Below are 57,671 nucleotides of genomic sequence, written 5' to 3' on the forward strand. Positions count from 1 at the left end.
TTAATCACGAATGCTTCTACTACGTTTGCTTTTTTAAGACAGTTTGATAATGTAGTGCCTATTTGGGGTATTCAGAAGATCAGTGAATTAGAGGAATTTGTCGCCTTGGAAAAGAATCCGCCGGAATTGGATGAAGCCATGTGGAAACTGATTCAAAAGGACAGAAATGAATTAGCAGGGGATTTTTGTAGAGGATGCGGATATTGCATGCCATGTCCTGCCGGGATAGAAATACCTGTTCAAGCAAGAATATCGTTGCTTTTAGGAAGAGCACCGATTGGTCCATTCATGGAAAACGATTTCAGGGAAAAAATGAATTTAATTAATCAATGCCTAGAATGTGGCCAGTGTAAAAGTCAGTGTCCTTATGAGCTTGATACGCCGAATCTTTTAAAACGGGAACTAAAAAAATATAATGAATTTTACGAAGTGCATAAGAAAATATAAAAATAAACGAATGTGCTAAAAGTCACAAAGTACGGTTATATCGTATTTTGTGGCTTAATTTATGTCATTTAATCATAAAAAAAGAAGTAATATAGGGAATATTGTTGAAAAAGTAATGCAGAGTAGTATAATTAGTTTGTGATTTATAATAGCACAAAACTAATACTTGTAATTCTGGTGGTCTTAATATGAATCGAAGGACATTTTTACGCAAAACTTTTTACATGGGCGCTAATTTATGGTTCGGTCAAAATCTACTTCGTTACGGCACTGTTTTCGCAAATTCAACACAAAATATATCGACACATATTGTAAATATACGGAAAGCTTTTCATCGAGCTCAAGATGATAAGCAGGTCTATTTTCGAGTAGTTCTTGAAGTTTCTGATAAGTGCGAAATTATTAAGGAACAGAATGCCAAATATGTTCAAATTACGCTTAAAAATTGTAGTGCCGACAGTTTTGTCGGCACTTTCGCTTGTTCAAATCAATTTATATCTGACTATAAGATTGAACAAGTATCTCAGCAAGATAGTCAAATTAAAATTCGTTTAATGGAGGTACTTCCACTTCCCGAGATACGCTGTAGCGTTTTTCCGCCGTCTATTTTGTGCAATCATTATCGTATCATACTCGATATTGGTGCTTTTAGTAAACCAACACAAATCAAAGAAAATAATTTAAAAATTAAAGAAACCAATTTAAAATTTGGCTCCTTAGAAACTCGATCTGAAACGAATATGCTCATTATCCATCATGTGGGCGGTACGGATCGCGATGTATCGGCTCAGGAGATTCATAGGTGGCACCTTGCAAATGGCTGGGCTGGCATTGGTTATCATTACGTGATTCGAAAAAATGGTATTATTGAACGAGGCAGGCCAAGGGATGCAATTGGTGCACATACTTATGGATATAATGAAGCCTCAGTCGGTATTAATCTAGTAGGAGATTTTGAAGAATCCGTTCCTAAACAGGCGCAAATTCATTCGGCAGCGAAATTAGTTGCTGCTTTATGTCATATTTATGATTTATCACCAAATCAGATTACTGTCCAAGGACATAAGGATTTAAACGATACTTTGTGTCCAGGGAAAAATTTGTATGATCAAATGCAGTTAGTTAGAGATAGATCCACTTCTTATATGTGAGAAAAGAAAATGAAAAAACAAGACGAATCAGTCTCTAAAAGCTGATTCGTCTTGTTTTATAGTTGTTTCAGAACGACAGTACCTTTGATAAGTGAAGCACGAACATCAATGATTCGCTGATTGGATGAACCCCGGAAGCTGAGTTCGTAACTTTTATGTTTTTTTAAAAACGGACCATCAATTAAGATATCTATTTGTTGAAGTAGAGTTAGAATTGAGAATTCAGCATGTGACTTTTGCAACAATTCCTCAAAAGTAAATCCTGTGTAGGCAATGATGTCATAGCTTTTGCTATGGGCAATTTCTGCTAAATTCGTCATAGCAAAACTCTGGCAAAATGGTTCACCGCCGCTTAGCGTTAATCCGCGTAATAAGGGGTTTTTCACCATTTCGGCGATAATTTGTGCTGGGGTAGTTTCAAAACCGCCCGTAAAAGGCCAAGTCTGTGGATTATGACAGTCTGGGCAGTGATGGGGGCAACCCTGGGCAAACACGACAAAGCGAAGATTCGGTCCGTCTACGATGGATTCACGAATAAGACCAGCAAGTTTCAGTGTACTCAAAGGACTTCCATTTTCCGATCCTGTTGTTCACCGCATACATGTGTGACTCTATCACGTACTTCAGCTCGCTTGGCATTGTTAAAGCGGTCGAGAGTGCCGACCAGATAGCCCGTAATGCGACGAATTCGTTCAAAGGAGGGCCCGTCCATTTCGTTGCGACCACATTTAGGACAAGTATTGTCGATAATGCCGTTATAGCCACAGGCAGGATCTCGGTCAACGGGATGGTTGATCGATCCGTAACCGACACCACTTTCTTTCATGCAACGAATGACGGATTCGAAAGCATCGAGGTTTTTAGTCGGATCGCCGTCAAGTTCAACATAGGTGATATGTCCGCCATTGGTGAGATTATGGTAAGGGGCTTCTAAGTTGATTTTATCATAGGCGCTAACCGGATAGTAGACGGGAATATGAAATGAATTCGTGTAATATTCCCGATCAGTTATGCCGGGAATGCTGCCGAATCGTTTCTTGTCGATCTCGACAAAACGACCCGAAAGACCTTCAGCTGGCGTTGCCAGTAGAGAAAAATTGAGCTTATATTTTTGAGCCGCTTTGTCAATCTTGGCACGCATGTGACTAATAATTTCTAGCCCAAGCGCCTGTGCCTTTGCTGATTCTCCATGATGCTCACCAATCAAGGCTTTAAGGCATTCAGCCAGACCGATAAAACCGATGGAAAGTGTACCGTGTTTTAACACTTCGCGGATCTCGTCGTCAGGACCGAGTTTATCTGAATCCAGCCATATGCCGTCACCCATGAGGAAGGGGAAATTACGAACCTTTTTCTGGCACTGAATTTCAAAACGATCAAGTAGTTGATCAATACATAATTGAATGAGTGAATCTAGTTTTATATAGAATTCGGAAATATTGTTGTTACTTAAAATGCCGAGACGCGGTAAATTAATGGAAGTAAAGCTCAGATTGCCGCGGCCATAAACTGTTTCTCGTGCAGGATCGTTGACATTGCCGATGGTGCGTGTACGACAACCCATATAAGCGATTTCAGTCTCGGGATGGCCGGCCTTGTAATATTGCTGATTGAAGGGTGCGTCGATAAATGAAAAGTTAGGGAAAAGACGTTTGGCGCTGACACGGCAGGCAAGTTTGAACAAATCATAGTTCGGGTCGCCAGGGTTATAATTCACCCCTTCTTTGAGCTTAAATATCTGTATTGGGAAAATGGGGGTTTCGCCGTAACCAAGGCCCGATTCTGTGGCCAACATGATGTTTTTCATAATCATGCGGCCTTCAGGTGAGATGTCGGTACCGTAGTTAACTGAACTGAACGGTACCTGGGCACCGGCCCGACTGTGCATGGTGTTTAAATTATGGATGAGAGCTTCCATAGCCTGATAAGTGGCCCGGTCCGTTTCCTTCAGAGCTTGTTTTAGTGAAAAGGCTTGTGATTTTTTTAGTAAGACCGGATCAAAGCAGTCCGCGAGCAGACGATTTTCTTCCGCTATGTAGTCAGTGGGATTGGAAATTTCCGGTGCCGTTTTCAAGCGACTCCAGATATCTTTTGCTGTATCTTTGATTTTTTCAGCGATACCGTCTTCGCTGTCAGTGCTAAAGGCAAGTGATTTGATTAAGTTGTCCCAATATTTTCTAGCAAAGGTTTTCCGTACGCCATCGGCCAGGCCATAGTCAAAATTCGGAATGCTTTGGCCACCATGTTGATCATTTTGGTTGGATTGAATAGCAATACAGGCAAGAGCTGAATAGCTTGCAATGTCGTTGGGCTCGCGAAGATAACCATGCCCCGTCGAAAAACCACCCTTGAACAGTTTTTGAATGTCAATTTGGCAGCATGTTGTTGTTAAGGTATAAAAATCGAAATCGTGAATATGAATGTCACCATCGCGATGTGCTTTGGCATGCTCCGGTTTGAGAATATACATTTCATTATAAATTTTGGCGCCTTCAGAACCATATTTTAGCATGGAACCCATGGCAGTATCGCCGTCAATATTCGCATTGTCCCGTTTCAAATTGCTTTCCTTAGAATCGCGAGTCGTAATTTCTTCGTAGGTTTTCATGAGCCGTGTATTCATTTCACGTGCTCTAGTGCGTTCGGCACGATAAAGAATATAAGATTTGGCGACTTTGGAAAGGTCGGCGTCAATCAGTACCTTTTCAACAATATCTTGAATTTCTTCAACAGAAGGATGTGTGTGTGTTTCGGAATTTACTTGGTCTGTTTGCTCGGCAACTTTTATTGCAAGATCAAACGCTAACTTTGAGTCCCCATTACCGACTGCTTGTAGAGATTTGTAGATGGCATTCGTGATTTTTTCTAAATTAAAGGGTACCTCGCGGCCATCCCTTTTTACGATTGTTGTGAGCATAATTTTTTTAGGCCGCGCAATATGGACATTTCGGCCTTTCGCCTCCTGTTCGGAAAGTATCAGTAACAATATCTATCATATTACTAGATGTTGTGTCTGTCAATGTATTAATAATCAATATATAGTGTAGTAGTCTACTGAGCCTCGCATATTCTTTTCGTTTTGTGTTGTGAAGCACTGGTTATAGCAAGCAGGATGCGAGAGCTCTTCTGGGTGAAAGGGCTCTCGCATCATAAAAAAAATTATAGTTATTTTATTAAGTTGTAAATTTTTTTTGCTGTTTCTTGTGGTGTCAGATGACTTACATTTATTTTAACCGTATCCATTTTATCATATAAGGGAAGTCTTTGCACGCTTCTATTTATTACGTCAGATGTTCTCATTCCATTTTGAACATCTTGTTCTAATCTTCTTCTAAGCGCGGCTTCCGAACAAACAAGTGAAATTTTATAGAGCTCAAAATCAAGATCTGTTAGCGGTTCTAAGATTTGATTAAAAATAGCTTCCTGATGGATAACCCAGCAAAAAACGATATATTTATAGCTGGAATTAAGCAGATAATTTTTTAATAAATGCGTGATGTTATCCAATACCATAGCCTTATTTTCTTCCGAAACAATAAAGGGGTTCATATTCCAGCACCAGTCACCATCAAGATAGATGCTGGGTTTTAATTTATCAAGCAGTATTTTGCATACCGTACTTTTACCAATACCCATGGTACCATTGATAATCATTAATTTTTTCATAAGATCACCTTTCTTTTCGTCAACAGAAAATCCTGCAAAATTCCGATTGGAATTTGCAGGATTCTTGAATCGTAGAGATGCGGATACAGTTACTTCATGACATTTACTAAAGTGCCAATCTTTTCAATTGAAACGCTTACTTTGTCTCCTGATTTTAACCATTTTTGTTGAGCTTCTGGATAACCTACAATGACACCCTGCGGTGTTCCTGTAAAGATAATATCGCCGGGTTTTAAAGTGATATGTTGCGATATGTAACTTACAATGGTAGCGCAGTCAAAAATCATATCACGTGTATTGGAGGATTGGCGAATTTCTCCGTTTACTTTTGATTGAATGTCCAGATTGTTAGGATCTATTTCGTCGGCTGTGACTAAATAAGGTCCGATAGGAGCGAAGTGGTCACATGTTTTGCCGAGTAGCCATTGTCCTGTGCGGAATTGAAGATCGCGAGCAGATAGATCATTCCCTGTTGTATAGCCAAAAACATAGGACAGCGCATCTTCTTTAGAAACATCGACAGCTTCTTTTCCAATCACAATAACTAACTCCGCTTCATAATCAAATTTTTTCGCCGCTTTTGGCAAGGGAATTGCTTCGTTATGAGCAGCTAAAGAATTATTGAACTTACTAAATAGAACGGGTGAAGTAGGAATTTCGATATTGCATTCCTTTGCATGACTTTTATAATTTAGCCCAATACAAATAATTTTTTCTGGATTGATTATACAGGGTGCATAATCAATTTTTTCTTCCGGTAGAATTTGAACTTCTTTTTTTACCAATGCAGCTAATTGGCTCAGACATTTTTGGCCTCCGGCAATGACTTGTTCTATCTCTGTAGGTACCTCAAGAGAATAGGCAGCAGCGGCTTGTTCTACATCAAGGATGCCGTGCTCAAGCTTGATTCCTAAGCGGATTTGTTCTTCAACTTTAAAATTAACTAACCTCATAATTATTTCAGCTCCTTTTTTTATTGATTTTTGTATGACTAAAAATTGATTTTCATTTCAGCTAATATCTCAGATAATATTTGAGTCGCTACCTCTTGATTATGTTCTTTTTCAATCACACGATTAACCAAAACATCATGAAAGATATAGTCTTCAAGTAAATAAATATGGACAGGGTCAGCCGTGTAAAAAGCATTACCATTGTGTTCGGATGAATGGCCATATAATAATTTCTTTCCATCTACAGAGAGTATGAACCATTTCTTGTTGTCAGGACTATGGTGCGATTTGTTCAGTCGGTGGTTATCTAAAGTACTGAGTGGATGCTCTACTTCAAATGTGATACCACGTACACTACAACCACGTTCCATACAAACTTGTAAATCAGTGAGCAATTCCGCATACATGGGAGCCCAAATTGAAATAATTATTCTTTGTTTTGCTTCATGTAGCAAGCTTCGGCAAAACGCTAAGATGTTTGATTCACCTTTTACTGTTGAAACATAGATCGCTTGTTTATTTTCGGATTCAATGGTTTTAAGTTCTTTTTCAACACGATTATAGGTAGTAAACCACTTTTCACGTGCTTGTTCCAAAAACACACTTGCGGGTAATGGCGTGTAATTTTTGGTCCCGTCACTTGTTTCTTCTAACATCACAATTCCACGATTAGTAAGAGAATCTAAAATATCATATATTCTCGTACGCGGTATTTCTGATGCTTTACTTACTTTATAAGCATTGGATGTCCCAATACTTAATAAAGCAGTGTAAGCTTTGGCTTCATATTGGGTTAGACCAAAGTTTTGCAAATGTGAAAATAACGATTCGTCAATCACTTTCGGGTCCTCTCAGCATAATATAGTTGTAACTATAGTTACAACTATATTATGCTTTTTACTTTGTGTCAAGGGGCTAATCTTTCTAAGGCTCAGCCTAATCTTGCTTTTAACTTAGTATTGAAAATTATTGGGATCATACTTAATAAAAAAAGTTCCAGCATCCATTAAAAAATCACTAGACTTATTTAAATTTAAATAGTAAAATTTAAATAGTAAAATTATAATTAAGATGAAGGTGAGTGTAGTGAGAATTCGGGAGTATCGTAGGATAATCGTAGTTATGATTATTCTGCTATCGCTTTTGGGAGTAGTGTCATCATTGTTTTTTAAACAAGATAAAGTGATGGTGCAGACAGTTAAAGCGGGAAAGGTTGAAAATAATCATGGAAGCAGTTTTAGCGGTAAGCTGGAGGCGTTGGAGACGGCAAATATTGTATCCAAAGTAACTGGCAAAGTCGGGGTGATTTATGTGGATATTGGAAGTGAGGTGAAAGGCGGAGATACCTTGTTGACACTCGAAGCGAATGATTTGGCTGCAAGTGTGGATCAGGCGCAGGCAAGCGTAGCAACAGCTCGCTCTTCCCTGGAGACGGCGCGAATCGACTATGATGTACAGCGACAAAGCTTTGAACGATATAAGGTTTTGGTGGAGCAGGGAGCGTTGGCTAGGGCTGATTTTGATAATAAATATGCTCTTCCTTTTGCCAAGGCGAAAGAATTGGCGCTGAATGGATCAGTGGCGCAAGTGCGACAGGCGGAAGCTAGCTTGCAACTGGCATTGGCTAACTATCAAAATAGTATTATTGTTTCTCCGATAAGTGGTGTAATTGCGGCAAAAAATGTGAATGTTGGCGAATTAGCCAATCCGGAAGTTACGTTGTTTTCAGTTGTTAATTTAGATAAAGTTTTTGTGATGACTTCCGTAGGAGAAGAAAAGATTAATCAAATAACCGTTGGGGGCCAAGTACCTGTTAAAATTGCATCAGTTTCTGAAATTCCTTTCAATGGCACAGTAACTAATATTGCTCAGGCAAGCGGTTCTACCTCTAAAACTTATCTTGTTAAAGTATTAATTGATAATCAAGATCATCGCTTGAAGCCAGGCATGTTTGCTGAAGCATTATGGGAGGGGAAAATCGGGATAGAAGTGGTTGTTCCCAAAACGGCTGTTATTAGTGAAAATAATAAAAATTATATTTGGACTATGACAGATGGTATTGTTTCCAAAAAAGCGGTATTGCTTGGAAGTGCCGATGTAATTAATGTCATAGTCCAAGAAGGACTTGAGGCTGGACAAGACATTGTTATTTCTGGGCAGGAGTTGCTGACAGAGGGCATGCAGGTCGCGTGGGGAGTAAAAAGATAAGATGGATAAAAAGAAGAAAGGGTTCATGATCATTGCGGCAATACTGATGATGCTGGTTATGACAGGAGTCGCTGGATATTACTGGTATATGAAAACCCATTACGTGGTTACAGATGATGCACACATTGACGGTACAATTATAAGTGTCAGTACGCAAATAACCGGAAAAATTACCGATATCTATGTACAGGAAGGGGATAAGGTAAAGGAAGGGCAAAACATCATTCGGCAAAACGATTTAAGTCTTTCATCAGGAGCTAATGTTGATTTAGCGATTATTAAATCACCGATCACTGGAACAGTAATCAATAAGAGTGGCAATGTTGGCGAAATAGGGACGCCGGGCTATCCTGTTTTGATGTTAGCTGATTTGAAAAATTTATATGTCACGGCTGAAGTGGAAGAGACAGATTTAGCAAAAATAAAGCCGAAGCAGATGGTGGAGTTTACTATTGATGCTTTCCCTGGTATTGATTTTACAGGGCAAGTTATTTCTAGGAACAAGGCCACTGTTTCAACTTTTTCTTTGTTGCCATCGCAAAATACCGGGGACAGTTTTACCAAAGTAGTACAGCGGATTCCAGTGAAAATCAGTATTAACGATTATCACGGTTGTCAATTGGTTCCCGGAATGAATGTTACGGTAAAAATACATGTTGCAAGGTGAGAACATGAAAGAGCGGGAAAATGAAAAAAAGATTCCCTGGCCGGAAGTGATGGCCTTGATTTTGGGTTGCTTTATGGCTATTTTAGACACGAGCATTGTCAATACGGCTCTGCCAACAATGCGGGCGAGCTTCGGCGGGAATGCCGATTCTGTTGAATGGGTAGTAACAGCTTATATGTTGACTTCAGGGGTGATCATACCTGTAACTGGATATTTATGCGAGCGATTTGGGAATAAACGAATTTATCTTATTTCACTAGCAATCTTTACCCTGGGATCTGTAATATGCGCCATGGCAACAAGTAATAGTTTTTTAGTTTTTGCCAGGGTGATTCAAGCTATCGGCGGGGGGATGTTGATGCCGGTAAGCATGAGCATGATTCGTATGATTGTACCGCGTGAAAAAATGGGTATGGCGATGGGGATTTGGGGTGTCTCGGCCATGGGCGCGCCGAGTATTGGTCCTACTTTAGGCGGCTATATCGTCGTTCATATGGGCTGGCAGTGGATATTTACGATCAATCTGCCAATTGGTTTAATCGCAATAATATTGGGGTGGATAGTACTTCGGGAAACGCCGCAAAAGGTTGGCTTGAAGTTGGATGTATTCGGATTTATTCTTAGCGCGTCAGCCTGTTTTGCTTTGTTATTGGCGTTAAGTAAGGGGCAAAATGAAGGCTGGACCTCTCTATATATTGTTAGTTTACTAATTTTTTCGGTTGGTACGGCGGTTCTGTTTGTGATATGGGAAACCACTACAGCGGATCCTTTAATTAACCTTAAGCTTCTGAAAAACCGAACGTATTGTATCAGTTTACTGTCCGTTGCTTTGTCGAATATAGCTATGTATTCTATTACGTTTCTCATGCCCATCTATTCGCAGAGCATCCGAGGGTTAACCCCGCTGCAATCAGGACAAGTTACCATGCCCAGCGCTCTGGCAATTGCCTTGATGATGCCGCTTAGCGGACGGCTTTTTGATAAATTTGGGGCGACTTCGCTTTGCGTCTTCGGATTTGGGATTGCCGGTTATTATAGTTATCAATTGCATACACTGGCTTCTAATACCAGTTTTACCGATGTGCAATGGATACTTGTGAAGCGATCGGTCGGTTTGGGATTGGCTATGATGCCGGTATCCACCGCTGGCATAAATACTATTCCGAAACAGTTGGCAGCCCAGGCTTCGGCCATTAACAATGTAGTACGCCAAATTTCCGGTTCATTTGGCATTGCCTTAATTACCTATGTCATGATGCATAGACAAATTTATCATAATGCCTGGCTATCAGAAACCGTGAATTGGTCTTCCAGTGCTACAGTAATTACCATCAAGAATCTGCAAAGCACGGTAATCCATCATGGTATTTCAGCTTCTTCCGTTATGGCACATTTTGGTGCGGAAGGGTTGCTGAGTTCGATGCTGCAGCAACAAGCCTATCTTGCTAGCGTGAATGACGCGATGTTCGTTCCCGCCATTCTTGTTGCGCTGATTGCTCCATTAGGCTTCTTTTTAAACAAAAAGGCTGTGGAAGATGAAAATATCAAACAGCATTCGCGACTGATACAACCACCTTTTGTCAAAGCTCCTTAGAAAATGTTGGTGGAATGTAATATAATAAAGTATAGTTACTTTAGTATACAGATAGGAGTTGAAAGATAGATGTCGGTAAAATTGATTATTCTCGGTTTATTAATGAATGGTGAAAAACATCCTTATGAAATGCAACATATCATGAAAATGCGAAAAATGGACAAGTTTGTAAGTTTTTATAAAGGATCGTTATATTATGCTGTTGAGCAGTTGAAAGACGAAGGTCTTATTGAAGTGTCCCAGGTAATAAAGGAAGAAAAACGTCCCGATAAGACGGTCTATAAAATAACTGAGGCGGGGAAAAATGAGTTTCAGGACTTGCTCATGCAGCAGATGAGCAAAGAGGAGCAGCATTATGATCCTCTCTATACGGCGCTTGTTTTTGCCCGCTATGGGGACAGCCAAAAAATCGCCGAAGTAATCAAACAAAAAATTAAGTATGCTGAAAAAAAAATCGAAGTTATGGAAAAGGCTTTGGCTGAAATTTCCCCTACAACCTCTCGCGCTGTTCAATATATTTATAGGGGACTGATTGAAACAGCCAGAGCTGAGAAAAAGTGGCTGCAGGAGTTATGTGCGGATGCCTTGGAGAATCGTCTAGGGTAGGTTATGAGGTAAGCGGGACTTCAGGGATTACTTAGGCAAGTTGTTGTGTAATGCATAGCTTACATGCTAGGTAATCCTTTTGTTGCTATAAAATAAAAGTCACGAAGTACGGTTGTTTCGTATTTCGTGGCTTTTTTATATGCAGGCAAGGCTAGTTCAGTTCTTCCTACCTTTCTGTTTTACGATTGTTGCTGGTTATTTAACTTATTTTCTGCTGTAGTGCTTAAACGGCTATTAATTTGGGCAAGATGACGGTCCATATCTTGTGCCATTTGTTCAAACATTGTCTGAGCACTTGGGTCGTCAGTTGATGTAGCAAATGTGGCATAGGTACCTTTGGCAGACTCTGCAGCAGCTATAGCTTTTTCTAAATCCTTTTTTACAGTCATAAATTAACCTCCATTATCTATTTTACTTGAAACAATCATATTATTGGCAGACTATACCACTTTTATAAGTGGTAAATGTAGGATATTTTCCAATCATTTCAAACCCTTTTAAAGAATGAAACTCGAAAATAGAAGTAATAATAACATGGTAAATGGAGGTAATATACATGACAGTTGCTTCTCAAATTCAGAAAACGTTAGCTACTCTAAAGGGCAGCCAAGGTACATTAAGATTATATGCGATGCAGACGCAGGATCAAGAAACCAAATTGGTTTACAATGAAGCATTGGAAGCTACCGGAATCATTATCAACGATCTTGAGAAAAGAATCCAGACTTTAGAATATCAAGAACCACAATATAAAGGAAACTAGTCAGGAGATTGAAAATGCAGGTGTGGATACAGATATTACTTAGTTCAGCTTCATTATTTTTTTTGCTGCTTTTTATGATCAGGCTAATGGGAAAAAGAAATCTCGTCCGAATTACGCCTTTTAGGTTCGTAGGTTACGTCGTAACTGCAGTCATTACGGCAGTCATGTCTTTAAATCTTATGACAGATATTGCCTACGGATTTATTGCACTTGGTGTCTGGGTACTGTTTCCAATTGCATTGGATTATTTGTCCATCAAAAGTAAATGGATTCATGACATTGTTAACGGCAAGGAAACTGTGTTAATTAAACATGGCAAAATTATGGAAGAGAGTCTTCTCGAAGTAAGATTAACAGGTGAAGAACTTTTGCGAGAGCTTCGTTCTAAAAATGCTTTTAATCTTGCAGACGTAGAATTTGCAGTCATGGAGGATACAGGAGAACTCAATGTATTGATGAAATCCCATAAGAGACCTGTAGACGCCTATGATTTGGGAATCAAGGTAGCACCACAGGCGGAACCACAAACGGTGATATTGGATGGTAATATCTTAAACGAACCCTTGTTTTCTTTGGGGTTCAACAAAGAATGGCTGGGCATTCAGTTGGAAACCATGGGTGTATCGCTAGATAATGTTTTTATCGGACAGGTAGATTCATCCGGTGAACTATACTTGGATTTATTTGATGATGCGATACAATTATCTCAGCCTAAAGTGAAGGAAATGTTATATGCAAATTTTGAAAAAAGTCAGGCTGATCTTATGACGTTTGCGTTGGAAACAGAAAATGAAACAGCTAAGAAAATGTATTCCGAGCATGCTGAAAAGTTAAGACAACTTACGGAAAAGCTTAAGCCATACTTATTACGATAGAAGGTGATGAATCTGTCGAGTTTTAAAAGGAAAAATCTAACCCCCGTACAACAGCAATACCAAGATTTTGCTTATGCCAGGGAGAACAAGCGACCGATACTAGTAAACTGCATAAGAGCTTTTGTTACGGGAGGCACTATTTGTATGATAGGCCAGGGAATACAGTGGTTTTTCATAGTCTATTTTAACTTTGATGAAAAGACAGCAGGTGATCCTACTGTTGCAATTCTTATTTTGATTTCAGTAATATTGACAAGCCTTGGATTATATGATCATATTGCGCAATGGGGTGGTGCTGGAACTGCTGTTCCTGTTACAGGATTTGCAAATACGATCACATCCGCTGCCTTGGATCATAAAAGCGAGGGATTTGTATTAGGCGTTGGGGGAAACATGTTTAAAATCGCTGGACCCGTTATTGTATTTGGCGTTTTTTCTGCTTTTATCGTTGCTATTGTAAGTGTCATTATTAAGTCGTTAGGTGGAGTGTAAATGCTCAAAGGTCATCAAACATGGTTCTTCGAATCAAAACCAGTCATCATTGGTTCTGCAGCGATAGGCGGACCTTTTGAGGCGCAGGGCAATCTGGCGGACGATTTTGATCTGCTTCATGATGATATATGGCTGGGGCAGGATAGTTATGAAAAAGCAGAAAAAAAATTTTTGGAACAAGCTTGTGAAACGGCAATTAAGAAAGCAGGACTCAAAAAAGAGGATATCCAGTTTTTCTTCAGTGGGGATCTCATTAACCAGATTATTCCCAGCAGCTTTACTGCGCGTACACTTGCCGTTCCATTTCTAGGCATTTATGGAGCATGTTCTAGTTCGATGGAGGGGCTTTCCTTAGCTTCCCTGATTGTTGACAGTCGTTTTGCACAGAATGCACTTGTTGGTACATCCAGTCATAATGCGGCCGCAGAAAAACAGTACCGGTATCCTACCGAATATGGTGCACAGAAACCTCCCACGGCTCAGTGGACGGTGACGGGAGCTGGCGCTGCAGTTGTTGCGCAGCAAGGTACAGGCCCGCGTGTTATAGCTGCTACGATTGGTCGCGTAGTAGATATGGGAATTTCCGATCCGTTTAACATGGGGGCAGCCATGGCTCCGGCGGCAGTGGATACAATAGAAGCTCATTTCAGGGATTTGAACCTATCTCCGTCACACTATGACCTCATTGCAACGGGAGATTTAGGCAAGATAGGCCATCGAATTGCCGGGGATTTGCTCACAAAGCATGGACTGGACATTCCTGTAGAAAAATTGACTGACTGCGGTATTTTAATGTACAAGGAAGACCAGCCTGTTTTTGCCGGGGGAAGTGGTTGTGCCTGTGCTGCTACAGCTACTTTTGGACATCTCTTAAATCGTATGCGCAAAGGGGAACTTAAGCGAATTCTCATTATCGCTACAGGTTCTTTGCTTTCACCTATGTCCTATCAGCAAAAGGAAAGCATACCGTGCGTTGCCCATGCAGTATCGATAGAAATGGAATAAGGAGAGGAGGCTTACGATTGGATAAGTTTATTGTGGCTTTCATCGTTGGCGGAACAATTTGTGTGATTGGACAACTTCTTATGGATGGGTTGAAACTAACGCCTGCGCATACCATGGTTACACTAGTAGTGTCTGGAGCTATTTTAGGTGGATTTGGCCTATATGATGATTTTGTGAAGTTCGCAGGTGCAGGAGCTTCTGTTCCTATCAGCAGTTTTGGAAATCAATTGGTCAAGGGAGCTCTACAAGAGGCTGACCGGACTGGGATTATCGGTGTATTGACAGGTATTTTTAAAATTACCAGCGCAGGTATTTCAGCGGCGATTATATTCGGATTTTTATCAGCCTTATTATTTAAACCGAAGGGATAAATAATAATGCCAGAAAAGGAGGTGACAGAAATGACAGTAGGTACTCAGATAACTCAAGCCATTGCAACTGTCCAAAATGCTGCAGCAAGCATGAAGACATTCTCTCTGGAGACTCAGGATGAACAGGCAAAGCAAACATTTCAGCAGTTAGCTCAGACTCTTGATAATGCGGTTGATACATTAAAGCAAAGGGAAAAGTATGTTAAGCAGCAGGAACCTCAATATAAACAGCAATAGACCTTAGCTACACTGTCCTGTAAGCAAAGCTGAAGATAGAGATAGATGTTCAGCTTCGCTTATCAGGTCCTTTGTTCTTACTACGATATTAATCCGGAAGAAAATAGTCTGGCTTAATATTCTGACTAGAAAGGATTTGAAATACATGGATGGGATGGAATTTTTACGTGATACATGGCAAACTTCTTTGGTGTTTTTTAGTTTACTTATTCTTACCCGCATTTTAGGTAAGACTCAAGTAGGACAGTTAACATTTTACGAGTATATTAGCGGTATTACTATTGGTTCCATTGCCGGTACTGTCGTAGCAGCCGACCCCGATAAGGTGTGGAACGATTATTATGATCTTATATTATTTGTGGTACTCACCTATTTTTTAGCATTCATTTCGATAAAAAGCCGACCCCTTCGAAAAATCATTCAAGGATCGCCGACAATCGTCATTGAGAAAGGACGCATTCTTGAAGATAATATGAAAGGGATGCGCTTCGATTTAGATGAATTAGAAGGTAAGTTACGGGAAAAGGGGATTTTCGATCCTGCCGAGGTGCAATATGCCATCATTGAAACATCGGGAGAGTTAAGCGTTATACAAAAATCTGACTATCAGCCTTTGACTAAATCGGATTTAAACATTCATTTACCTGGTCCTGCTTTCCCATTAGAGCTGATTATGGACGGAGAAATCATAGAGGAAAATTTCAGTCCAAACTACTCAAAGGCTTGGCTGGAAGAGCAACTTTCCGCTCAAAATATTTCTGACGCATCTCAAGTGACTTATGCTGCCATTGACTCGAAAGGGCAACTGTTTATTAGTAAAAAAAACGACTAAGGAAAACGAATAATAGCTGTGTAACTTCTCACATAAACCCCGCTTAAAACGACTGTTTTAGGCGGGGTATTCGCATTGTAGTTTTTTAATTAGGTTAATAAATAGGTTAGCTCTTTGTACTATTAAGCCTATAATTGTAGTTTTTGCTAATTATTTTAAATCATCAAAATCATTTTAATGTGTGATATAAAAGATATTTGTGCTGGAAAAGCAGGATGTTTATCGATTGTCTTATTGAAAATAACTAGACGAAAAAAACAAATTGGTATATTATTTGCATATATTCTAGTTAGTAATTACATTTACAATTCTAAAAAAAGGGGAAAGTTATTATAAAAAAAATTATCATTATTGGTACAGGCGGTACGATCGCTGGTCAAGCTTGTTCTGCAACTGAAATGCTGCATTATACGTCGGCAGTATTCTCTATCGACAGCTTGATTGAGAAAATTCCGGAGATAACTAGTATTGCTGATGTTGTAAGTGTCCAACTATCTCAAGTTGATAGTTGTGATATGACGTACGAGCTCTTGCTCACACTTGCTACGCGTATAAATGAAATGTTAGCATCCAGTGAAGTGGATGGCGTCGTAATTACTCATGGTACAGATACATTAGAAGAAACGGCCTATTTCCTAAATTTGGTTATAAAGAGTAATAAGCCTGTCGTTGTAGTAGGGGCCATGCGTCCATTTACAGCTATGAGCGGTGATGGACCGATGAATCTTTATAATGCAGTATCTTTGGCAGCAAGTAATGAAGCTATGGATAAAGGGGTGCTGGTTTCTTTAAATGATACTATTTATTGCAGCCGTGAGGTAGTTAAGACTCATACGATGAGGCAAGATAGTTTTCAAGTTCCGGATTTTGGCTGCTTAGGCTATATTCAAGGTGGAAAAGCTTATTTTTATCGGCTTCCGGTACGCAAACATACGATATTTTCAGAATTTAATGTTGATGAAATGACAAAGTTACCGCAAGTTGATATTCTTTTGGGCTATTTAAATAGCAGTCCGTTTTTAGCGCAAGCTGCAGTAAATGGAGGTGCGAAAGGTATTGTTTATGCAGGGGTGGGTAATGGCGGCATGTCCCAAAGCATAAAAAATGCACTTGCAAATGTGGCGGAAAAAGGAATTCCAATTGTTAGAAGTACTCGGGTGAGTAGTGGAATTGTCACACGAAATGGTGCAGTAGATGATGATCAATATTCTTTTGTTGCAGCCGATACGCTGAGTCCGCAAAAAGCTAGGATACTACTTACTCTGGCCCTGACAAAAACAAGTAATCCCGCTATCATACAGCAAATGTTTTGGGAGTATTAAAAAGAAAGAGGAGACAAATAAGTTTTGCTATAATTCAAGAAATGTTGCTTTGTTGTCCTTTATTTATTAAATGTTTTCTCCAATTTACAAAAGCAAGTCCTTTAGCGGTAATGCGGCTACCACATCTTCCTGCGTGTGAATCAGCCCAGCCTAGTTTATTAAAAATAGACAGCAATCTTCTAATTTCACTTTCTGTAATAGCAATTCCGGTAGAAATGCATTTTGCCTCAAGATTTTTTCTGCCTATACCGCCATTGGTGTGATGAGAAAGAATGTCCAGTAATTGATAGGCATTTTTTGTGTCACATTTGGTAGAGAGAATAGAAATTTCCGTACTAAAATCGATATTATTAGTCCAAACATAAGCAGGTAGATCGTGTACATCTACAACATCGGTTGCCATAAATGAAATATATGCTGCTGTATTGGCCAATTCTCTGACATTACCGGGCCACGGGTATTTCAAAAGTAAACTTTCTGCTTCTTGAGTAAAGGGTACTTTTTTTATATGATAGTTTTCCATAAAAAAATGAAGTAAATGAAAGATGTCTTCGGGGCGTTCCCTGAGTGGTGGGATGAGGATCGGGAGAACATTCAGTCGATACAACAAGTCTTGGCGGAAGGAATTTTTTTGTACTTCGGCTACGAGGTCTTTATTGGTTGCGGCAATGACACGGAGATTTACATCAATGACTCTCTGTGAGCCGACCCGCATAATTTGACGTTCTTGAAGTACTCTAAGTAAACGTACCTGTAGCGATAGCGGCATATCGCCTATTTCGTCCAAAAAAATAGTACCATTATTGGCCTGTTCAAATAAGCCGGGCTTTCCTTCTTTCGTTGCTCCGGTGAAAGAGCCTGCTTCGTAACCGAAGAGTTCGCTTTCCAATAAGGTTTCTGGAACGGAAGCGCAATTGATGGCAACAAACGGATAAATTGATCGAGGAGAAGCAGCATGAATAGAATGCGCAATTAATTCTTTACCCGTACCGCTTTCGCCCGTAATGAGTACAGTAAAATTTGATGAAGCTATGAGCTTAGCAAGGTGAATACATTCCTTCATTTTAGGTGATTTTGTCTGAATGCTGTCAAAAGTATAACGTGTTACCAAACCTTTTTCACGTAACTTTTTTGATAAGCTTTGTTCTAGATGGTGAATACGGGTTACTTCTTGAAATTCGTAGTATATTCCGGCAGGTTCGCCAAATTGCTCAAATTTACTGCTGTTTGCAAGTAAAGATCGCTCATGGAATTCAATTAATTCGCCTGTATACATGTCTTTGCTTGGATTTTTGAATAATATATTGTTCAAAACAGTGGGAAAATGTTTCCCAATGATATTATCAGTGAGCTCGAATATCTGGCTAAATTTTTTGTTGTATAGTAAAATAATATGATTTTTGTCTGTGAGCATAATCCCATCATGAGAGAGATTAACAATCGTGTCAAGCTGAATGTTTTTCATAAAGAGTTCTTTATATTGGCTTTTAATGCCGGCATCCATCGTTACAATCGTATCTGAATATTTAATTAGACGGCTACTCGTTTCTTGGGTGTCAATATTGAAATAGTTCAATATTGATAAGAATGTGGAAATATCGATACAGCGGTGCCCCACATCAATCACTGTTTGAATGTGGTGTGGAACAGAACTGGCTTCTCCCAGGGTAATGGCAATGTTTATATCAGGATATTCTGTTCTACCATCATAAGGGATCAGGTTTAGATGAGTAATGCCGATCTGGCATAAAAAAGCCACGGCTTCAATCGTGTTTTCTTGCGAATCGTTGACAACCAATACATTAGCGCTTTTTGGAATGGCGGTAATTTTGTATATTTCGCTGTTCGGTAGGGTACGGCGCAGGACAATAATACGGCTATGACTAGAAATATAATTTTGTGCTTTTCTCGCATGGCTCTGCGCTGTCACAACGACAATGTCATCGTTAATGATCTCACCGGGATTTAAATGGGATAAATAGTAATTATTTATTATGACATAACCGAGCAAAACTTTTTCTAGGTTGTTGCGAATAAATTCGTTTAGATCAGAGGGAATTAATGTAAGAATGCCAATTGTTTTCATTTTTTTATTCATCCTCTTTCTCTTAGCAATTGCCTTTGTGTTTCTCATTATATTAAAATTGTAATATTGTAATATTATGTAATTAATGGTATGAATTAGTATCGATTATATATATTATAAACCTTAATTAGGTTAATGAATAGGTTGCATGTCATCCTATTCATTAACCTAATGTGATTGATAAAATTTACTATCAAAAAAAGTTGAGCATTCGTCTTTTTTACGAATGCTCAACTTTTTTTGAAATCGCTATACGTCTTATTCCCAATGATTCAAATGTAATAGTTTTGCCCTCGTACAAATTGGTGGAATAACCAATTTGGCTTTTAGCTAATTTTCGAATTCTTGGATCGAATCTAGACTCCTCTAATTTTGTTTGTTTTTCATTTGTATATTGGTCAATTGCTTACTGATTTTGCTAAGCTTGCATCGTTAGATGCAGGTTTGGCATTCATAGCTTTTTTATAAAGCAAAGCACAAAGCAGCAGGTAAAAGAGGACACCGAGATAAGTAGCCGCAGGTGTTTCTACCCATTTTTCCAGAAAATAATTGAAACCCGCTATGCGCAATATGGCACTGATCAGGCTGCCAATGGCACCACCGGCTATGAAACCTGAAGCAATCGTTTGCCCTTGGTTAAAACGCAAAGAATTTAATATATCCTCCTTGCTGCTGTGAGAAACGAAATACGAAATAAGTCCCCCCACCAAAAGTGGCGTATTGATCTCCATCGGCAGATAGGCACCAAGGGCAAAAGCTAGTGGTGGAACTTTAAGCATCCAGAGAATGATGGCAAAGAAGCCGCCTGCCAAATAGAGAGGCCAGTGAGCAGTTCCGTTTTCCATCAAGGGTTGAATAATAACGGCCATGGCATTGGCTTGCGGCGCTGGCAAGGCTCCCGGACCGACAAAACCATAGGCTTGATTAAGCAGTAAGAGAACTCCAATGGACAAGACGCCCGTCAAAGTAGCGGAAACTAATTGCCACTGCTGCATTTTGCGCGGTGTTGCCCCTAGTAGGTGAGCGACTTTAAGCTCTGACATGAAATTGCCCGCTACACCTAAAGTAGTACAAAGAAAAGCCGCCATCATTAAAATTGCTGTAATCCCCGAATTGCCATGCATTCCGGTACTGCCCAGGACTACTGCAGATACGATAAGCATGAAAATAGTCATACCTGACACTGGTTCAGTGCCAGTAAAAGCAATAGAACTTATGCCAACAACCGAGAAAAGGAAGGTGAAAACTAAAACAATTGCCATTGCTACCAGTGTTTGCAGTGCACTTTGGGCGAAAAAGATATGGAAAAACACGGTAAATAAAAAAGTAATGCCGATGATACCGCTGACAATAAGGGGCATGGGAATGTCTTTTTGAGTACGCTGTAGAGATTGTTGTATGCCATCATTTTTTTTAAATAAACCAGCCATAATAACTTTTACAACATTGGCTACGACTTTTGACATAGATAAAAGTCCAATAACGCCAGCCATGGCCAGCATACCAATACCGATGTGGCGTACATACTCGCGAAATACTGCAGGGATGGGTGCAGTGGCCAGCAGAATATCCTTACCGTTCACTAGCATGTGGTGATCGCCGGCCAGGTAATAAATAACTGGAATGCAGACGAACCAGGAAAAAAATGAGCCAGCAGTGATGATAGCAGCATAGCGCAGCCCGGTAAAGTAACCAATGCCTAGCAGTGCCGATTCGTTGTCTAAGCTGAAGGTCAGTTTAGCTTTATCTGCCAGTTGCTGCCCCCAGCTAAACGTAGCGCTTGAGATCACTTCCTGCCACCAGCCAAGGCTATTAAGGATAAAATCATAAATCAGGGCGACAGCTCCGCTGAATACCATAAGTTTGGCTTTACTGCCTTCTCCTGAAGTTAAAACCTCAGCAGCAGCCCGTCCTTGCGGGAAGGGATAGGCATGGTGCATTTCTTCGCAAAAATAGCGGCGAAATATGGCGGCGATCAGAACGCCGAGGAGACTACCCAGGATAATGGGCACTGCCAGTTGAAAATAGCTGAGATGATCATTTCCTAGAATATAAAAAGCGGGTAGGATAAACATAGCACCGCCAATACCATTGGTACCCGCACTGGCGATGGCCTGAATATGTACATTTTCCGGAAAAGCGTTTTTGCGTTTCAGCATGACAGCCATACCCATCGCCATTACTGAAACCGGAGCAAAAGCGTCAACAGTCTGGCCTATTTTCAGGCAAAGATAGCCAACTGCTAAAGCAAATATAGCAGCATAAAACAGTCCCCAAAATACGACATAAGAGTTGATTTCCTGATATTCTTTGTGTGGTGACATCGGTGGTTCAGATGAAATAACATCGTTCTTATTTTCAGACATAGTACTCCTTCTCCTTTTTTAATATATACAAAGATTGTGCCAGAAAATTTCCACAGTAAATCAAAGTGGACGGGGTTCGTCAGCATACAACTGTATCAATCGAATAATGGTCTGTACGGCTTTTTCCATCGATTCCAACGGAATATATTCATAACGTCCGTGTGCATTATGATAGCCGGCGAATAAATTTGGACATGGCAACCCCTCAAACGACAATCGTGCACCATCCGTGCCACCCCGAATTGGTATTGTCACAGGAATAATATCGGTATCACGCATTGCCTGTTCGGCCTTTTCAACAATGTGTACAACTGGCTCAATTTTCTCACGCATATTGTAATAGCTATCAGTAATCTCGCAATGAATTTCGGCTTTCGGGTATTTTATTTTCAAAAATTCGGCTGTCTGTTGCATAAGAATCTTTCGTTGTTCAAATTTTTCCCGGTCATGCTCTCTAATGAGATAATTAAGTACCGCTTCTTCTACACTTCCCCTAAAATCGGTAAGATGATAAAAACCTTCATAACCATCAGTAAACATTGGCCGGTCAAACATCGGCAACATTTGATTTAATTCGATTCCGATAAGCAAAGCACTTATCATTTTGTGCTTTGCAGAACCAGGATGAACATTGCGGCCTTTGATGACTATGTTTACACTGGCGGCATTAAAATTTTCATAGTTAACTGAGCCAAATCCACTCTCATCTATGGTGTAGCCAATTTCAGCACCGAATTTAGCAACGTCGAAGTACTTAGTACCATCGCCAATTTCTTCGTCAGGTGTAAAGCCGATACATAACGGTCCATGTTTGAGCTTGGGGTGCTGCAGAAGATATTCGATGGCAGTCATTATTTCGGCGATGCCAGCTTTGTCATCAGCACCTAATAAGGTATTGCCATCAGTAGTTATCAATGTCTGTCCCTTGTAACTTAAAAGTTCAGGAAAGTCCTGCGGTGACAGAATATAATTACCAGCTTCATCAAGAATAATATCTTGGCCGTCATAGTTTGCTACGATTTTCGGCTTAACATTTTCATCAGACACATCAGGCGAAGTATCATAGTGCGCCAGAAATCCGATAGTCGGTGCATTTGTCTCGAAATTACCCGGAATTTTCGCTGTCACATAACCGTGTTGATCCAATTCGACTTGTGACGCACCTATTTCAATCAATTCATCGCGCAACATTTCGGCCAATTTTAGTTGTTTAAGCGTGCTAGGATAAGTTTCGCTTTCATATTCCGACCGTGTATCTACTGCTACATAACGCAAAAATCGTTTTAAAACGGCATCTTTCATTGTTGATCATCCTCCTTGACAATTTTTATTTAATATTGTATGAATTCCTCCACTTTAAAAGTAATGCAAAAGCTGTGCCGAAAATGACAGCAATCAAATAAATTGAATTTATTTATCAAAGCCCGAACACCCACTTCTGCAAGCGGGTGTTCGGGCTTTTGATGGTGTTAAGCATAAATACAGGACAAACCTTAATTAGGTTAATAAATAGGTGAGCATGCTATCCTAATAAACCTATAAATATTTTTAATTTGTGTTTTATGCCAAGTGGTCCTTACATTTGAATTTATTTTAGTGCGTACTCGAGAAAGTTTTATACAGAAAGGGAGACACAAAGGCGGATATTTATCGTTTGTATATTGTAAATGCGAAAATAATAAACGGAAAAATTAATTGGTATATTATTTGCATATATATAGTTAGGAAAAATTAACCAATGGAATATCCACGTAATTTGCTAAATTGAATTACTAATCTCAAGGGGGTGAACTACGAAGAGACAATCACTGCATAACGTTTTTAGTGGTAATTTCGACATGCCATGATTATCTGAGGAGGTAATGTAGCTCTTAATTGTTTATCCTGTTATATTGCAATTACAAGAGAAAGCTTATGATGAGGAGTGTGTAACATGAGAAAAAAATTACTGAAAACCCTAATTCTAGGATCCTTGTTAAGCTTATCAACAACGGTTTTTGCTAATCCCTTTGAACTGGTTCCGACAAGTAACTGGACTTATGATGCAATAGGAAATCTGGTTCAAGCGGGGGTCTTTGAAGGATATCGGGATATTAATTTCAGTAAAGATCAAACGTTGACTCGTTATGAACTGGCTACATATGTTGCTAAAGCAATGGCTAATGAGAAAAAAGCAAATGTTGAACAAAAAGCAGTCATTGATAAACTGTCCGCAGAATTTAAAGTGGAACTGAATAATCTGGGAGTTTATACTACTGCAACTACACCTAGTGCTGTAGCACCACCTAATGCTGTGGGCAGCGTATCCCGCACTCCTTCTATAGCAGCTCCGAATCCACTTACAGTTGGCGGTAATTTTAAGTATGAATACCGCAGCAACCAGGATCGGGCCTTCCATCGATCTGATGGCAGTACCGTAACTGGCTATGGCAATCGCTTTTTAGTCGGCATCACTCTTGACTGGAAGGCGAATGATTTTACCAATGTCTTCGGTCGTGTTGCAGGCGAAGTCGGACAGTTAGGCAATACTACGCATGATTCCAGCCCGAACGATTTCAAGCTGGATGAATTCGGTGTTAGAACCACGTTTGATGGCTGGCAGTTTTCACTCGGCCGTCAAAGCGCCCAACTCGGTCTGGGCGGTGTATTATATTCCGGCGTTGACTGGGCTTCTCCATTGAGTTATTTCGACGGCATTGTTATTACTAATAAGTTGGGTGAAGTTAATCTTAAGGCTGTTGCCGGTAAAACCAGTTATACTTATCCTCAGTCTGGACTTGACCCTACTCAAAGATGGTTTGGTGTCGACCTGAGTCAGGATATTGCTAAAAACGTTAACTTTGGTGTTGTTTATGCAAGCAGGAAGGCCGCGCCGAACGGCGGTGCCGCTACTCTTGTGAATCCTAATGCTGGATCCAATTACTGGAGTGCTTATACTACAATTAAAAGCAATGATAACCTGACCTGGACGGGTGAATATGTTAGATCTAATGCCGCTACTGAAAATGATGCTTATGATTTCAGTGCAACCTACAAATTTGATCAAAAGAATCGTGTTACCGTGCAGTATAATCACGTAAAAGCCAATGCCACGGATTTGGATAATTCCCTAATTGGCGGTGAATACTTCCCGAACTATTCTGCTTTTCTAAATGGCTACAAGGGGGAATATTATAATTATCACCATGACTTCAACAAAGTGATGAGTTGCAATTTTGACTACTATGCTCTCAAACCAATGTACAATGCCCAAGGAACGGATGGCGAATTTGACGCCAATTTGAGATGGCACTTCTAAGACTAAGTTCAATTTAACCTAGATCATGTCAAGGACAAATACAAAAGGCTGATGCAATAAAAACAAGATGATTTCTGTGGAGTCATCTTGTTTTTATTCTATTGATTTCTGTAGTTATTGTAGTTGTAATTTTTTTACAAAACAACCAAAGGGACTTTGGATAAGAGGTAACGCATACACCTTTGCTGATCAAAGGTGTATGCGTTTGTGCTTAGAAGGGGATTTTCTTGTCTCCATTTATCTCCCTATTTTACATTAAATACATTTTGACATAAGTAGCCCGAGTTATTAATATTAATACTGTTAAAGTTAATACATTATGTTAACTAAAAAGGAGAGTAGAATATGTCCTTTATCAAAAATAAAGAATCGAAGACGTGGATTAAAATTGTTACGGCGTTATTCATTTTGAAAATAGTAGCCAGGCAATCCGCTTATGGTAATCAAATTGCGGAAGAAATAAAACGGATCACCCAGCAAACGCTGCAACCTAATCCTAATTTTTTATATCCACTGTTAAGAACAATGGAAGAAGAGGGATATCTTGAGGGAAAGTGGGAAAATCCCACTACTCGCAGTAAAAGGATTTATATAATTACGCCGAGCGGTCGCAATTATGTACAGATTTTACAGGAAAAGGTGTATGCCAAATTTTTAGAAATAGAACGCAGACAGCAAGCCATTCGTAAATTTCTATTTGAAGAATAAATGTAGGAGTGAAGGTCATGGATAAACAACAGGCAGCAAATAAAAGGAAAAAGTGGATAATTGTTGCAGGGGCTTTTAGCGCGATAATTGTAATTGGTGGCGGATGGTGGTGGTTTAAATCCAGCGGTGTTGTTTCCACTGACGATGCGAGTGTAAAAAATAATATTGTCGGGATTAGTGCTAAGGTTTCCGGTCAAATAGACGAAATGCCTGTCAAAGAAGGGGATACCGTACAGGTAGGGCAAGTGCTGGCTAAAATTGATAACAAGTCCTTTCAAATTCAAGTAGAGCAATCCCAAGCAAATTTGGCATCTGCGCAGGCTAAGTTAGATTCTTTGAAAGTCGGCAATCGTCCTCAGCAGTTAGCTCAATCGGGAGCTTCTGTTGATCAGGCTGGTGCAAACTTAGAGAATGCTCGTAGAAATTATGAACGGATTGAGACTCTCTATAATACAGGTGCGGTTTCTGCGCAACAAAAAGATACTGCTTTTACTGCACTAAAGGTTGCTGAATCGCAATACCAGGCAACATCTCAAGGCTATAGTCTTGTTTCTGAAGGGGCAACGGAGCAAGATATTAGATATGCCGAAGCGCAAGTTGCGCAGGCAGCAGCCGCGCTCAAGAGTGCACAGCTTCAGTTGGATAATTCAGTTATTGTTGCACCAATTGCCGGTGTTGTTGCAAAAGTAACTGTTGATCAGGGCGAGATCGTTTCGGTTGGTCAACCCATTTTTAGTATTACAAATCCATCAGATTCATGGGTAGAGGCCAATATTGAAGAAACGGCTATTGGCAAGGTTCAATTAGGACAAACAGTAAGTTTCACAATTGATGCCTATCCGGGGAAAACACTTCTGGGAGAGGTAAGCGATGTAGGAATTGCTACGGGTTCTCAATTTTCACTGCTTCCGGCAGATAACGCGTCAGGCAACTTTACCAAAGTCACTCAGCGGCTGACTGTCAAAATTAAGGTTAACGATGCGGAAAATGCCGTTTTGAAACCGGGTATGTCGGCAGTAGTTGACATTCATGTAAGGTAGGGGTGCGACATGAAAGATAGTAGTGATAATAAACCAAATAAATATCTGGTGCTGTTTATTGTATCACTCGGTACTATTTTGAGTGGCTATGTCAGCAGCTCTCTTGATATTGCTCTAGCTAACATGATGAATACGTTTGGGTTTACGATGGATAACGTAACTTGGGTGCTGTTGGCTTATATGATCCCTTATGGTGCTACGTTACCTATTATGGGTAAATTGGGCGATCAATTTGGACGTAAGAAAATGTATATTTTTGGTTTTGCCGTATTTACGGTAGCTACCTTGATGGTGGGGTTAGCTTGGAGTCGTGCAACAGTGATCCTGTTTCGAACGATTCAAGGAATTGGAGCCGGGATGTTTTTTCCTAATGCCATGGCCTTGGTTTCTGATGCTTTTCCACCGAATGAGCGGGGGCAGGCGTTGGGAATGTGGGGAGCCTTCGCAGCGGCCGGCGGTGTACTCGGGCCGATTATCGGCGGCTATATTGTTGAATATGTAAGCTGGCGGATGTTATTTAGCAGTATCGTTCCTCTTTCCGTAATCGGTATCTTGATGGCAATTTTCATTTTGAGAGAGTCAGAGGTAAGCGGTTGTAGAGATAAAATTGATTATCTTGGTGGGGTGCTGATGGTAGCTAGCCTAAGCAGCTTAATTATTGCGCTAAATCAAGGGGCAAAAGAAGGGTGGACCTCCTTCTATATTATCGGATTGTTTACCTGTACGGTAGTAAGTATGGCGGCCTTTATTTATGTTGAAAACCGTGCGGAGTATCCATTAGTTAGTTTGGATCTATTTCAGAGCACCACATTCATTGTTGCAAACTTCGTTGCCTTTCTAACCTTTATGACTTTGTATGGAGGTCTGTTTCTGATCCCGTTTTTTTTGCGAAATATTCTTGGCTACACTCCGATTCGAGCCGGAATGTCATTGTTCCCACTAGTGGGGGCGATGATATTATTAGCGCCCCTCGGTGGTAAATTAGCCGATAAGGTAGATGCCAGGACTCCTACCGTGATAGGAATGATAATTCTTTCGCTTGCCATGTATTCGTTCCACACCATGACCGATTTGACAGCCTACCCGTTTATAGCGGTTCGACTTGTATTGATGGGCGTCGGACTGGCACTGACTATGTCGCCTTTATCTAATGCCGCGCTGGCGACGGTTCCTAAAGAAAAAACCGGGGTGGGCTCCGGTGTGTTTAACTTATTTAAAAATGTAGGCGGTAGTGTTGGAATTGCGATGATGGGAACGCTGTTGGATCAACGGCAGTTATTTCATGGGCAAATTCTATCGAATCATATTAATACTTCTTCTGAGGCTGCAAAACAGGTGCTAACGCAAATTCAGATGGTATTCACGCATAATGGGATGCCTTCTGAACAAGCTTATGGGGTTGCGATGGCTACTTTAAAAAACCTAGTGGCAAAGCAAGCTGCTGTGATGGCTTATAGCGATGTTTTTCTCATTACGGCTGGGCTGGCTGTGTTAGGCGCTATGATGGCATTGATGCTCAAGGAGAATAAACCAAACAATGAGCAGACAGCGGATTTAGCATCTGGAGAGGTTCTAAAAAGGTTATCAATTAGGCCACCTTTGTCTCTGAAACATAGGTAGGTGACTCAAATACAGAAAACTATCATGGCTGGTATTGTAGCAGAATGCCAGCCATGATAGTTTCAAATAAATTAGTTTACATAATATATAAAATGTGCTATTATGAAGTGTATTATGATGTTTTATCAATAACTTAGAAAATTTAGCGGAGGACAATAGAATGAAATTATATAATAAATCAGTTATAGTGGCACTTTCTTTATGTGTCATCATGTCTGTTTCGCCTGTAAAGACCAATGCCGCTTCCCTTACTGATGTCTTATCACTAGCAACGGCGGGGACAATGTCCACTTCGTCGTCCGGATCTGGCGACAACTTCATAAGCACGCTTCTAAATCTCCTGTTAGGAAATTTTTTAAATCCGTTACAAAATACGAATGTGAATAGTAATGTCAATAGTAATAGTAATACCAATGTCCCGAAGAATTCTTCTGATTTAGGTAGTTCTTCAACTGCTTCGCAAACAGACACTCAAAATGCGATTATCAGTACTGCCAAGAAATATATGGGTGTTCCTTATGTTTGGGGAGGAACCACGACAGACGGTTTCGATTGTTCTGGATTTACACAATATGTCATGCAACAAAATGGTATAAGCCTTCCACGAACTGCGGCAGAGCAGTTTGCTGTTGGCACTCCCGTTGACAAAGACAATCTTCAGACTGGCGATTTGGTGTTTTTTACAACCTATAAACCAGGTGCTTCTCATGTTGGCATTTACATGGGAGATGGCAATTTTATTAACGCGAGTTCCAGCGCTAAAAAAGTAACGATTACTGCTTTAAATCAAACTTATTATGTAGAGCATTATATTGGTGCTCGACGTTATACAAAAGGAAGTTCTTATTTATAAAATCGTGGATTATAGCAAAGTAGCTATGAAACGGTACTCTTTTCAAAGGAGTGCCGTTTCACTTTTTTATCTATAGGACATCTTCTATTTTACATATTTTTGAAGGCGTATTATTGAAATTCTAGAACTACACGAATATAGTTAGTTATCGATTTACAGATATTGTTTTTATACTAGTAAATATAATGAAATGTATGTTGTGATATTTAATAATAGAGGGGGTATTCCTGTTATAGCACATCCTGGTGACAATTTAAGAAATAACATGGATATGATTGATAATATCATCAAAGAAGGGATTAGGGGGATAGAAGTTTTCAGTGGTTATCACACCCCTGATCAAGTAGCGTATTTTCAAAACAAAGCAGAGAAAAATAAACTTATTATTACTTGTGGCAGTGATTTTCATGGAAAAAATAAGCCTCATATTCAACTTGGTGATTGTAAGTGTATTTTCGCAGAAACATATCTTATAGATAGATTGAAGGAGGCAGTGACAATTAAGTTGTAAGCGGTGTTATTTTTCGACAGGGGGCTTTAGTTTTTAGTATAATGGATTTGGAAGTTTTTATATGGAAGATGCTGTAAAAAATAGGACGCGGTAGAACCGTCTCCATGATTAGGAGGAAAGAGAATGAGTGATAAATCATTAGTCAGTAACGCTTTTCAAACCTTTATGAGTGAAGCACCTGAACATCAAAAAGTTTGGATGGATACTGTTAAAAAATTGGATTTGGCAAGTAAGCTGGATTCAAAGACCGAGGAAATTGCTTATATTGCTGTACTGGCGGCATTAAGGCTTGAAGGCGGGTTGCCTTTTCATGTCAAACATGCTAAATCGCTTGGTGCTTCCCGCGACGAAATTATCAGTGCTATTTTGATTGGATTGCCGGCGACGGGAAACGTTGTTATTCAAGCATTGCCAATTGCATTGAATGCTTTTGATAGTGAATAAGGTTTAAATGTGGAATTGTAATAAACACAAAAACACGGCCGATCCATTTTATAAGTGGAAAAGCCGTGTTTTTGTGCGTCAGGTAAATAATTTGGTAATGTATTTTATTGTAATGATTATGACAAAAAATAGAAATCTTCCTTTTGGTTTTATCAATTATTACTTATTATTACAAAAAAAGGAAGGTATTTGTATTTAAATGGTAAATATAACATGATATATTACATCTACAGTTGTTATAAAACCGCTTTGGGGGCTGAATGACATGACTCTCTTGTTCATATCTTTTTTTCTTAGTGCCTTTGGTTTATCTGTGATGTTTCTTGTTTATGCTTATATCTATACTCGCTATAAAGAGCAATATATGGCTTTATGGGCTGGAAGTATATTGACCTGCTTGTTGCAGACGTTACTTGATCTTCTGATGTTATCTGGTTCAATTTCATTGCTGGTACTTTTGTGCTATCAACTATTGTCTATAGGCAGTAGCTTGTTACTTGTTTGGGGTACATGTGTATTTGTGGGTAGACAAATTCCCAAATGGTGGTTAGGTGCGGCTATATTGTGTACAGTGGTAAGCAACTGTGGCGTCTTATTAGGCTGGCCTTTCACTATTTATGCATTACCGACGTCTACCTTTTACGGGAGCACTTACATTTGGACAGGCTTCATTCTCTATAAGTATCTGTACATTAGTCATTTAGTCAGATGCATCACCGTCATTCCCTTTATATTATTGGGATTACACCATTTTGACTTTCCTTTCCTACGAACTATCGAATGGCTTTCGCCATGGGCTTATGCGCTCGACGCCATTTTGCGTGTATCAATTGGCATCTGTATGCTTATGATGTACTCTCAACAGGTAAGAGAATTATTATTGGAAAGTGAAAAGAACCTTTATTTGTTGGCGGAAAATGCTAGAGCTATCATTTATCGCTTTTGCCTGTATCCTGTGCGACACTTTGATTATGTAAGTCCGTCATTGATCAACATAACAGGATTTACGCCACGGGAATTTTATGACAACCCAGTTTTACCGCTACAATTAATTCATCCTGATGACAAGCCTTTGTTTAAAAAATTCATTCGCTCATTTGTTTCTCCTACACAGTCCTTAGCTATACGAATACTATGCAAAGATCATTCCGTGAAATGGGTTGAGTTACAAAACGTTACTATTACAAACAATGATGGAATGGTAACCTCATTAGAAGGTATTGCCCGTGATATTACTAATCGAAAGCATTTGGAAAAAGAGATGTGTCGCCTGGAAGGTCTTCATATTGTTGGTCAAATGGCTGCCAATCTAGCTCATGAAATTCGCAATCCATTAACGACAATACGTGGCTATTTGCAACTGATGTATAAAAAACAATTTAAAAGGGATCAAGAACGCACACTCATGATGTTACAGGAAGTGGATCGAATCAACACGATTATTACCGAATATCTGGCACTTTGTAAGGATAAAAGAGTTTCGCTAAAGAAACAACAGTTAAATACGATTCTTACGCAATTATATCCACTTATTTTAGCAGATGCGAAGAGTCTTAATCAAAATGTTATTTTAGAGTTAGGCTTGCTGCCGCCAATTTTGATTGATGAAAATGAAATTCGGCAGTTGTTGATTAATCTCGTACGTAATGGTTTAGAAGCTATGCAACCCAACCAAACATTAACAATTTACACCTATATGCAAGATGATTATGCTATTCTGGCTGTCCAAGACCAGGGAACTGGAATTCCTTCCGATATCTTAGATGAAATTGGTACGCCTTTTTTTACCACTAAAGAATGCGGCACAGGCCTTGGGCTTTCCGTTTGTTATACCATTATCGAACGTCATCAGGCATCGTTATATATTGATAGTAGCCCGTCGGGTTCTATTTTTTACGTGCAATTTAATATCGCTCAATCTTAACATTACTAGACTGATACTGAAGAATGATATATTCTTCGATTAATATGTGATCAAAAATTGTAACTTGTTACCTGATTCTTGAATAACTTTTCAGGGCCTTCTAATTGGGAAAGCCCTTTTTATTTATCATTTTGAAACGTGGTAAAGGCACCCAAATGTTAATCGATGATATGGATCATAATGGTATTCAACTATTTCAGTTTTACGCCTTTTGTCTCTGGAATAAAGTAGATAGTAAGAGCGGCGAGAAAATATGAAACTGCGGTAAGCCCTAGTGAAACTCCCAGACCATAGATTCCAGCAAAATAACCGATGATAATCGGTGCAAACGCGCTCATAATTCTACCAACATTATAAGTAAATCCAGCACCTAAACCTCGTACTGACGTAGGATATAGCTCAGATGTAAAGGCACCAAAACCACTAAATGCTCCAGAACCAAAGAAACCAACAAATGGTCCCAAAAGAATAAGCAAATTTGCATCGCGTACATTACCATACACATAAACAAATACAGACGACATCATAAGGAATGCAGCAAAAATCGGGCGTCGCCCAAACTTGTCGGCTAAAAAGCCAAAAGATACATATCCGCCCCATGCTCCAAGCATCGTTGGCATCATCCATGCGGATGACTTTACAACACTTAACCCTGCTCCTCCTTTTTCTATGGGCATACTCAAAAAGCCTGGTAACCAACTAAATAGTCCCCAATAGGCAAACATCAAAAAAGAGCTTGCCAATGTAATTACAACCGTATGTTTTAAAAGATCTCCTTTAAATATTTGTAGTATGTTCGTTTTTTTATTTGGGTTTTCTTTTAAATTTTTCCATAATTCAGTTTCATCGACGAACGACCGGACCCACAAAGAAAATAACGCTGGAAGTATTCCAAGAAAAAATAAGACGCGCCAACCAAATGCAGGCAAAATAACCATAGCTGCCAAAGCAGCCAAAAAATACCCCAGCGCCCATCCACTTTGCATCAGTCCGATTGCCTTACCGCGATGCTTTGCTGGCCAAGTTTCCGAAATCAAAAGAACTCCTGCTGTCCATTCGCCCCCCATGCCTAAACCAAGTAAGGCCCGAGCAATTGCTAATTGGACGATATTTTGTGATAAACCACTTAAACCTGAAAAAATTGAAAATAATAAGACCGTGATCATGATTGCTTTTTTGCGGCCGACTTTATCTGCTACTGCGCCGAAAAAAACTCCTCCAAATGCAGAAGAGAACAAAGTTACTGAAGATAAAAGTCCAGCCTCAACTGTTGTTAAGCCCCATTCATTGAGAATCCTTGTCAACGCAAAAGCATATACCATGGTATCAAATGAATCAAGAATATATCCCAGAACAGATGCCCATAAGGCATACCACTGTTTTTTGCTAATCTCTCTCCACCAGCATTTAGATTCCGTTGACTGCAATGTAGTTATTTCATCAGTGATAATTTTCGTTTGTGCCATCAATATCCCTCCGTTTTTTCCAGTACTCCACAATTCTTTTTTTATCTTATTTAACAAAAAAATACTCCAAACTAAAGGATTCTCGATTTAAGAATCTTTGTTTGGAGCACCATTGCTTCTGATATATTCATTTTACAAACTTTAGTATGTATCTCAATTTAATTCTGTAGTAAAAAGTGGTATATTTTATCGAATTTATTTTGGCTTTATTGTACTATTAAGTTCATAAAATGTCAAATACAGTCGAAAGTTGATCCGATTGCCGGTTTTTCAGAGAGCGTAAAGAGGCTTTTCATGAGATTGCTAAACTTATGGGAAGCTCTTTTTTTATTTCGCATGAATAGAGTCATAAAATTAGGTAAAAATAGTATGAAGGTTATAGGTAATAAATCACTCTCGATTTTTCTCTTTAACCGGAAATTGCCCCTCCTAGTTGCAACGGGGAGGGGTGAATTTATCTGAATTAGTAGAGGTATTATAAACATGCATAAATCGCTCAAGTTTAGAATTAATATGTTGATTATACTAATTCAAATCCTAGTAGTAGTGGGATTAGCTATGGGATTACACTTTGAATACATTCGGAGTGTGATGGTAACAACAGGTATTTGGCTCGTATATATGTTTTTAGAGGCAAGATATAAGCTGGTTATGAATAATTTTGTTAGAGTCGTGGTAGGAATTACACTTGTTAGTGATAGTTTTTTTGGCTATTATCTGGACTTGTATGCACTCTCTTCAGTTTTTGATAAAATACTACATGTCTTTGGAACTTATGCATTGTCACTATTTACCTATATTTTAGTTGTTCAGCTTCTGAAAGATGCTGTAAATCGATCCTTCAAATTTATTTTGGTTATTTGTTTAGGAATTAGCATTGGTGCAATTTATGAAATTGCAGAATTTCTTACCGATATAATCTCGCCGCCAACGCTACCTAGTCAGCCAGGTTTGTTAGATACGGATTTAGATTTGATTGGGGATGTTATTGGGGCAGTTTGTGCTGCCATTCATGTGATGTTTAGGAACAATGAATGGTGATGATTGCGGAAAGTTTGCTATTTATGCCATTGAGATATTTCTGAAAGAAATATCCTACATGAGGCATCTAGCCAGTGTGTACAATCAGTACAACGTCTTTTATAATCTTTTGGAGAGACATTAAGTAATGAGTAACCATAGCCCATCGCATTTATAATATGCTCGAATTCATTACATTCTTTTGCAATAGCCAGTAATTGTTCTTCCGTATATTTTTCTGTCATAACAATATCACTCCTCTAGTTAGTTCATTTATTTAGCATTTACTTATTAGCGAAAAATAATTAATCGAAATGATATTGGAAAATCCCTATTTCGGCTTAGTCCAGGGTAGGGATTTTAAGCGGGTGTCTTTTCTCAATAATCACATGTTTTAATCGGAGGAGTATCCATCTCTGCCAAGTCTTGTTGAATTTCTTCGAGAATCTTTAGAAAATATTCCGCCTCCCGTAGGACATGGTCGGCTAAGAGGGAGGGAATCAGAGAAAGTACCTTACACGATGCAATTAAATCTCGTGCAGCCCTTTTGAAGTCCCGTATATTAGTAGTTGCTGTTTTTACATCTTTTTCAAACCTTACGAGATCGTTATTAGGACAGGAATGCCATAACATACTATCCAAGTCACGAGCTTGAAGTTGTAACCTCTCGAATTCAATGGCAAATTCGTTTGCTTTTTCTACGAAACCACGCTCAGACGGGTTAAGGAGCCCTGCAATAAATCTTGCATGATCGGCCATATGTCTAAGCCAGAATACGTTATCGCTTACAATGGAGTCAACAGGATACTTCATATCTCCATCTTGTATTTTTCCCAATAGTTTGCAAAAGTACATCGCTTCACGGGAAATATGATCAATTAATAGTGGGTAATTATAGCCGCCGATTTCACAGTGTACAATTAATTGTAATACATGACGTTTAAAGGATAAGGTTTTTATCCAAACCACGCTCTGCGAAGCAATTGCACTCCTTGCTCAATTTCGTCTAAATCCAAGCTGCTGTAACCCAATAGTACCGTTTTTCCATCATACTGCTCTAGTCGTTCCCAATGATCAGACACGGGATAAACCCGAACACCCAGCTCGGCGGCACGGTTGATGAGCTGGGTTTCTAAAAGTTTGCTATTTACTTTAACTGTTATAAACAATCCGGCGTTTCTTCCATTTATCTTGATTTTGTCGCCAAACTCTCTGTTCAGGGACTGTACTAAACAGTCATGCTTTTTCTTATATACTTGTAATACCCTACGTAGATGTCTGTCTAAATATCCATCACGCATGAACCGTTCTAATGTCCTTTGAAACAAGTATGGAACTGTAGTATTGTACTTTTGATAAATCGTTTTGTAACTATCCAAAAGTGATAGTGGCAAAACAATAAATGAAAGTCTAAGAGAAGGTAATAGGGATTTTGAAAAATTCCCCAAATATGCGACGTTAGCCGTCTGGTTAATTCCCTGGAGCGAAGGTATCGGTCGGACATTGTATCGAAAGTGGCAAGAATAATCATCCTCAATAATTATTGCTTGCTTGCGATTCGCCCATTCAAGTAGTTGCAATCTCTTAGAAATAGACATAATAGCACCAGTAGGAAATTGATGAGAGGGCGTCACATAAACTGCCGTAGTTCCACTGGCGTCAAGCTCCTTGATGTTGATCCCATCCTTATCGACGTTGATGGGACAAATTTTAAATCCGGCATTCTTGAATGCTGTTCTAGCTTTCCCGTATCCTGGATCTTCAAAACCAATGCTACGAGTAGCTTGTTTCCTAAGTAAATTGCATAGTAATCCCAAGCAGTACAATGTTCCAGCACCAACAACAATCTGTTCAGGATCACATTTTACACCCCGATATTCCGCGGCGTATTTCGTTATTTGTTCGCGTAATCTTACATCTCCTTGATGTCCACTATATGAAACAAGTCCGTCCATTTCTTCTCCGAAACACTGCATCATGAGATTTTTCCAGATTTTGAATGGAACATATCGGTAATCAAGTTTACCATAGCGAAAATTATATCGATATTGATCTTTTATCGTATCCTGTGCAATAATCTCGCTTGTTGGAATGGCAAAGTGCGGACTAATCAATGTATTATTTAATTTCTCCACGTAATATCCAATTCGAGGCTTACTGAATAAGTAGCCTTCAGCATATAGCTGTTGATATGCCTGTTCTATTGTATTTCGGCTGATTTGCAGTTCACTTGCCAATTGTCGGCTAGAAGGTAGTTTCATATTGGATTTCCATTCGCTGGACATAATTTTATCTCTGATTTGCCGATAAATTTGCTCATAGATTGGGCATTCCGTTTTTGTGTCAATAAATAGCATTCTTACATCTCCTATCTGGAGCTATAAAATAGTTGTAAACTGGCTCTTTGAATAAGCAGTATATCCTATACAATATATTATACAACATAAAGATATTATTGAAGGAGTGGTAACTGTGATAACAATTGGTATACTCATATTTCCTCAGGTTGAGGAGTTAGATTTTGTCGGGCCCTTTGAGGTTTTAAACGCTGTCAACAAAATACAGCTAAATAGCACTAAGGTCATATTGATAGCCGAAACTGCCGATCCAATAGGTGCTTATAATGGTATGAAAGTAATTCCAGATACAACTATCGAAAAGTGCCCTGATTTAGATATTTTAGTAGTTCCAGGCGGTAAGGGCAGACTTGTAGCCATGAAAAATCCTGTTATCAAGATCTTTATCCAAAAACAAATGATCACTGCTAAATATATTACTTCCGTTTGTACAGGAGCTTTTTTACTGGCCGAGGCGGGATTGCTTAAAGGGAAGCAGGCAACCACTTATCATACTGCTTTTTCAGAATTAGAATCATATTCTGTGCAAGTTCTTTCTAAGAAAGTGGTTCAAGATGGAAATATCATTACAGCGGGCGGAGTAAGCTCAGGCATTGAATTAGGTCTTTACTTACTTAAACGACTATTTAGCTTAAGCATTGCACAAGAAGTAGCTCATCTAATAGAATACAATGTTGATATAAATGTTCTTTGATTTACCGAATTTCATATCTGTCACTGGCTTATCTCCTGGAATATCAGGAGATTTTTTTTTTAATAAACGAAGTGACTTTACACTTGTCTTGACAGTGACTGAGAAATAACGTTACAATTAGAAAAAGCTAATCTGTAATACATAATGCCAAAAGATATAAAACTAGGGTTAGGTGAAAATTCAAGGCTTGTATTTAATAAAGAAAGGGTGAAAAGGATTGGTAAATGATTTAAAAGTTGAAATACAACGGTTAAAAAAGCAGCGCAATGCTGTTATTTTAGCTCATAATTATCAGCTTGATGAAGTACAGCAGATGGCTGATTACGTAGGTGATTCATTCTATTTGAGTAAAATGGCTGCCAATACGGATCAAGATATGATTGTTTTTTGCGGGGTTCGGTTTATGGCAGAAACGGCTAAAATACTTTCACCACAGAAAGTCGTCTTGTTACCTGAAAGTGATGCCGGCTGTCCCATGGCGGAAATGGTTACTGCAGAAGATTTGCGTACATTAAAAGCAGAACATCCTGGGGTGCCTGTTGTTTGCTATGTCAATTCCACGGCAGAAGTTAAAGCAGAAAGTGACGTTTGCTGTACGTCGGCAAATGCCATCCAGGTCGTCGCGGCATTGCCGGAGGACAAAGTGATATTTGTACCTGATGAAAACTTAGGACATTATATTGCCACACAGCTGCCGGCAAAGAAGCTTATTCTCTGGAAAGGCCATTGTGCGACCCATGTCAAGGTGCAACCCGAGAATGTCAAGATGGCCAGAGCAGCTTATCCGGGTGCCGAAGTTTTAATCCATCCGGAGTGCATTCCCGAGGTGGTTGCTATGGCGGATTTTGTCGGCAGTACTTCTGCGATTATTCATTATGCCGAACAATCATCTGCCAAAACATTTATTGTTGGGACTGAGATGGGGGTACTTGTTAAGCTAAAAGAATCTCGGCCTGATAAACAATTCTTCTTACTGCACCCTGGATTGATATGTTCTAATATGAAAAAAGTTCGACTACAAAGTGTATATGAGGCGCTGATTCATAAACAACATGAAATTATAGTTGAAGAGCAGGTGGCTTCTCAAGCCAAGCAGGCTTTGCGCCGGATGCTGGAGGTAGGATAATGGCAGATGAGGAGTTAGAAACAGATACATATGATGTTGTCATTGTTGGTTCAGGAATTGCCGGTATGGCGACTGCTTTAGCATTGCAGCCTAACCTTAATATTGCTTTGATTAATAAAGGTCCGCTCAAGGAATGCAGTACCTATAAAGCGCAAGGCGGAATGGCTGTTGCCGTGGGAGCTGATGATAGCCCTGTGGAACATTTGGCAGATACGCTGCGGGTTGGACAAGGGTTATGCAATAAGCAGGCAGTAGAAATTCTAGTTAGTGAGGGACCTCAAACGCTAACTTTTTTACAATCGATTGGCGCTGATTTTGATAAAGGGGAAAATGGTTTGAACCTTACCAGAGAAGCCGGACACTCTCGCAATCGTATTGTTCATTATTTTGATTATACAGGGCGTCATATTGCAGAAACCATGGCGAGAGAGACCGAGACAAGAGACAATATACATCGTTTGGACAATTGCGTTTTAATCGATATCTTAACTGGAGCGCAAAAGTGCTGCGGCTGTGTAATTCAGTATAATGGCTGTTTTAAAGTACTGCGTGCGGGGGTGGTTGTGGTGGCTACTGGCGGTTACAGCGGGTTATTCGCCAGATCTACCAACAGTATTTCGTCTAGTGGCGATGGTATTGCGGCAGCGTATCGTGCAGGCGCAGCCATTACCGATATGGAATTTGTACAATTTCATCCTACGACATTTACGACCTTATCAGGAAAGGTATTTTTGTTAACTGAGGCGCTTAGGGGGGAAGGAGCCGTATTGTTGAATCACCAAGGAGAGCGATTTATGTTTTCTTATCATCCCAATGGTGAGTTGGCTCCACGTGATGAGGTGTCAAGAGCTATTTTTCATGAAATGAAGCGGGAAAGTCAAGAATTTGTATATTTGGATGCTAGGCAATTGGGCAAAGACTATTTAGCGAATCGGTTTCGCCAGGTCTATTCGGAATTAGCGAAAAACGATCTTTTTATGGAAAAAGATCTAATACCCATAGCGCCAGCGGCGCATTATACTATTGGTGGCATACAGACAGACCTTTGGGGCAGAACCACGATTGCCAACTTATATGCTTGTGGAGAGGCGGCAGCAACCGGGGTCCATGGAGCCAATCGGCTGGCTAGTAATTCTTTATTAGAAGGAATTGTTTTTGGGCGCAGAGTAGCAAAGACAATTAACCAGGAATCGAGTAAGCCAGTAAGTAACTGCCTGCTTTTCAGTGCTGTAAAACAGGTAGGAAAGTATCAGCAAGCAACAGAGGTGGGCGCCGCTTTAGAACGTGTAGCAGGAGTCATACGCAGAGGGCGGGACATGGAAGCATTTCTTACGGAATTGCAACAAAGCGCTGTAATGCAAGGTAAACCCTTAGCTGATAGTAAGGACTATCATGATTTTAATGCCTGCCAACTTGCCGAACTACTATTGGAAGCGGCACTTTTCCGCTGTGAAAGCAGAGGAACACATTATCGCGAAGAATATCCTCAAAAAAATGATCATGAATTCAAGAAGCATATTATTCAGCAATGGGGAAAGAAGGCTGTAATGCAATGAATAAATTAGTCTTAGATGATGTACTGCGACTTTCTTTAATAGAAGATGTTGGATTTGGCGATGTTACCAGTGAGGCTATTTTTAGTGAAGCTCATTTTTCCCAAGGATTTTTGCTAGCTAAACAGGACTTTATTTTGGCTGGAATCGAAGTTTTTACCCGAGTTTTTGCTTTACTCGATGATCGTGTCAAGGTGGTATCTTATTATGCTGATGGTACCAGTATTCGAAACGGAGAAAAGTTTGCAGTATTAGAAGGACCTACCCGTTCTTTGTTGTCAGGAGAACGAGTAGCACTGAATTTTTTACAGCGGCTGTCAGGTATTGCCACGGAAACTCGTCGGTATACGGCTGCTACTGAAGGCTTTCGTGCTGTGATCGTGGATACCCGAAAAACGACGCCAGGCCTGCGAATGTTGGAAAAATATGCTGTGCAGGTTGGCGGCGGAAAAAATCACCGCTACGGGTTGGATGCAATGGTTCTCATAAAAGACAATCATATTCAAGCCGCAGGAGGGGTCTTTGCAGCAGTGCAGCGCGTACGTAATCAAGTCTCACCTTATATAAAGATAGAAATAGAAGTGGAAAATTTAGAACAGATAGGACAAGCATTGGAGGTCGGTGTTGACGTTATTATGCTGGATAACATGACGATCACGATGATCAAAGAAGCGGTACAAATGATTGATGGTAAAGCATTGATTGAGGTGTCCGGTAATGTGACAATCGAGAGAATTGGTGAGTTGGCGGCAACTGGCGTTGATATCATCTCCAGTGGAGCCTTGACCCATTCTGTAAAAGCTGCTGATATTAGCATGAAGCTTCAAAGCTAATATTGTATGGCGGGCTTATCGTTTTGCTAATAGTGTAAAAGTTAGGTAGTGGAGACGGCAAAAGGAAAATTCTATAGCATGGCGATTTTGATTGCTGCTCATCAATGAGCAGCTTTTTTTGCTATATGACTGGCTATTCAGCTACAGAGATCATGAGTGCTTATATTGGTCTCATTGAGGGAAAAAGTATTTGAAAATATCAGAGATATGGGAATGAAAGGATAAGAAACCTTCATATTCATACTTGGAGAAAAAAATCCAATTACAGGAGGACATACAAAAATGATTAAAATTTTTGTCAATCCAGGTCATGCGCCGAATGGAGAACCAGATGCTGGTGCATGCAATTCTGAAACGGGGTTAAGAGAGTGTGACGTAGTTGCGTCGATTGGTCCGTTAGTAGCGAGTTATTTAGAAAAAGTTGGTTATGAGGTACAAGTCTTACAAGATGATTCGCTTAGTTCTATTTGTTCTGCTGCAAATGATTGGATGGCAGACTTGTTTGTGTCCATTCATTGTAATTCTGCCGAAAATGACTTAGTAAAAGGAGGTGAAACTTATAAATATTACGGTTCTGTTGAAGGTGGTAAACTGGCCAATTGTATTCAAAATCAGCTTGTCAAATCTCTTCCTATTGTAGATAGAGGAGTCAAGGAAGCTGGATTTTATGTGATTAAGAATACGAATATGACAGCCTGCCTTGTTGAAACGGCTTTCATTTCGAATGCCGACGATGAAAAACTTTTGGCCGATTCGGCAACACAAGACAAAATTGCTGGGGCCATTGCCAGAGGTATTACTGATTATTTTGCGTTGAGTAATTAGATGAAATTAGTGGGATACAGTTATTTGGAAGCAAAGTGGCGTGATTTTGAATTTTATTGATTTGGCAGGAGTTTTATTTTATATAGTTAATATCTTATAAGGATGTGGAAACCAAGGAGGTTATTTAACGTATGCAAATGTTTTATCCTGGGAAGAAAACGATTTACTTTTTATTGCTTTGTGTTCTTTTAGGAATCAGCTTTAGCATTACCCAGGTGGTTTTTGCGGCTAATGCAGAGATTACGGGCCGTGTCGAGGAAAGTCCTGTCATTTCGTATCCTGCTGGCTATGTCACCAGTAATGAGGGGGCTTCTTCATATAACGGAATTGGAAATGTAAAGAACTCTCCTTATTTTGCTTTTCAGGATTATTATAATCTACTGTCAACCAGTACATTAACGATTCTGTCAAAATATAAGACATATCAACAAACTACAGAGATTACCTGTGGTCCGGCGGCTGCTTTAACTGTTCTGACTCATTTTGATAACAACAACTGGGATGAGCTTAAAATCGCTAAAATAATGGGGACAAAACCAGTAGTAGGCACAGATACAAAAGAAATGGTTACCTTTTTTAAAAGGATTGGCTGGGATGTTACTTCTAGCTTAACGACTGCAAATAAAAATGGTATGACCTTTGCAACCGTACAAGAATTTAGGGACTTTATAATAGCAAATTTGAAAAATAATACCCCTATATTGGTCGAAAATATTGATTGGGGTGGACACTGGAGAGTCGTTATCGGTTATGATACGATGGGGACGGATACAGTAGCTGATGACGTTTTGATTCTGGCTGACTCGTATGATACAGCTGATCATCTTCAGGATGGTTACGTTGTGAATCCGGTAGAAAAATTCTATTACATGTGGTTTGATGCCCATATGCTTCCCAAAGGTCAGCAGCAACAACAGTGGATAGTAGCAAAACCGCCTTTGTACTGAGTTGCTTTGGCAAGCATTGCTAAGAGAATGGAGATTGGAATCACAGGGACTTGCTCTGTGACTCAGTGTAGACAAAAGCAACCATCCCTATCAAAATGGTATAATAAAACCATCCTGATAGGGATGGTTTTTGTGTGGAAATACACCTTTTGGACTACTAGTGTGCAAAAGGGGCAAATGTTCCGTAGTAAAGGATGATAATGAAATGGATAAAATTATGGATGTTACAGGTGGACAAGGCGGAAATGCTTTTTTAATATTGGGAGAAGAAAAAACAGCATTAGTTGATTGTGGTATGGCATATTGTGCGTCCAATCTTATCAGTAACATTAAGAAAATACTTAAGAAAAAGACGCTGAATGTTATACTTATTAGTCATTCGCATTATGATCACATTGGTGCTATTCCCTGTTTAAAAAAGGAATGGCCTAATAGTAAGGTACTTGGAGCAGAATATGCCAAACGAATTTTAAATAGGTCAAATGCCTTAAAAACAATTCGAAGTCTTAGTACGCAAGCTGCAAAACTTTTTGATGCAGAGGATCTAAAAGAATACGATGACGCTATGATGAAGGTAGATCATGTAATTTGTGACGGAGATATATTGGATCTAGGTGATTTATATATTCAGGTAATAGAAACACCAGGCCATACAAAATGTTCCTTATCATTTTTGGTTAATAACGAAATTTTATTTGCAAGCGAATCGACAGGATGTATGAGTAAATCCGGGAAAATCTATCCTGCCTTTATCACTAGCAGCGCTGCCGCACTTGATTCGATTCATATATGTCAGAAAATAAATCCCCGAGTCATTTTTTCTCCTCATTTTGGGCTGCTAAAGGCAAGTGGTGCGTCTGATTACTGGCGAAATTGTATCTTGGCTGTGAAAGAAACCAAAGAATTTGTTCTTCGTCTATCGGAACAAGGATATACTGAAAAACAAATTTTAGTTCAATATGAAAAAATGTTTCGGGATGATCACAGCAGGTTAGAGCAGCCAATGAATGCCTTTATATTGAATGCACAGAGCATGATAAAAACGGTGTTAAGAGAAAAGTGCGTGTAGTGCATTAGTGCCGTTTACGGGTGCTTTCTTGTTGTCTTTTTGTGATATATATAATTATCTTTTGTTAAAGTGCTTACAGAAGAATGTATTTCGATATTGGGTAGGCGTCAGGGATTCTATTTTCTTAAAGAGTTTCATGAAATGTTTTTCGTCGGTAAAGCCGGTATCATATGCCACTTCTTTGATTGTTGCCGAAGAATTGAGCAACAATTGTTTTGCAGCAGATATCTTCATATTATTCAGATACTTAAGCAGCGAATAACCGGTGAATTTTTTAAAAACTAAGGACAGGTAATCCGGATTGTAGCCAAATTTATCAGCAATTATTTTTACGGAAAGATTCTTATTATAATTGACTCTAATCCATTCGGATATTTCGACGATTTTGTAATTGCTGTTTGAAATGTCCTGTATTTTCGGCGTGAAAGTATCGATGAAGTTTTGAGAGAGTTCTATCAGCAGAAAGCTCAGGATATAACTGGTGACGGCGGTTTTGGAATAATAACTGCGGTTAGATAAATCTAATAATTGGTTAAAAATCAGGTCGATACGATTTTTTACAAGAATTTCGCCGAATTCAGGTAAAATATAATAATTTTTGAGAATGCTTTCTGTTGCTGTGCTTTTTTCAACATGCAGATATTGATTCATTTGCTGTGCTGTCAGAAATTTGTACTGGTTATGATAGGTCTGGAAATGGCACCAGTAATAATGCAATCCTGGATCGGATTTACGGTAGCCATAGTGTTTATGTCCGGGGAATAGCAGCATAAATTGATTCGGTTTCAATTCATAAGGCTCATCATCCTGAGCAATATATAAGCTACCTTCGGAGCCGACTAAAAGGACAAAAGTGTCGAGGTTTCTTTGTAAATGCAAGAAGGGTTCATCACTGACCAACTTACCACAGGAAAAATACTTCAGTGGATATTGGTTTTTGGCAATACAATATATCATATAGGATTTCGCCACCTATTCTAATATAATGATAGTTGTGTGACAACTATTTCCATTTTATACTATAAATATAGTAAACACAATATATTGTTTTCCTATGAAATATTTTCTCAAATGAAATTAACTGAATTTTATAAATAAAATTATAATTGAGGAGCTATACACTGTTTTAGACACCTTGAGAAAGTGCGCGCAAAATAGAATGATCAATGAAGGGAAGAATTTCTATGGATGATAAGCAAATCTCAACACCTGTATCACTTCATGAAATAAAAATCAAGGATCAATTCTGGCAAAAATTGATGGAGTTGATTCGGACGAAAGTAATTCCCTATCAATGGGAGGCATTAAATGATCGGATAGAAGGTGCCGAGCCAAGTCATTGTATCAAAAATTTTAAAATTGCCGCCGGACTTGAAAAGGGAATATTTGAAGGTCATGTTTTCCAGGACAGTGATTTTGCCAAATGGATAGAAGCTGTAGGTTATTCTCTGATGTGGCATGAGGATCAATTATTAGAAAAAATTGCTGATGAGGCGATTGATATCGTTTGTGCTGCGCAACAGGCAGATGGTTATCTGGATACATATTACATTCTCAATGGGCTAGATAAACGCTGGACGAATTTAAGGGATAATCATGAGTTGTACTGCTTGGGTCATATGATTGAAGGGGCCATTTCTTACTATCAGGCAACAGGTAAGGATAAATTGTTAAAGGCCATGATTCGGTATGTCGATTATGTCGATACGGTCTTGGGCCCGGAAGAAGGGAAAAAACATGGTTATCCCGGACATGAAGAGATTGAATTGGCGCTGGTAAAGCTTTACGAGATTACACATGATGAAAAGTATCTGAAACTAGCAAAATATTTTATCGATGAAAGAGGCAAAGATCCCTTGTACTTCAAAGAAGAAGGAAAACGTTATGGTAATAAGTTTCCCTGGGAAGACAGCTTTTTTCAATATAAGTATTATCAGGCAGATCGGCCACTACGCAGTCAGCAGGAAGCAGAAGGACATGCGGTGAGAGCAACCTATCTGTATTCAGGTATGACGGATATAGCGAGGCTGACTAAAGACGAAGAATTGTATGCAGTCTGCAGACGAATTTGGGACAATATGACGCAGCGTCAGATGTATATTACAGGGAGTATTGGCGCCTCAGCTTACGGCGAATCGTTTACCTATGATTATGATTTGCCGAATGACACAGTTTATGGCGAAACCTGTGCTTCAATCGGTGCTGTTTTCTTTGCGCGTAGAATGCTTGACATTTCTCCGGAAGCACAGTATGCAGATGTTATCGAAAAAGAATTATTCAATGGTATTTTGAGCGGTATGTCCATGGACGGTAAGAAGTTTTTTTATGTAAATCCGCTTGAAGTGGTGCCAGAAGCATCGGAGAAGGATCAATTGCGGCGTCATGTACAAGTTGAACGGCAGAAATGGTTTGGCTGCGCATGTTGTCCGCCGAATATTGCCCGATTATTTGCAGCCCTTGGCAGTTACATCTATTCGGGAAAAGGCAATATCTTATTGATGCATCTCTATATTGGAGGCGAATTGACGCATAAATTTGATAACGAGGAAGTTACATTTACGATAAAAACTAATTATCCCTGGGATGAAGATGTAAATATCATGGTTTCATTAGCAGGAAGTAAAAACTTTACGTATGCGTTGAGAATTCCCGGATGGTGTAAAACTTATGAAATAAAAATTAACGAAGAAACAGTGAATGCACAGATTATTAATGGGTATGTATATTTGCAGCGAGAATGGAAATCGGGTGATGCCATACATCTGCACTTTGCTATGCCCGTAGAAGTTATGCAGGCAAATCCGAGGGTAAGAGAAGATATTGGCAAGGTAGCAGTGATGAGAGGCCCTCTCGTATATTGCCTCGAAGAAGCGGATAATGGTCCAGATCTGCACCGGATTTATCTCAGCGATACGCCGATGTTTCATGTTCAATATGAACCTGAATTATTAGACGGCGTTGTTACAATCACTTCCAACGGGAAGATGCTTGATGAAAGCTCTTGGGGAGAAAACTTATATCAATCGTATCGTAGCCCTGTATGGCAAGTGAAAAAATTAAAATGGATTCCTTATTATGCATGGAGCAATCGTATACCAGGCGAAATGACTGTATGGATTAAATCCTGATTATCAATCTTAAATAGAGGAGAGAAATGGATTATGGATTCTACGTCTAATGTTATGAAACAGCCGAAAAAGTTTGAGCAAGTGGAAACTTCAAGCGTAATTTCAGTGGATACTAAAAATGCAGAAACTGATAAATTACCGTTGAAACAACGCGTCAGTTACGGGATGCTTGATGCCGCAGGCAATTTGCTTTATTGTTTTGCAACATCGTATATTCTTTATTTTTACACCGATGTAGCAGGAATTTCGATCATAGCAGCTGGAATGATTTTGCTTCTTGCAAGAATTATTGACGGTGTAGATGCTCCGATTTGGGGCATCATCATTGATAAAACCCATTCAAAATATGGGAAATGCCGACCATGGTTCCTTTGGCTTGCAATACCATTTGCAGTTTTCAGCGGCTTGACCTTTTATGCGCCGAATTTAAGTCCGACGATGAAAGTTATCTATGCAGGAGGTACATATTTTTTAGCAAACATTGTATTTACGGGTTTCAATACCCCAATTACAGCCATCTTGCCATCCCTTACGCCACAGCCGAAAGAACGTCTTGTACTGAATTCATTCCGCATGGTTGGAGGGCAAGTCGGATTTTTCCTAATGAATGCAACCGCGCTGCCTTTGGTAGCTTTTTTAGGTAAGGGGGATGATAAACAAGGATTTTTCTTTACATCGATGATTTTTGGCATTGTTTTCATATTGATGACGCTCTATGCATTTAAGAATTTAAGAGAAAAACATAGTGTAAAACAGGAAGAAAAAATTCCTCTTAAAAACAGTTTTCTCGCAATCAAAGGGAACTGGCCATGGGTGATTATGACTGTCAGCAATTTGCTTTTTTGGATTGCTATGATGGGAAGAACTTCAACGGTGATTTATTACTTTACTTATAACATGGGACAAAAAGATATGGTCGCTTTTGTAAACAGCATCGCTTCTTTACAGATTATTGCAATGGTTGCAATCCCGTTTATTTGCAAAGTAACAAGTAAGAAAAATACGTGGATTATGGGATTGGTAGCAGCATTTTTAGGGCAGATGATGATGTACTTTTCAGGCAGTAATCTTAGCAGCGTAATCATTGGTTGGATTTTATCTAATATGGGGAGCGGAATTGCCTGCGCAATGCCATTCGCAATGCTAGGGTCGGCAGTTGACTTTGGCGAATGGAAAACAGGAATTCGTTCCACTGGATTTTTGATAGCAATCGGAAGCACGTTTTGCATCAAAGCTGGAAGCGGTATCGGCGCGGCTTTACCTGCGTGGATTCTGAACTTCTATGGTTATATTCCGAATCAGGTACAGACGATTTCTGGTCTAACAGGAATCCAATTTGCATTTATTTGGTTCCCGGCCTTTGTATTTCTGCTGGCAATTATTCCACTGCTGTTTTATTCGAAATTCGAAAAAATGGAAAGTCAGGTTCGTATGGACCTAGGCAATCCGGGATAGAAGGTTGTAATTCGGCTAATTAGACATTTTTTGTTGCACTCTGAACTCATTCACGGGCGATACTAGCATGATGCCATTCCTGCGAATTCAGAAGAGTGGTATATCATAAAAAAAATAACTGACAAGTTAGGTTAACCGTTTTTAGTTAAACAACCTATAGGATTGGCGTGTTTGCTACACGTCAGTCCTTTTTTTATACCCTGACAGTTACTTTTTCCTAAAATACCCAGTATCAGTAACAAAATAAATAAATTGGTATTGGATTTTAGCAGGCATTTTGGGGTATGTATTGAACCATAGATGTGGTGGAAGTCTGATAGCGGAGGGAGGCTCCAGACCATGAAAATTCGACTTGATAAATTGCTATATAGATTCTTAGCGGGCAGTTTAAGCTTTATTTTAATAAATGGAATTGCTTTGGCTAGGCCGATAGATGTGACAGCCTCAACACAGGAGCTTAGGGAGGAAGTAACAACATTGAAAAATAATACTGTCGGGGCTCAACTATTAGACGGAGGTTTTTTCCAGCCTAGCCTTGTAGTCAAGTGGACAGGCCCCACTTTTTCTGCCGAGTACGATGCGATGCAAGCGGTTGCAATGCATCACGTCATATGGCAATGGACAGTAGATAGCAAGAATAAACAAGCATATTATCCAACTACCCTTCCAGGAGTTTCGCGGATTTCTTCTAAAGATCTGGTTGAGATCTCATTAAATGAAGCAAAAAAGAAGGGTTTGAAAGTCTGGCTTGGATTGAACTGGAATGATGATTGGTTTAAGAACTATGCCAATAATGAAAAATGGCTTACCAATGAGGTGAGCCTTAGTAAAAATGTTGTTCAAGAATTATGGCGACAATACGGGAATACTTATGCCAACACGATTGCCGGTTTTTATCTACCCATGGAGGTTGATAACGTAAATTTTCAGGGCGTGGAAAAACAAAAAAGAATAGCAAGGGCATATAAGGAAATTACCGAAGAGATTCATAACACGACAGCCAAACTGGTGATGATTGCTCCTTTTTTTAATCAAAATACGGGACAAGGAGTCTTTAAATATGCTGATATGTGGGGAGATATTTTGAAAGTGGCGCCCATTGATGTTATTGCTCTTCAAGATGGAATCGGCTGTGGCCACGCTTCGGTGTCTACAATTGGAAAATGGCTGGATGCCTTGGGGACGAAAATTAGGGAAGTTAGACCAGAAACTCAACTATGGTCGGACCTGGAAACATTTACGCCTGGACTTAAACCTGCGCCCATTGAGCGGGTAATTAGTCAAATTAGTGCTGAACACCAATATGTATCCAAGTTTACAAGCTTTAGTTTTAACCACTATGATTCGCCAAACAACGGACATGCTAAGCAATTTCGCCAATATAAGGAGTATGTCGATTCGCAGCGTTAGTTTTGAAGAAATCAGAACTTATAGATCTACTTTGTGCTCTAATAGATAGGAAGTGGCCATGAATAATATTGCAAAGGTAATAATATCAAATAGAGTACTCCCAATATTAAACGTAATTGTTCTGATCGAACCTAATTGCAATATACTTGGGAAAAAATTTGAAATTAGGATCGTTAGCCCGTTCATTACTATACTTAATAGAAAAAAAATGATGAACGAACCTATTTTCCCTAACTTTTTCCCTTTAAAGGCTATTTTGCCAACAACCATACAGAAGTATATAAATGTTAAACAAGAAACAATGGTCCATATATACAGAAGGATAGAATATATTAGTTCCTGTACCTCTATGTCGCGCAATAGGACATTCAATATTCTCCCTTGATCAACCAAGTAAAACATTAACAAAGACACAATTGCAACAATGCTTATTTGAATTACAGCGGCTATCAGTCGGGAGGCTGTTATTGACACACCTGACTGGGGAAGTGTAAATAATAAGTAACCTTGGTCATCATACAAATAATCACTCAGGAGTGTTAACGAAGATATAAATATGACAATTAGGGCACCGATCCCTAGTATAGTTGATAGTACAGGTATTCCGATTCCCCCGGTAGCACTTTTCGTCATTAAGAAGAGATTTCCTATTATAACAGTTAGGCAAATACCAAGTATGGTTAAAAACTTTCCTCTTAATTCATATTTTATAAGATTAAACATTATTGAAATACCTCCCGGTACAATTCATCAATAGATTTGTTTTTGCTCAGTCTTAATTCTTCCGCATTCCCCTGTAGTACGATCTCTCCATCGGATATAAATGCTACATCATCAAAAATTCGTTCAATATCATTTACAAGATGGGTCGTAATGATCATTGAACTGTTTTTACTAAAATTATTGATGATTGCATCTAATATTTTTTCTCTAGTAGTAGGATCTACACCACCAAGCGGTTCGTCAAGTATATAGAGTTTTGCTTTTCGCGAAAGCACTAATGTTAGCTTTAATTTTTCATTCATACCTTTTGATAAACTTTTAATCTTACTATTGGTATCCAGTTTCATAAATTCCAGTAACTCAAAGGCTTTTTTTTCATCAAAGTCAGAGTAGAAATCGTTGAAATATTGAACGGCATCTTTTATTTTTCCCCATTTGAAAAAATACTCGATGTCAGGCAAATAGGAAACAATGGACTTTGTATAGACTCCGGGTTCTTGACCGTCTATGAGCATTTGGCCGGAAGAGGGATGTAATAGGCCAGCTGCTATTTTTAGAAAAGTAGTTTTACCACTACCATTAGGTCCAAGGAGGCCTACTATTTTTCCTTGTGGTATCGTTAGATTTACTCCTTGCAATGCTTTTTTATTAAAATAAGATTTATATAGGTTTTCAGTTTTCAATATATTATCCATGTTGTTTTACCTCGATTATATTTTTAGAAATACTCTCAATGATTTCTTGAATTAAAACTGTACTAACTGAACGATACGCTGGAACGTTGGTTTTGTCAAGACTGGTCTATTTGGGCATGGGAGAGTGGTAGCTAGCGGAATGTTCTATATTTGTAAACCAATTAATTAATCGTTTGGCGATACTCTCATTACCGGGTAAGTCCGGAAAATTGTCGGGGGAGAACCAATCGGCAGCTAGAATTTCGTTGTTATCAATAGATAATTCACCAGATGAGTATTCAGCTGTAAAAGCAATCATAAGTGAATCAGGAAAGGGCCAGGGCTGGCTGTCAAAATAGCGGATGTTTTTAACTTCAATTCCCACTTCCTCCTTGACTTCTCTTTTTACGCAATCTTCCAGTGTTTCACCAGGTTCGACGAATCCGGCGAGTACGCTATATCTGCCAGAGGGAAATTTATTTGAGTGTGCTAAAAGAAGTTTATGGTCTTTGACAACAGCAACGATCATCGCAGGCGAAAGTCGCGGATAAACAAGAAAATCACAGTCCGTACACTTCATGGCGAGTTCATCCGTTGATGGAACCATTTTTCCCCCGCAACGGCCACAAAATTTATTGTTTTTTAGCCAATTTACAAGATGAAAGCTGCGCAAAGTGAATTTCATTAGATCATTTTTTAAGTATCCATAGAGCTGTCTTGGTTGGCGGAGGAAAAATCCATCAGGGATGTTGGTAGTCTTGAGAATACCAACATAGCAGGCCGTGTCGTTAAACGAGCCGATAAAGTGAAGGGCCGTTGGTTCGATTGGTAAATTGCTGATATCGTTTAACAAAGGAATATGGATGAGTTCTTTACTTTTTTGTACTAAAATTTCTCCGTTGTAAAACAAGAATAAGTATATATTTTTAGAATTGTCCACTATATCTACCTACTTTATCATTTTTTATATGAGTAATAATACCATAAAATAAAAAAAAGCTCACAACTTATTAAAGTCATAAGAAAACGCCTATTTGTCTAGTCATCGATTTTTTTCGGCCTGTTTACTTGCAATCTTTGGACAAGGGACTATAATTAGAAATAGGTGGAAATTAAAAAGTCGCCGTGTCCTGAAAGTGCGGTCACACTTACAGGCACGAGCAGGTGGATGAGCACCTACACGTAACAGCGAACTGTCCACGACGATACTTATTATTATACCGTGTGCCCTTCATTGATACAAGCGACGGTATGTTCGGTATAATAAGCGGGTTGTTTGGACGGAGCTTAGCGGCTGCATGCATAGATATGCAAACGAGAAAGCAAAGCGCATGTGTAGGTCAGCAAGAGACCTCGCGTGCGTTTTTTAATTTCCTCCTTAGACGGGGTGTACGGCGGGTTCCACACCTTATTGGTGGAAGGAGCCCCCGTTGCAGCCTGAATATGGGGGATGAATATTTTATGAGCGAAGGTTTGGGTATTTTTGAAACGGCGACACGGGAATTGCGGGCGATGCACAATGAGGGTAACCTGATGAAATTAGGAAAAGTATCGGGTGATTATTATTGGGCGGAGCAGGAAATTGATCGATTGCAGCAAGAATTAGCTGCAACGCTATCAAAAGAGGCTGTTGAAAAACTAAATAAATTGGAGGAAGGTTTTACGTGGAAAGAAACGGTTGCTGGCGAGATATTCTATAAACAAGGCTTTGCTGATGGCGTGAGTCTTGTGATGCAGTCATTAATGTGGCAATCGGTCCGGCAGTAGAAAGCTGCGTAATGGATTGAATGAATGCAAAGGTCACTGTGGAGGCGATGGAAAAGATATAATGGTACTATATATTCTTTGGAATTTTGCCGGGTTTATTATGGTTAGGCTAGATAAGCGGCGGGCTAGACGGAATGAGTGGCGTATAAGGGAACGAACTTTTTTTCTTTGGGCCTTGGTCTTTGGTGCTGTTGGTATTCTTCTTGGGATGTACGTATTCCGTCATAAAACACGCCATCGGTCTTTCGTCATTGGCATGCCAATAATATGTATATTTAATCTTGTTTGCGGTTATTTATTATGGTTTTTCTAATAGCGTTTTTAATTAATTTAACAGCGATTATATAGGAGATGATGAAATGAAAAACGTGGAAATGAAAGTTGAAGGCGATAAGTTGACCATTACCGTCGATTTATCCAAGCGCTTTGGCAAGTCGAGTAGTGGCAAATCAATCATTATTGCAAGTAGTGAAGGCAATCAAGCTTTGCCGGGAGCGGAAGAAATAAAAATAGGGTTGAACGTTTATACGAAACCCGAATAAGATTGACAATACAAAATGAGCTTCAAAATTGGCTAATTAAAATGCCTATTTTAAAGCTTATTTTTATTGCGATGGTCGCCATTCAAATGACTTTAGCAATCAACTGAACAAGATTAAAATACTTTCCGCCCTCAGCCTCCATCATTTTGATGTCCTCAGCGACAATGGGATGATAACCGGTCTGCCATTCTTTCCACGCCTGTCTGCAACAGGCCATTTCACGGCTGTCCACCATTTCAATGCCCTCGGTCCTCTTCCACAAATCCTTCCACCAATCAACAGAGTGCAGAGTTCTTTCCATCTCGTTATTCCAAAACGGCTGCATATCATCGGGAATATTTTTCCAAAATTCGTATTTTAAGCCGGGAATAGCCACGGCGATATAGCCGCCCTTTTTCACAAAAGGAATGAGCGACGGGAGCATTTCCGCCGTATCACCGAAATAATGGTAAGCGTCCACAGTAAACAACAGGTCAAAATATCCGTTTGCGAAAGGCAATCCTTTGGTTGCGTCTACTGAAATCGGAACGGCTTTATCGTCAATCCCGATAGATTTGAAACGCTCATTGTTTTCAGTCGGTGAAATCCACAAGTCGGCGGCGAAAACTTTTGCGCCGTATTTTTGTGTCAGCAAGAGCGTGGAAAGACCGCACCCGCAACCAAGGTCAAGTATATGCATATTCTCATTGATGTTTAGGCATGACGCTAATTCCTCTGCTACTCGCATGGCATTAGGCCCCATCATGGTAGCTTTCAAAAATTCCATGTTATTCTGATTGGAAATAAATTGATTTGTAAATGTGTACATAATAATCGTCCTCCATTAATCCTTTATCTTGCTGCTATAAATCAATTATAGTAGTTATATTATTACAATGCACCCTACAAGATAATTCAGAAACAAAAAAGCGACAAGGCAAAATCACCATGTCGCTCTCACTTTAGCATTGGTTTTTCATATCAGCCAATATTTTGTAGATTGTTTTGGGTGATAAGTAATTACAGCTTGCAATATCCTCAACCGAAATACCGTCTTGATACTGGGAAAAAATCATCTCGTTGCGTTTCTGAATATATTGCCTGCTTGGTTTTACTTCCCCCCAACGTTTTTTATTCTCTGCCTTTCGTGGGATATAAATATATTCACCGTCGATATACTGTTGTATTGCTTTTAACAAATCGGTGGGAAATATACTAACTGCGTTCTTGTAACCCATTATGCTCCTCCTAAAATTGTAGTTTTAGGATGGAGCAAAGGCTATCTCACAGCATGTTTGTTATGCGATAGCCTTTGCTCCGCATAACACCGACTCCAAATAATATAGGATGATAAGCCATTCTCCTTTTTTAAAGATTTTACCTTTCCCGATTTTTACTTTTTGCAAACCTTCGGGCGTTCTTCATACCACCTACACCGCTAAACATTTCATTCAGCTTCGTAGTTTCAATTTGTTTGAAATTAAGACCCTCGTATTTTGTCTCTTTCTTTAGTTTTTGATAGCTTAAAAGCCTTTCGACGGAAAGAGTACCGTCGAAAATCGCTTTTTGCACCGCACAACCCGGTTCGCTGGCGTGCGTACAATCATGGAATTTACACATAAACGCAAGCTCGTCAATATCTGCAAAGGTTTTAGACAGATTAGCACTTTCCAGGCCAAGCTCTCTCATTCCCGGCGTGTCAATGACTATGCCGCCATTTTTTAGCAAAATAAGCTCGCGCCTTGTGGTCGTGTGCTTTCCTTTATCGTCATTTCTAAGTCCTTTTGTATCCAGCTTATCTTCTCCAATTAAGCGATTGATAAGAGTAGACTTGCCAACGCCTGATGAACCGATAAACGCGATTGTTTGGCCTTCTTTAATATACCGCATTATCTGGAAATGGCCGTCCTCACGCCTGGCCGTGGTAACAAGAACATCGGCGCCAACGGCGACAGTATCCACTTCATGGAGTTTTTGTTCCACATCGTCAGATAAATCCGATTTAGTCAAAACGATAACGGGAACCGCTCCACTATCCCAAGCGATGGACAGGTAACGCTCCAACCTACGCAGATTAAAGTCGTTATTCAGCGACATACATATGAAAACCGTGTCGATATTACTCGCCACAACCTGTTCGTTGTTTGATGTTCCGGCCGCCTTTCTGATAAAGACGCTTTTTCTTGAAAGCACATGATGAATAATGGCGTTCCCGTTTGCGCTTACATCCCGGTCAAGCATGACAAAATCGCCTACCGCCGGAAAATCAGATAGCGTTTTCGCTTCAAAACGAAATTTACCGGATACCTCGGCCATCATTTCACCGTTTTCACACATTACCTTATATAAATCTTTCGCTTGAGAAAAAGCACGCCCAACATAAAGATCATTATATAAAGTAGATTCAGCCGCAAACCTATCGGTGAACCCTAATTTTTTCATATCTATTCTATTCAATTTTTTATCCTCCTGAAAGTTATAGTTATAACTTATGGGAGGTTTTTGTATCGTCTAATATACACAAACCTCCCGGCTTGCTACAATATCCGATATACCATATTTAAACATAAACCTGTATCTCCTTTAACATAAATTTTATGTTTCATCGGCATTTTACCACAAAAACGCTGGAAAGAAAAGCATTTGCGAATATTGCGGTTACTCCGATCTGGCTCGGCTGTCTTTTCTGGGGCAGGGGCCTCGCCGCGGTCAATGGGCATGTAAGCAGTAGGCTGAGATAACAAGGAGAGACATTGGCTAATTGGGATGATGATCATGGCGATGCGGCCGCAGTCACATCGCGAACCCAGAAAGGGTTCCTAAGAAAACGTTATATTTAGGAACAGCTTTTGTTATTAGCGTGTTGGGATTCTATTGGTTTTTATTTTAATGGTAGAAATATGCTATAACAATTATACAGGTGTCATTGCCGCAACCGTGCCCGTAGTAGCCCGGCAGCTAAAAGCCGATGAGAAGACAAGAGCCATTGACGGAGCTGCGAATAGCTATCAAATATTTCGTAAAGAATTTTGAACTCTGTCAAGGACATCTTGCCAGTTCCCCGGCTTTTGCTGACGAAAAAGACGCAGCGACGGATACCAAGGGCTGTCCTCACGATCTAGCTGCCATCGCCAATCGCAATCGAATGGCAGCAGGGTCCAGGTTCGTTTACCCATGGCGCCCGCCAAGTGAGCTACGGCCGAATCCACACTAATGACCAGATCAAGATTTTTGATCGCTCCTGCGGTTTCATGAAAGTCGGTTAATCGCGGCGATAGATTTGTCACATTAGGCAGTAGTGGTAAATCACCCGCTCTTTTCCCGACTTGCAGGCTAACCCAGTCAGTTTTTTCCACGTTGAAAAGTTGCCGAAAAGTGGCAAAAGGGATTGAGCGGTTGCAATCATTTTCATGGTAGGGATCTCCGGCCCATACGACTCCGACGCGAAACCGGCGGCCGCCGATCATTTTACCAAGCGTATTTTGCCATTTTGCTGCGAACGTGTTTTCAACAGTGATGTAGGGAAGATTCGGAATGGTTTCTGCTGAAGTTTTAAACAGCGCAGGCAAGCTATGTACGGAGCAGGCAAAATCATATGGCTCGCTCGGCAGGTTATTCTCGTTATACATGTTATTGTTCAGGGAATAACTCAATAATTGTTGTAGCCCGGATTGGACAATTACCGTTACTTTCCGCGCTGCTTTAGAAAGTTGCGGTAAATACCTTATAAACTGGATAGTATCTCCCAGTCCTTGCTCAAAGAAGAGGATCAGGCTTTTTCCGGACAGCGACTCGCCTTGCCAGTAGGGGACATTGCTGATTTGCGGGGTTGGTGGGGCATAAATGTGCTGCTCATAAACAATGCGGCGGTATTCATAGTGGGGCCAGCCTTTGGCGAATTGTCCGCAAAGAAGATATAAAACGCCCAGCACGTGTCGCACGGATACGGCTTGGTCGGAATCAGCCAATTCAAGCGCTTTTTGATAGGCAAGTTCTGCTTCCTTTAACCGACGCATTTTTTTTAGAACGACTCCCAGCCGCCGGTATGTTTCGTAAAAATCGGG

Annotated in this window: 56 protein-coding genes and 1 pseudogene (2 of these 57 only partly in view); 36 read left to right on the top strand and 21 right to left on the bottom strand. The window is 39.7% G+C overall.

Annotated elements, in window-relative coordinates:
• Positions 1 to 447, top strand: partial view of an aldo/keto reductase gene (locus tag Ga0466249_RS04520; RefSeq protein WP_215828233.1) — the 3' end only. 579 nt of this gene lie to the left of the window's left edge; only the last 447 of its 1,026 coding nucleotides appear in the window; the start codon falls outside the window, past its left edge; the stop codon is at positions 445 to 447.
• A gap of 188 nt (positions 448 to 635) precedes the next feature.
• Complete coding sequence (locus tag Ga0466249_RS26490) at positions 636 to 1,598, top strand: N-acetylmuramoyl-L-alanine amidase (protein WP_246588438.1); 963 nt, start codon at positions 636 to 638, stop codon at positions 1,596 to 1,598.
• A 56-nt stretch (positions 1,599 to 1,654) separates the two neighbouring features.
• On the opposite strand, the gene nrdG is transcribed toward Ga0466249_RS26490, so the two are convergent.
• The 5 genes from nrdG to Ga0466249_RS04550 form a co-directional block, all read right to left on the bottom strand.
• Positions 1,655 to 2,161, bottom strand: coding sequence for an anaerobic ribonucleoside-triphosphate reductase activating protein (gene nrdG, locus Ga0466249_RS04530; protein ID WP_215828234.1), 507 nt, complete (start codon positions 2,159 to 2,161; stop codon positions 1,655 to 1,657).
• A complete protein-coding gene (locus tag Ga0466249_RS04535; RefSeq protein ID WP_215828235.1) occupies positions 2,158 to 4,515 on the bottom strand; it encodes an anaerobic ribonucleoside triphosphate reductase in 2,358 nt (785 codons plus the stop codon). The genes nrdG and Ga0466249_RS04535 overlap by 4 nt, the downstream gene beginning before the upstream one ends.
• A gap of 248 nt (positions 4,516 to 4,763) precedes the next feature.
• Entirely contained in the window at positions 4,764 to 5,264 is a 501-nt protein-coding gene (locus Ga0466249_RS04540; protein ID WP_215828236.1) for an ATP-binding protein, read from the bottom strand.
• Positions 5,265 to 5,353: 89 nt separating this feature from the next.
• On the bottom strand, positions 5,354 to 6,217 hold the full coding sequence (locus Ga0466249_RS04545; RefSeq protein WP_215828237.1) for a fumarylacetoacetate hydrolase family protein: 864 nt from the start codon (positions 6,215 to 6,217) through the stop codon (positions 5,354 to 5,356).
• Positions 6,218 to 6,255: 38 nt separating this feature from the next.
• Positions 6,256 to 7,056: a TrmB family transcriptional regulator gene (locus Ga0466249_RS04550; RefSeq protein WP_215828238.1), complete on the bottom strand. Its 801-nt coding sequence runs from the start codon at positions 7,054 to 7,056 to the stop codon at positions 6,256 to 6,258.
• Positions 7,057 to 7,339: 283 nt separating this feature from the next.
• Here Ga0466249_RS04550 and Ga0466249_RS04555 point away from each other — a divergent pair, with 283 nt between their 5' ends.
• From Ga0466249_RS04555 to Ga0466249_RS04570, 4 genes are all read left to right on the top strand, one after another.
• Positions 7,340 to 8,425, top strand: a complete 1,086-nt coding sequence (locus Ga0466249_RS04555; RefSeq protein ID WP_215828239.1) for an efflux RND transporter periplasmic adaptor subunit — start codon at positions 7,340 to 7,342, stop codon at positions 8,423 to 8,425.
• A gap of 1 nt (position 8,426) precedes the next feature.
• Positions 8,427 to 9,092, top strand: coding sequence for an HlyD family secretion protein (locus Ga0466249_RS04560; RefSeq protein ID WP_215828240.1), 666 nt, complete (start codon positions 8,427 to 8,429; stop codon positions 9,090 to 9,092).
• A gap of 4 nt (positions 9,093 to 9,096) precedes the next feature.
• Positions 9,097 to 10,686: a DHA2 family efflux MFS transporter permease subunit gene (locus Ga0466249_RS04565; protein ID WP_215828241.1), complete on the top strand. Its 1,590-nt coding sequence runs from the start codon at positions 9,097 to 9,099 to the stop codon at positions 10,684 to 10,686.
• A gap of 69 nt (positions 10,687 to 10,755) precedes the next feature.
• A complete protein-coding gene (locus tag Ga0466249_RS04570; RefSeq protein ID WP_215828242.1) occupies positions 10,756 to 11,292 on the top strand; it encodes a PadR family transcriptional regulator in 537 nt (178 codons plus the stop codon).
• Positions 11,293 to 11,471: 179 nt separating this feature from the next.
• Here the strand turns inward: Ga0466249_RS04570 and Ga0466249_RS04575 are convergent, their stop codons facing one another.
• Positions 11,472 to 11,681, bottom strand: a complete 210-nt coding sequence (locus tag Ga0466249_RS04575) for a DUF1657 domain-containing protein (RefSeq protein WP_215828243.1) — start codon at positions 11,679 to 11,681, stop codon at positions 11,472 to 11,474.
• Between the two features lie 167 nt (positions 11,682 to 11,848).
• Here Ga0466249_RS04575 and Ga0466249_RS04580 point away from each other — a divergent pair, with 167 nt between their 5' ends.
• From Ga0466249_RS04580 to Ga0466249_RS04615, 8 genes are all read left to right on the top strand, one after another.
• Complete coding sequence (locus Ga0466249_RS04580; protein WP_215828244.1) at positions 11,849 to 12,055, top strand: DUF1657 domain-containing protein; 207 nt, start codon at positions 11,849 to 11,851, stop codon at positions 12,053 to 12,055.
• 14 nt (positions 12,056 to 12,069) lie between these two features.
• Positions 12,070 to 12,930 carry a DUF421 domain-containing protein gene (locus Ga0466249_RS04585; RefSeq protein ID WP_215828245.1) on the top strand — a complete coding sequence of 287 codons (861 nt, stop codon included), beginning with the start codon at positions 12,070 to 12,072 and terminating at the stop codon, positions 12,928 to 12,930.
• Between the two features lie 6 nt (positions 12,931 to 12,936).
• Entirely contained in the window at positions 12,937 to 13,422 is a 486-nt protein-coding gene (gene spoVAC / locus Ga0466249_RS04590; RefSeq protein WP_246588439.1) for a stage V sporulation protein AC, read from the top strand.
• Positions 13,423 to 14,427, top strand: a complete 1,005-nt coding sequence (gene spoVAD / locus Ga0466249_RS04595; RefSeq protein WP_215828246.1) for a stage V sporulation protein AD — start codon at positions 13,423 to 13,425, stop codon at positions 14,425 to 14,427.
• Positions 14,428 to 14,444: 17 nt separating this feature from the next.
• Complete coding sequence (gene spoVAE / locus Ga0466249_RS04600; RefSeq protein ID WP_215828247.1) at positions 14,445 to 14,798, top strand: stage V sporulation protein AE; 354 nt, start codon at positions 14,445 to 14,447, stop codon at positions 14,796 to 14,798.
• Positions 14,799 to 14,828: 30 nt separating this feature from the next.
• Positions 14,829 to 15,035, top strand: coding sequence for a DUF1657 domain-containing protein (locus Ga0466249_RS04605; RefSeq protein WP_215828248.1), 207 nt, complete (start codon positions 14,829 to 14,831; stop codon positions 15,033 to 15,035).
• A gap of 145 nt (positions 15,036 to 15,180) precedes the next feature.
• Positions 15,181 to 15,867: a DUF421 domain-containing protein gene (locus tag Ga0466249_RS04610; protein ID WP_215828249.1), complete on the top strand. Its 687-nt coding sequence runs from the start codon at positions 15,181 to 15,183 to the stop codon at positions 15,865 to 15,867.
• 350 nt (positions 15,868 to 16,217) lie between these two features.
• Positions 16,218 to 17,189, top strand: a complete 972-nt coding sequence (locus Ga0466249_RS04615) for an asparaginase (RefSeq protein WP_312889713.1) — start codon at positions 16,218 to 16,220, stop codon at positions 17,187 to 17,189.
• Between the two features lie 34 nt (positions 17,190 to 17,223).
• Here the strand turns inward: Ga0466249_RS04615 and Ga0466249_RS04620 are convergent, their stop codons facing one another.
• From Ga0466249_RS04620 to pepT, 3 genes are all read right to left on the bottom strand, one after another.
• Positions 17,224 to 19,287, bottom strand: coding sequence for a sigma-54 interaction domain-containing protein (locus Ga0466249_RS04620; protein WP_246588442.1), 2,064 nt, complete (start codon positions 19,285 to 19,287; stop codon positions 17,224 to 17,226).
• A 386-nt stretch (positions 19,288 to 19,673) separates the two neighbouring features.
• Positions 19,674 to 21,641 (bottom strand): OPT family oligopeptide transporter, encoded by a 1,968-nt coding sequence (locus Ga0466249_RS04625; RefSeq protein WP_215828250.1) that lies wholly within the window; start codon positions 21,639 to 21,641, stop codon positions 19,674 to 19,676.
• A gap of 60 nt (positions 21,642 to 21,701) precedes the next feature.
• Positions 21,702 to 22,943 carry a peptidase T gene (pepT, locus tag Ga0466249_RS04630; protein WP_215828251.1) on the bottom strand — a complete coding sequence of 414 codons (1,242 nt, stop codon included), beginning with the start codon at positions 22,941 to 22,943 and terminating at the stop codon, positions 21,702 to 21,704.
• Positions 22,944 to 23,574: 631 nt separating this feature from the next.
• On the opposite strand from pepT, the gene Ga0466249_RS04635 reads away from it, so the two are divergent.
• From Ga0466249_RS04635 to Ga0466249_RS04670, 8 genes are all read left to right on the top strand, one after another.
• Complete coding sequence (locus Ga0466249_RS04635; RefSeq protein ID WP_215828252.1) at positions 23,575 to 24,939, top strand: hypothetical protein; 1,365 nt, start codon at positions 23,575 to 23,577, stop codon at positions 24,937 to 24,939.
• A gap of 345 nt (positions 24,940 to 25,284) precedes the next feature.
• Positions 25,285 to 25,647, top strand: coding sequence for a PadR family transcriptional regulator (locus Ga0466249_RS04640; protein WP_215828253.1), 363 nt, complete (start codon positions 25,285 to 25,287; stop codon positions 25,645 to 25,647).
• Between the two features lie 17 nt (positions 25,648 to 25,664).
• A complete protein-coding gene (locus tag Ga0466249_RS04645; protein ID WP_215828254.1) occupies positions 25,665 to 26,687 on the top strand; it encodes an HlyD family secretion protein in 1,023 nt (340 codons plus the stop codon).
• A 9-nt stretch (positions 26,688 to 26,696) separates the two neighbouring features.
• A complete protein-coding gene (locus Ga0466249_RS04650; RefSeq protein WP_215828255.1) occupies positions 26,697 to 28,307 on the top strand; it encodes a DHA2 family efflux MFS transporter permease subunit in 1,611 nt (536 codons plus the stop codon).
• Between the two features lie 160 nt (positions 28,308 to 28,467).
• Positions 28,468 to 29,160 (top strand): C40 family peptidase, encoded by a 693-nt coding sequence (locus Ga0466249_RS04655; protein WP_215828256.1) that lies wholly within the window; start codon positions 28,468 to 28,470, stop codon positions 29,158 to 29,160.
• A 199-nt stretch (positions 29,161 to 29,359) separates the two neighbouring features.
• Positions 29,360 to 29,671 (top strand): PHP domain-containing protein, encoded by a 312-nt coding sequence (locus Ga0466249_RS04660; protein ID WP_215828257.1) that lies wholly within the window; start codon positions 29,360 to 29,362, stop codon positions 29,669 to 29,671.
• A gap of 123 nt (positions 29,672 to 29,794) precedes the next feature.
• Complete coding sequence (locus Ga0466249_RS04665; RefSeq protein WP_215828258.1) at positions 29,795 to 30,115, top strand: carboxymuconolactone decarboxylase family protein; 321 nt, start codon at positions 29,795 to 29,797, stop codon at positions 30,113 to 30,115.
• Between the two features lie 265 nt (positions 30,116 to 30,380).
• Positions 30,381 to 32,039 (top strand): ATP-binding protein, encoded by a 1,659-nt coding sequence (locus tag Ga0466249_RS04670; protein WP_215828259.1) that lies wholly within the window; start codon positions 30,381 to 30,383, stop codon positions 32,037 to 32,039.
• A 191-nt stretch (positions 32,040 to 32,230) separates the two neighbouring features.
• On the opposite strand, the gene Ga0466249_RS04675 is transcribed toward Ga0466249_RS04670, so the two are convergent.
• Positions 32,231 to 33,562, bottom strand: coding sequence for an MFS transporter (locus Ga0466249_RS04675; RefSeq protein ID WP_246588444.1), 1,332 nt, complete (start codon positions 33,560 to 33,562; stop codon positions 32,231 to 32,233).
• Between the two features lie 456 nt (positions 33,563 to 34,018).
• On the opposite strand from Ga0466249_RS04675, the gene Ga0466249_RS04680 reads away from it, so the two are divergent.
• Positions 34,019 to 34,546, top strand: a complete 528-nt coding sequence (locus tag Ga0466249_RS04680; RefSeq protein ID WP_512699361.1) for a DUF2238 domain-containing protein — start codon at positions 34,019 to 34,021, stop codon at positions 34,544 to 34,546.
• A gap of 17 nt (positions 34,547 to 34,563) precedes the next feature.
• Here the strand turns inward: Ga0466249_RS04680 and Ga0466249_RS04685 are convergent, their stop codons facing one another.
• From Ga0466249_RS04685 to pdxR, 4 genes and pseudogenes are all read right to left on the bottom strand, one after another.
• Entirely contained in the window at positions 34,564 to 34,770 is a 207-nt protein-coding gene (locus Ga0466249_RS04685) for a hypothetical protein (RefSeq protein WP_215828261.1), read from the bottom strand.
• 133 nt (positions 34,771 to 34,903) lie between these two features.
• Positions 34,904 to 35,338: a DUF2935 domain-containing protein gene (locus tag Ga0466249_RS04690; protein WP_246588476.1), complete on the bottom strand. Its 435-nt coding sequence runs from the start codon at positions 35,336 to 35,338 to the stop codon at positions 34,904 to 34,906.
• Positions 35,339 to 35,371: 33 nt separating this feature from the next.
• Positions 35,372 to 35,494, bottom strand: a pseudogene (locus tag Ga0466249_RS27015) (DUF2935 domain-containing protein); the annotation flags it as partial.
• Positions 35,482 to 36,882 carry a MocR-like pyridoxine biosynthesis transcription factor PdxR gene (gene pdxR / locus Ga0466249_RS04695; protein ID WP_215828262.1) on the bottom strand — a complete coding sequence of 467 codons (1,401 nt, stop codon included), beginning with the start codon at positions 36,880 to 36,882 and terminating at the stop codon, positions 35,482 to 35,484. The gene pdxR and the pseudogene Ga0466249_RS27015, both read right to left, overlap by 13 nt.
• 115 nt (positions 36,883 to 36,997) lie before the next feature.
• Here pdxR and Ga0466249_RS04700 point away from each other — a divergent pair, with 115 nt between their 5' ends.
• The 7 genes from Ga0466249_RS04700 to Ga0466249_RS04730 all read left to right on the top strand — a co-directional run bounded on the left by Ga0466249_RS04700 (position 36,998) and on the right by Ga0466249_RS04730 (position 43,929).
• Positions 36,998 to 37,576 carry a DJ-1/PfpI family protein gene (locus tag Ga0466249_RS04700; RefSeq protein ID WP_215828263.1) on the top strand — a complete coding sequence of 193 codons (579 nt, stop codon included), beginning with the start codon at positions 36,998 to 37,000 and terminating at the stop codon, positions 37,574 to 37,576.
• Between the two features lie 217 nt (positions 37,577 to 37,793).
• A complete protein-coding gene (nadA, locus tag Ga0466249_RS04705; RefSeq protein WP_215828264.1) occupies positions 37,794 to 38,702 on the top strand; it encodes a quinolinate synthase NadA in 909 nt (302 codons plus the stop codon).
• On the top strand, positions 38,702 to 40,258 hold the full coding sequence (gene nadB / locus Ga0466249_RS04710; RefSeq protein WP_215828265.1) for an L-aspartate oxidase: 1,557 nt from the start codon (positions 38,702 to 38,704) through the stop codon (positions 40,256 to 40,258). Before nadA ends, nadB begins: the two co-directional genes overlap by 1 nt.
• Entirely contained in the window at positions 40,255 to 41,088 is an 834-nt protein-coding gene (gene nadC / locus Ga0466249_RS04715) for a carboxylating nicotinate-nucleotide diphosphorylase (protein ID WP_215828266.1), read from the top strand. The genes nadB and nadC overlap by 4 nt, the downstream gene beginning before the upstream one ends.
• Before the next feature lie 285 nt (positions 41,089 to 41,373).
• Positions 41,374 to 41,913: an N-acetylmuramoyl-L-alanine amidase family protein gene (locus Ga0466249_RS04720; RefSeq protein ID WP_215828320.1), complete on the top strand. Its 540-nt coding sequence runs from the start codon at positions 41,374 to 41,376 to the stop codon at positions 41,911 to 41,913.
• A 131-nt stretch (positions 41,914 to 42,044) separates the two neighbouring features.
• On the top strand, positions 42,045 to 42,860 hold the full coding sequence (locus Ga0466249_RS04725) for a C39 family peptidase (protein WP_215828267.1): 816 nt from the start codon (positions 42,045 to 42,047) through the stop codon (positions 42,858 to 42,860).
• A 205-nt stretch (positions 42,861 to 43,065) separates the two neighbouring features.
• Positions 43,066 to 43,929, top strand: a complete 864-nt coding sequence (locus Ga0466249_RS04730) for an MBL fold metallo-hydrolase (RefSeq protein WP_215828268.1) — start codon at positions 43,066 to 43,068, stop codon at positions 43,927 to 43,929.
• A gap of 54 nt (positions 43,930 to 43,983) precedes the next feature.
• Here the strand turns inward: Ga0466249_RS04730 and Ga0466249_RS04735 are convergent, their stop codons facing one another.
• Positions 43,984 to 44,886 (bottom strand): AraC family transcriptional regulator, encoded by a 903-nt coding sequence (locus tag Ga0466249_RS04735; RefSeq protein ID WP_215828269.1) that lies wholly within the window; start codon positions 44,884 to 44,886, stop codon positions 43,984 to 43,986.
• Positions 44,887 to 45,113: 227 nt separating this feature from the next.
• Here Ga0466249_RS04735 and Ga0466249_RS04740 point away from each other — a divergent pair, with 227 nt between their 5' ends.
• From Ga0466249_RS04740 to Ga0466249_RS04750, 3 genes are all read left to right on the top strand, one after another.
• Entirely contained in the window at positions 45,114 to 47,057 is a 1,944-nt protein-coding gene (locus Ga0466249_RS04740; protein ID WP_215828270.1) for a glycoside hydrolase family 127 protein, read from the top strand.
• A gap of 33 nt (positions 47,058 to 47,090) precedes the next feature.
• Positions 47,091 to 48,512: an MFS transporter gene (locus tag Ga0466249_RS04745; protein ID WP_246588448.1), complete on the top strand. Its 1,422-nt coding sequence runs from the start codon at positions 47,091 to 47,093 to the stop codon at positions 48,510 to 48,512.
• Between the two features lie 339 nt (positions 48,513 to 48,851).
• Complete coding sequence (locus Ga0466249_RS04750) at positions 48,852 to 49,922, top strand: DUF4434 domain-containing protein (RefSeq protein WP_215828271.1); 1,071 nt, start codon at positions 48,852 to 48,854, stop codon at positions 49,920 to 49,922.
• A 722-nt stretch (positions 49,923 to 50,644) separates the two neighbouring features.
• On the opposite strand, the gene Ga0466249_RS04755 is transcribed toward Ga0466249_RS04750, so the two are convergent.
• Both Ga0466249_RS04755 and nudC read right to left on the bottom strand, forming a co-directional pair.
• Positions 50,645 to 51,340, bottom strand: a complete 696-nt coding sequence (locus Ga0466249_RS04755) for an ABC transporter ATP-binding protein (protein WP_215828272.1) — start codon at positions 51,338 to 51,340, stop codon at positions 50,645 to 50,647.
• A gap of 106 nt (positions 51,341 to 51,446) precedes the next feature.
• Positions 51,447 to 52,259 (bottom strand): NAD(+) diphosphatase, encoded by an 813-nt coding sequence (gene nudC, locus Ga0466249_RS04760; protein ID WP_215828273.1) that lies wholly within the window; start codon positions 52,257 to 52,259, stop codon positions 51,447 to 51,449.
• 521 nt (positions 52,260 to 52,780) lie between these two features.
• Here nudC and Ga0466249_RS04765 point away from each other — a divergent pair.
• From Ga0466249_RS04765 to Ga0466249_RS04775, 3 genes are all read left to right on the top strand, one after another.
• Positions 52,781 to 53,086, top strand: coding sequence for a hypothetical protein (locus tag Ga0466249_RS04765; RefSeq protein WP_246588449.1), 306 nt, complete (start codon positions 52,781 to 52,783; stop codon positions 53,084 to 53,086).
• A 61-nt stretch (positions 53,087 to 53,147) separates the two neighbouring features.
• Positions 53,148 to 53,399, top strand: a complete 252-nt coding sequence (locus Ga0466249_RS27705; protein ID WP_215828274.1) for a DUF1294 domain-containing protein — start codon at positions 53,148 to 53,150, stop codon at positions 53,397 to 53,399.
• A 46-nt stretch (positions 53,400 to 53,445) separates the two neighbouring features.
• Positions 53,446 to 53,628 (top strand): hypothetical protein, encoded by a 183-nt coding sequence (locus tag Ga0466249_RS04775; protein WP_215828275.1) that lies wholly within the window; start codon positions 53,446 to 53,448, stop codon positions 53,626 to 53,628.
• Positions 53,629 to 53,710: 82 nt separating this feature from the next.
• On the opposite strand, the gene Ga0466249_RS04780 is transcribed toward Ga0466249_RS04775, so the two are convergent.
• From Ga0466249_RS04780 to Ga0466249_RS04795, 4 genes are all read right to left on the bottom strand, one after another.
• On the bottom strand, positions 53,711 to 54,436 hold the full coding sequence (locus Ga0466249_RS04780; RefSeq protein ID WP_215828276.1) for an SAM-dependent methyltransferase: 726 nt from the start codon (positions 54,434 to 54,436) through the stop codon (positions 53,711 to 53,713).
• A gap of 133 nt (positions 54,437 to 54,569) precedes the next feature.
• On the bottom strand, positions 54,570 to 54,845 hold the full coding sequence (locus Ga0466249_RS04785; protein WP_215828277.1) for a CD3324 family protein: 276 nt from the start codon (positions 54,843 to 54,845) through the stop codon (positions 54,570 to 54,572).
• Positions 54,846 to 54,984: 139 nt separating this feature from the next.
• Entirely contained in the window at positions 54,985 to 56,064 is a 1,080-nt protein-coding gene (gene rsgA, locus Ga0466249_RS04790; RefSeq protein ID WP_215828278.1) for a ribosome small subunit-dependent GTPase A, read from the bottom strand.
• A 551-nt stretch (positions 56,065 to 56,615) separates the two neighbouring features.
• A protein-coding gene (locus tag Ga0466249_RS04795) for a tetratricopeptide repeat protein (protein ID WP_215828279.1) crosses the window boundary here: on the bottom strand, positions 56,616 to 57,671 show its 3' portion. Its footprint extends 813 nt past the window's final position; the window shows 1,056 of its 1,869 coding nt (coding positions 814–1,869); its start codon lies beyond the right edge, outside the window — the gene reads right to left on this strand; the stop codon is at positions 56,616 to 56,618.

The sequence above is a fragment of the Pelorhabdus rhamnosifermentans genome (genome assembly GCF_018835585.1).
GTDB classification, from domain to species: domain Bacteria; phylum Bacillota; class Negativicutes; order UMGS1260; family UMGS1260; genus Pelorhabdus; species Pelorhabdus rhamnosifermentans.

What these genes read in the sequence shown, in the direction of transcription:
- pdxR (WP_215828262.1), bottom strand. Translation starts at nt 36,882, where the DNA reads ATGCTATTTATTGACACAAAAACGGAATGCCCAATCTATGAGCAAATT.
- Ga0466249_RS04745 (WP_246588448.1), top strand. Translation starts at nt 47,091, where the DNA reads ATGGATTCTACGTCTAATGTTATGAAACAGCCGAAAAAGTTTGAGCAA.
- Ga0466249_RS04750 (WP_215828271.1), top strand. Translation starts at nt 48,852, where the DNA reads ATGAAAATTCGACTTGATAAATTGCTATATAGATTCTTAGCGGGCAGT.
- Ga0466249_RS04775 (WP_215828275.1), top strand. Translation starts at nt 53,446, where the DNA reads ATGAAAAACGTGGAAATGAAAGTTGAAGGCGATAAGTTGACCATTACC.
- Ga0466249_RS04640 (WP_215828253.1), top strand. Translation starts at nt 25,285, where the DNA reads ATGTCCTTTATCAAAAATAAAGAATCGAAGACGTGGATTAAAATTGTT.
- Ga0466249_RS04610 (WP_215828249.1), top strand. Translation starts at nt 15,181, where the DNA reads ATGGATGGGATGGAATTTTTACGTGATACATGGCAAACTTCTTTGGTG.
- Ga0466249_RS04670 (WP_215828259.1), top strand. Translation starts at nt 30,381, where the DNA reads ATGACTCTCTTGTTCATATCTTTTTTTCTTAGTGCCTTTGGTTTATCT.
- Ga0466249_RS04645 (WP_215828254.1), top strand. Translation starts at nt 25,665, where the DNA reads ATGGATAAACAACAGGCAGCAAATAAAAGGAAAAAGTGGATAATTGTT.
- Ga0466249_RS04570 (WP_215828242.1), top strand. Translation starts at nt 10,756, where the DNA reads ATGTCGGTAAAATTGATTATTCTCGGTTTATTAATGAATGGTGAAAAA.
- Ga0466249_RS04780 (WP_215828276.1), bottom strand. Translation starts at nt 54,436, where the DNA reads ATGTACACATTTACAAATCAATTTATTTCCAATCAGAATAACATGGAA.
- Ga0466249_RS04565 (WP_215828241.1), top strand. Translation starts at nt 9,097, where the DNA reads ATGAAAGAGCGGGAAAATGAAAAAAAGATTCCCTGGCCGGAAGTGATG.
- nadB (WP_215828265.1), top strand. Translation starts at nt 38,702, where the DNA reads ATGGCAGATGAGGAGTTAGAAACAGATACATATGATGTTGTCATTGTT.
- Ga0466249_RS04665 (WP_215828258.1), top strand. Translation starts at nt 29,795, where the DNA reads ATGAGTGATAAATCATTAGTCAGTAACGCTTTTCAAACCTTTATGAGT.
- Ga0466249_RS04650 (WP_215828255.1), top strand. Translation starts at nt 26,697, where the DNA reads ATGAAAGATAGTAGTGATAATAAACCAAATAAATATCTGGTGCTGTTT.
- Ga0466249_RS26490 (WP_246588438.1), top strand. Translation starts at nt 636, where the DNA reads ATGAATCGAAGGACATTTTTACGCAAAACTTTTTACATGGGCGCTAAT.
- Ga0466249_RS04540 (WP_215828236.1), bottom strand. Translation starts at nt 5,264, where the DNA reads ATGAAAAAATTAATGATTATCAATGGTACCATGGGTATTGGTAAAAGT.
- Ga0466249_RS04575 (WP_215828243.1), bottom strand. Translation starts at nt 11,681, where the DNA reads ATGACTGTAAAAAAGGATTTAGAAAAAGCTATAGCTGCTGCAGAGTCT.
- Ga0466249_RS04580 (WP_215828244.1), top strand. Translation starts at nt 11,849, where the DNA reads ATGACAGTTGCTTCTCAAATTCAGAAAACGTTAGCTACTCTAAAGGGC.
- Ga0466249_RS04620 (WP_246588442.1), bottom strand. Translation starts at nt 19,287, where the DNA reads ATGAATAAAAAAATGAAAACAATTGGCATTCTTACATTAATTCCCTCT.
- Ga0466249_RS04765 (WP_246588449.1), top strand. Translation starts at nt 52,781, where the DNA reads ATGAGCGAAGGTTTGGGTATTTTTGAAACGGCGACACGGGAATTGCGG.
- Ga0466249_RS04585 (WP_215828245.1), top strand. Translation starts at nt 12,070, where the DNA reads ATGCAGGTGTGGATACAGATATTACTTAGTTCAGCTTCATTATTTTTT.
- nadC (WP_215828266.1), top strand. Translation starts at nt 40,255, where the DNA reads ATGAATAAATTAGTCTTAGATGATGTACTGCGACTTTCTTTAATAGAA.
- Ga0466249_RS04740 (WP_215828270.1), top strand. Translation starts at nt 45,114, where the DNA reads ATGGATGATAAGCAAATCTCAACACCTGTATCACTTCATGAAATAAAA.
- Ga0466249_RS04535 (WP_215828235.1), bottom strand. Translation starts at nt 4,515, where the DNA reads ATGCTCACAACAATCGTAAAAAGGGATGGCCGCGAGGTACCCTTTAAT.
- Ga0466249_RS04655 (WP_215828256.1), top strand. Translation starts at nt 28,468, where the DNA reads ATGAAATTATATAATAAATCAGTTATAGTGGCACTTTCTTTATGTGTC.
- Ga0466249_RS04635 (WP_215828252.1), top strand. Translation starts at nt 23,575, where the DNA reads ATGAGAAAAAAATTACTGAAAACCCTAATTCTAGGATCCTTGTTAAGC.
- Ga0466249_RS04605 (WP_215828248.1), top strand. Translation starts at nt 14,829, where the DNA reads ATGACAGTAGGTACTCAGATAACTCAAGCCATTGCAACTGTCCAAAAT.
- Ga0466249_RS04560 (WP_215828240.1), top strand. Translation starts at nt 8,427, where the DNA reads ATGGATAAAAAGAAGAAAGGGTTCATGATCATTGCGGCAATACTGATG.
- Ga0466249_RS04755 (WP_215828272.1), bottom strand. Translation starts at nt 51,340, where the DNA reads ATGGATAATATATTGAAAACTGAAAACCTATATAAATCTTATTTTAAT.
- Ga0466249_RS04685 (WP_215828261.1), bottom strand. Translation starts at nt 34,770, where the DNA reads ATGACAGAAAAATATACGGAAGAACAATTACTGGCTATTGCAAAAGAA.
- Ga0466249_RS04680 (WP_512699361.1), top strand. Translation starts at nt 34,019, where the DNA reads ATGTTGATTATACTAATTCAAATCCTAGTAGTAGTGGGATTAGCTATG.
- Ga0466249_RS04690 (WP_246588476.1), bottom strand. Translation starts at nt 35,338, where the DNA reads ATGAAGTATCCTGTTGACTCCATTGTAAGCGATAACGTATTCTGGCTT.
- Ga0466249_RS04785 (WP_215828277.1), bottom strand. Translation starts at nt 54,845, where the DNA reads ATGGGTTACAAGAACGCAGTTAGTATATTTCCCACCGATTTGTTAAAA.
- pepT (WP_215828251.1), bottom strand. Translation starts at nt 22,943, where the DNA reads ATGAAAGATGCCGTTTTAAAACGATTTTTGCGTTATGTAGCAGTAGAT.
- Ga0466249_RS04735 (WP_215828269.1), bottom strand. Translation starts at nt 44,886, where the DNA reads ATGATATATTGTATTGCCAAAAACCAATATCCACTGAAGTATTTTTCC.
- spoVAD (WP_215828246.1), top strand. Translation starts at nt 13,423, where the DNA reads ATGCTCAAAGGTCATCAAACATGGTTCTTCGAATCAAAACCAGTCATC.
- Ga0466249_RS04625 (WP_215828250.1), bottom strand. Translation starts at nt 21,641, where the DNA reads ATGTCTGAAAATAAGAACGATGTTATTTCATCTGAACCACCGATGTCA.
- Ga0466249_RS04725 (WP_215828267.1), top strand. Translation starts at nt 42,045, where the DNA reads ATGCAAATGTTTTATCCTGGGAAGAAAACGATTTACTTTTTATTGCTT.
- Ga0466249_RS04545 (WP_215828237.1), bottom strand. Translation starts at nt 6,217, where the DNA reads ATGAGGTTAGTTAATTTTAAAGTTGAAGAACAAATCCGCTTAGGAATC.
- Ga0466249_RS04730 (WP_215828268.1), top strand. Translation starts at nt 43,066, where the DNA reads ATGGATAAAATTATGGATGTTACAGGTGGACAAGGCGGAAATGCTTTT.
- Ga0466249_RS04555 (WP_215828239.1), top strand. Translation starts at nt 7,340, where the DNA reads ATGATTATTCTGCTATCGCTTTTGGGAGTAGTGTCATCATTGTTTTTT.
- Ga0466249_RS27705 (WP_215828274.1), top strand. Translation starts at nt 53,148, where the DNA reads ATGGTACTATATATTCTTTGGAATTTTGCCGGGTTTATTATGGTTAGG.
- spoVAC (WP_246588439.1), top strand. Translation starts at nt 12,937, where the DNA reads ATGAATCTGTCGAGTTTTAAAAGGAAAAATCTAACCCCCGTACAACAG.